This is a genomic window from Amycolatopsis bullii, from assembly GCF_014654205.1.
In the GTDB taxonomy this organism is placed as follows: Bacteria; Actinomycetota; Actinomycetes; order Mycobacteriales; family Pseudonocardiaceae; genus Amycolatopsis; species Amycolatopsis plumensis.
In genome coordinates this window covers 113,968-169,833 of record NZ_BNAW01000005.1, presented here as the reverse complement: position 1 = coordinate 169,833, position 55,866 = coordinate 113,968, and the positions used below count along the sequence as shown (strand labels likewise).

Annotated in this window: 57 protein-coding genes and 2 pseudogenes (2 of these 59 cut by a window edge); 35 read left to right on the top strand and 24 right to left on the bottom strand. The window is 71.5% G+C overall.

Translation table 11 applies throughout. From position 1 onward, the window contains the following. Positions 1-1,122 carry the 5' portion of a lipase family protein gene (locus tag IE317_RS09130; RefSeq protein ID WP_229902578.1) on the bottom strand. Its footprint begins 57 nt before the window's first position, so 1,122 of the gene's 1,179 nt are visible here — the first part of the coding sequence; the start codon lies at positions 1,120-1,122; its stop codon lies beyond the left edge, outside the window. Positions 1,123-1,151: 29 nt separating this feature from the next. After that, positions 1,152-2,714, bottom strand: a complete 1,563-nt coding sequence (locus IE317_RS09125) for a GMC oxidoreductase (protein ID WP_191308175.1) — start codon at positions 2,712-2,714, stop codon at positions 1,152-1,154. Between the two features lie 108 nt (positions 2,715-2,822). Between IE317_RS09125 and IE317_RS09120 the strand changes: the two genes are divergently transcribed. Next, entirely contained in the window at positions 2,823-3,404 is a 582-nt protein-coding gene (locus IE317_RS09120; protein WP_191308173.1) for a TetR/AcrR family transcriptional regulator, read from the top strand. A gap of 82 nt (positions 3,405-3,486) precedes the next feature. Here the strand turns inward: IE317_RS09120 and IE317_RS44430 are convergent. Both IE317_RS44430 and IE317_RS09105 read right to left on the bottom strand, forming a co-directional pair. Continuing rightward, positions 3,487-4,516, bottom strand: a pseudogene (locus IE317_RS44430) (aldehyde dehydrogenase family protein). A 107-nt stretch (positions 4,517-4,623) separates the two neighbouring features. Continuing rightward, positions 4,624-5,061, bottom strand: a complete 438-nt coding sequence (locus tag IE317_RS09105; RefSeq protein WP_191308171.1) for a PPOX class F420-dependent oxidoreductase — start codon at positions 5,059-5,061, stop codon at positions 4,624-4,626. A 155-nt stretch (positions 5,062-5,216) separates the two neighbouring features. Here IE317_RS09105 and IE317_RS09100 point away from each other — a divergent pair, with 155 nt between their 5' ends. Beyond that, positions 5,217-6,119, top strand: a complete 903-nt coding sequence (locus IE317_RS09100; protein WP_229902577.1) for a zinc-binding dehydrogenase — start codon at positions 5,217-5,219, stop codon at positions 6,117-6,119. Between the two features lie 60 nt (positions 6,120-6,179). Here IE317_RS09100 and IE317_RS09095 read toward each other — a convergent pair whose 3' ends face one another. Then, a complete protein-coding gene (locus tag IE317_RS09095; protein WP_191308169.1) occupies positions 6,180-6,689 on the bottom strand; it encodes a hypothetical protein in 510 nt (169 codons plus the stop codon). Positions 6,690-6,774: 85 nt separating this feature from the next. Further along, positions 6,775-6,912: a hypothetical protein gene (locus IE317_RS45410; protein ID WP_373309002.1), complete on the bottom strand. Its 138-nt coding sequence runs from the start codon at positions 6,910-6,912 to the stop codon at positions 6,775-6,777. A gap of 36 nt (positions 6,913-6,948) precedes the next feature. Here IE317_RS45410 and IE317_RS44420 point away from each other — a divergent pair, with 36 nt between their 5' ends. After that, on the top strand, positions 6,949-7,266 hold the full coding sequence (locus tag IE317_RS44420) for a hypothetical protein (protein ID WP_229902575.1): 318 nt from the start codon (positions 6,949-6,951) through the stop codon (positions 7,264-7,266). Between the two features lie 84 nt (positions 7,267-7,350). Here the strand turns inward: IE317_RS44420 and IE317_RS09085 are convergent, their stop codons facing one another. Then, on the bottom strand, positions 7,351-7,845 hold the full coding sequence (locus IE317_RS09085) for a MarR family winged helix-turn-helix transcriptional regulator (RefSeq protein WP_191308165.1): 495 nt from the start codon (positions 7,843-7,845) through the stop codon (positions 7,351-7,353). A gap of 147 nt (positions 7,846-7,992) precedes the next feature. Here IE317_RS09085 and IE317_RS09080 point away from each other — a divergent pair, with 147 nt between their 5' ends. Further along, positions 7,993-8,937 carry an NADP-dependent oxidoreductase gene (locus tag IE317_RS09080; RefSeq protein ID WP_191308163.1) on the top strand — a complete coding sequence of 315 codons (945 nt, stop codon included), beginning with the start codon at positions 7,993-7,995 and terminating at the stop codon, positions 8,935-8,937. 64 nt (positions 8,938-9,001) lie between these two features. On the opposite strand, the gene IE317_RS09075 is transcribed toward IE317_RS09080, so the two are convergent. Both IE317_RS09075 and IE317_RS09070 read right to left on the bottom strand, forming a co-directional pair. After that, positions 9,002-9,757 (bottom strand): class I SAM-dependent methyltransferase, encoded by a 756-nt coding sequence (locus tag IE317_RS09075; RefSeq protein ID WP_191308161.1) that lies wholly within the window; start codon positions 9,755-9,757, stop codon positions 9,002-9,004. Between the two features lie 113 nt (positions 9,758-9,870). Further along, positions 9,871-11,025, bottom strand: a complete 1,155-nt coding sequence (locus IE317_RS09070) for an ROK family protein (protein ID WP_191308159.1) — start codon at positions 11,023-11,025, stop codon at positions 9,871-9,873. A gap of 161 nt (positions 11,026-11,186) precedes the next feature. Between IE317_RS09070 and IE317_RS09065 the strand changes: the two genes are divergently transcribed. From IE317_RS09065 to IE317_RS09045, 5 genes are read left to right on the top strand one after another with little or no spacing between them, the layout of a single operon-like run. Next, positions 11,187-12,503, top strand: coding sequence for an ABC transporter substrate-binding protein (locus tag IE317_RS09065; RefSeq protein WP_191308157.1), 1,317 nt, complete (start codon positions 11,187-11,189; stop codon positions 12,501-12,503). 6 nt (positions 12,504-12,509) lie between these two features. Then, positions 12,510-13,469 carry a carbohydrate ABC transporter permease gene (locus IE317_RS09060; RefSeq protein WP_191308155.1) on the top strand — a complete coding sequence of 320 codons (960 nt, stop codon included), beginning with the start codon at positions 12,510-12,512 and terminating at the stop codon, positions 13,467-13,469. Further along, a complete protein-coding gene (locus IE317_RS09055) occupies positions 13,462-14,301 on the top strand; it encodes a carbohydrate ABC transporter permease (RefSeq protein ID WP_191308153.1) in 840 nt (279 codons plus the stop codon). The genes IE317_RS09060 and IE317_RS09055 overlap by 8 nt, the downstream gene beginning before the upstream one ends. 33 nt (positions 14,302-14,334) lie before the next feature. Next, positions 14,335-15,675, top strand: a complete 1,341-nt coding sequence (locus IE317_RS09050) for a GH1 family beta-glucosidase (RefSeq protein ID WP_191308151.1) — start codon at positions 14,335-14,337, stop codon at positions 15,673-15,675. Positions 15,676-15,714: 39 nt separating this feature from the next. Then, positions 15,715-16,242, top strand: coding sequence for a DUF305 domain-containing protein (locus tag IE317_RS09045; RefSeq protein WP_229902613.1), 528 nt, complete (start codon positions 15,715-15,717; stop codon positions 16,240-16,242). 53 nt (positions 16,243-16,295) lie between these two features. Here IE317_RS09045 and IE317_RS09040 read toward each other — a convergent pair whose 3' ends face one another. The 3 genes from IE317_RS09040 to IE317_RS09030 form a co-directional block, all read right to left on the bottom strand. Further along, positions 16,296-17,138, bottom strand: coding sequence for a DUF1996 domain-containing protein (locus tag IE317_RS09040; protein ID WP_229902574.1), 843 nt, complete (start codon positions 17,136-17,138; stop codon positions 16,296-16,298). A gap of 624 nt (positions 17,139-17,762) precedes the next feature. Beyond that, entirely contained in the window at positions 17,763-19,190 is a 1,428-nt protein-coding gene (locus IE317_RS09035) for a hypothetical protein (protein ID WP_229902573.1), read from the bottom strand. After that, positions 19,187-19,855, bottom strand: coding sequence for a TetR/AcrR family transcriptional regulator (locus tag IE317_RS09030; protein ID WP_191308145.1), 669 nt, complete (start codon positions 19,853-19,855; stop codon positions 19,187-19,189). The genes IE317_RS09035 and IE317_RS09030 overlap by 4 nt, the downstream gene beginning before the upstream one ends. Before the next feature lie 70 nt (positions 19,856-19,925). Here IE317_RS09030 and IE317_RS09025 point away from each other — a divergent pair, with 70 nt between their 5' ends. From IE317_RS09025 to IE317_RS08995, 8 genes are all read left to right on the top strand, one after another. Then, positions 19,926-20,423: a VOC family protein gene (locus IE317_RS09025; protein ID WP_191308143.1), complete on the top strand. Its 498-nt coding sequence runs from the start codon at positions 19,926-19,928 to the stop codon at positions 20,421-20,423. 59 nt (positions 20,424-20,482) lie between these two features. Then, positions 20,483-21,484, top strand: coding sequence for a glutamate-cysteine ligase family protein (locus tag IE317_RS09020; protein ID WP_191308141.1), 1,002 nt, complete (start codon positions 20,483-20,485; stop codon positions 21,482-21,484). Between the two features lie 46 nt (positions 21,485-21,530). Then, complete coding sequence (locus IE317_RS09015; protein WP_191308139.1) at positions 21,531-21,923, top strand: MAPEG family protein; 393 nt, start codon at positions 21,531-21,533, stop codon at positions 21,921-21,923. A gap of 175 nt (positions 21,924-22,098) precedes the next feature. Next, a complete protein-coding gene (locus tag IE317_RS09010) occupies positions 22,099-22,587 on the top strand; it encodes a hypothetical protein (protein WP_191308137.1) in 489 nt (162 codons plus the stop codon). Positions 22,588-22,770: 183 nt separating this feature from the next. After that, entirely contained in the window at positions 22,771-23,820 is a 1,050-nt protein-coding gene (locus tag IE317_RS09005) for a fatty acid desaturase family protein (protein WP_191308135.1), read from the top strand. Positions 23,821-23,911: 91 nt separating this feature from the next. Next, a complete protein-coding gene (locus IE317_RS09000; protein ID WP_191308132.1) occupies positions 23,912-24,298 on the top strand; it encodes an STAS domain-containing protein in 387 nt (128 codons plus the stop codon). Next, entirely contained in the window at positions 24,295-24,543 is a 249-nt protein-coding gene (locus IE317_RS44415; protein WP_229902572.1) for a hypothetical protein, read from the top strand. Before IE317_RS09000 ends, IE317_RS44415 begins: the two co-directional genes overlap by 4 nt. Beyond that, the gene (locus IE317_RS08995) at positions 24,543-26,303 is read left to right on the top strand and encodes an ATP-binding SpoIIE family protein phosphatase (RefSeq protein ID WP_229902571.1); all 1,761 of its coding nucleotides are present in this window, start codon (positions 24,543-24,545) and stop codon (positions 26,301-26,303) included. Before IE317_RS44415 ends, IE317_RS08995 begins: the two co-directional genes overlap by 1 nt. Positions 26,304-26,390: 87 nt before the next feature. Here IE317_RS08995 and IE317_RS08990 read toward each other — a convergent pair whose 3' ends face one another. Next, positions 26,391-27,593 carry a PP2C family protein-serine/threonine phosphatase gene (locus IE317_RS08990; protein ID WP_229902570.1) on the bottom strand — a complete coding sequence of 401 codons (1,203 nt, stop codon included), beginning with the start codon at positions 27,591-27,593 and terminating at the stop codon, positions 26,391-26,393. A 301-nt stretch (positions 27,594-27,894) separates the two neighbouring features. On the opposite strand from IE317_RS08990, the gene IE317_RS08985 reads away from it, so the two are divergent. The 4 genes from IE317_RS08985 to IE317_RS08970 all read left to right on the top strand — a co-directional run bounded on the left by IE317_RS08985 (position 27,895) and on the right by IE317_RS08970 (position 30,823). Further along, on the top strand, positions 27,895-28,155 hold the full coding sequence (locus IE317_RS08985; protein WP_191308130.1) for a hypothetical protein: 261 nt from the start codon (positions 27,895-27,897) through the stop codon (positions 28,153-28,155). Continuing rightward, the gene (locus IE317_RS08980) at positions 28,152-28,577 is read left to right on the top strand and encodes an ATP-binding protein (RefSeq protein ID WP_191308128.1); all 426 of its coding nucleotides are present in this window, start codon (positions 28,152-28,154) and stop codon (positions 28,575-28,577) included. The genes IE317_RS08985 and IE317_RS08980 overlap by 4 nt, the downstream gene beginning before the upstream one ends. Positions 28,578-29,027: 450 nt before the next feature. Further along, positions 29,028-30,071, top strand: a complete 1,044-nt coding sequence (locus IE317_RS08975) for an aldo/keto reductase (RefSeq protein WP_191308127.1) — start codon at positions 29,028-29,030, stop codon at positions 30,069-30,071. After that, a complete protein-coding gene (locus IE317_RS08970) occupies positions 30,068-30,823 on the top strand; it encodes a DUF998 domain-containing protein (protein ID WP_191308125.1) in 756 nt (251 codons plus the stop codon). The genes IE317_RS08975 and IE317_RS08970 overlap by 4 nt, the downstream gene beginning before the upstream one ends. Here IE317_RS08970 and IE317_RS08965 read toward each other — a convergent pair. Then, positions 30,815-31,585, bottom strand: a complete 771-nt coding sequence (locus tag IE317_RS08965) for an alpha/beta fold hydrolase (RefSeq protein WP_191308123.1) — start codon at positions 31,583-31,585, stop codon at positions 30,815-30,817. The genes IE317_RS08970 and IE317_RS08965 overlap by 9 nt on opposite strands. A 26-nt stretch (positions 31,586-31,611) precedes the next feature. Further along, positions 31,612-31,779: a hypothetical protein gene (locus IE317_RS08960; RefSeq protein ID WP_191308121.1), complete on the bottom strand. Its 168-nt coding sequence runs from the start codon at positions 31,777-31,779 to the stop codon at positions 31,612-31,614. 635 nt (positions 31,780-32,414) lie between these two features. Here IE317_RS08960 and IE317_RS08955 point away from each other — a divergent pair. From IE317_RS08955 to IE317_RS08945, 3 genes are read left to right on the top strand one after another with little or no spacing between them, the layout of a single operon-like run. Further along, positions 32,415-32,864 (top strand): MarR family winged helix-turn-helix transcriptional regulator, encoded by a 450-nt coding sequence (locus IE317_RS08955; protein WP_229902569.1) that lies wholly within the window; start codon positions 32,415-32,417, stop codon positions 32,862-32,864. Continuing rightward, a complete protein-coding gene (locus IE317_RS08950) occupies positions 32,861-34,249 on the top strand; it encodes an MFS transporter (RefSeq protein ID WP_191308119.1) in 1,389 nt (462 codons plus the stop codon). The genes IE317_RS08955 and IE317_RS08950 overlap by 4 nt, the downstream gene beginning before the upstream one ends. A gap of 23 nt (positions 34,250-34,272) precedes the next feature. Beyond that, entirely contained in the window at positions 34,273-34,566 is a 294-nt protein-coding gene (locus IE317_RS08945) for a DUF1330 domain-containing protein (RefSeq protein ID WP_191308117.1), read from the top strand. A gap of 484 nt (positions 34,567-35,050) precedes the next feature. Here the strand turns inward: IE317_RS08945 and IE317_RS08940 are convergent, their stop codons facing one another. The 4 genes from IE317_RS08940 to IE317_RS08925 form a co-directional block, all read right to left on the bottom strand. Next, positions 35,051-35,401 (bottom strand): hypothetical protein, encoded by a 351-nt coding sequence (locus IE317_RS08940; RefSeq protein WP_191308115.1) that lies wholly within the window; start codon positions 35,399-35,401, stop codon positions 35,051-35,053. 1 nt (position 35,402) lies between these two features. Continuing rightward, positions 35,403-35,906: a TetR/AcrR family transcriptional regulator gene (locus IE317_RS08935; protein WP_191308113.1), complete on the bottom strand. Its 504-nt coding sequence runs from the start codon at positions 35,904-35,906 to the stop codon at positions 35,403-35,405. A gap of 141 nt (positions 35,907-36,047) precedes the next feature. Then, positions 36,048-36,476 (bottom strand): hypothetical protein, encoded by a 429-nt coding sequence (locus tag IE317_RS08930; RefSeq protein ID WP_191308111.1) that lies wholly within the window; start codon positions 36,474-36,476, stop codon positions 36,048-36,050. Positions 36,477-36,495: 19 nt separating this feature from the next. After that, positions 36,496-36,957: a hypothetical protein gene (locus tag IE317_RS08925; RefSeq protein WP_191308109.1), complete on the bottom strand. Its 462-nt coding sequence runs from the start codon at positions 36,955-36,957 to the stop codon at positions 36,496-36,498. Between the two features lie 130 nt (positions 36,958-37,087). Between IE317_RS08925 and IE317_RS08920 the strand changes: the two genes are divergently transcribed. Continuing rightward, entirely contained in the window at positions 37,088-39,958 is a 2,871-nt protein-coding gene (locus tag IE317_RS08920; protein WP_191308108.1) for an AfsR/SARP family transcriptional regulator, read from the top strand. A gap of 14 nt (positions 39,959-39,972) precedes the next feature. Here IE317_RS08920 and IE317_RS08915 read toward each other — a convergent pair whose 3' ends face one another. Next, on the bottom strand, positions 39,973-40,956 hold the full coding sequence (locus IE317_RS08915) for a phosphotransferase family protein (RefSeq protein ID WP_191308106.1): 984 nt from the start codon (positions 40,954-40,956) through the stop codon (positions 39,973-39,975). A 125-nt stretch (positions 40,957-41,081) separates the two neighbouring features. Here IE317_RS08915 and IE317_RS08910 point away from each other — a divergent pair, with 125 nt between their 5' ends. The 8 genes and pseudogenes from IE317_RS08910 to IE317_RS08875 all read left to right on the top strand — a co-directional run bounded on the left by IE317_RS08910 (position 41,082) and on the right by IE317_RS08875 (position 49,982). Further along, positions 41,082-41,528 (top strand): hypothetical protein, encoded by a 447-nt coding sequence (locus tag IE317_RS08910; protein ID WP_191308104.1) that lies wholly within the window; start codon positions 41,082-41,084, stop codon positions 41,526-41,528. A gap of 25 nt (positions 41,529-41,553) precedes the next feature. Beyond that, the gene (locus IE317_RS08905) at positions 41,554-42,738 is read left to right on the top strand and encodes a sensor histidine kinase (RefSeq protein ID WP_229902568.1); all 1,185 of its coding nucleotides are present in this window, start codon (positions 41,554-41,556) and stop codon (positions 42,736-42,738) included. Next, positions 42,738-43,388, top strand: coding sequence for a response regulator (locus IE317_RS08900; RefSeq protein WP_191308102.1), 651 nt, complete (start codon positions 42,738-42,740; stop codon positions 43,386-43,388). The genes IE317_RS08905 and IE317_RS08900 overlap by 1 nt, the downstream gene beginning before the upstream one ends. Before the next feature lie 43 nt (positions 43,389-43,431). Next, positions 43,432-43,923, top strand: coding sequence for an RDD family protein (locus tag IE317_RS08895; RefSeq protein ID WP_229902567.1), 492 nt, complete (start codon positions 43,432-43,434; stop codon positions 43,921-43,923). A gap of 62 nt (positions 43,924-43,985) precedes the next feature. After that, on the top strand, positions 43,986-45,683 hold the full coding sequence (locus tag IE317_RS08890; RefSeq protein WP_191308100.1) for an alpha/beta fold hydrolase: 1,698 nt from the start codon (positions 43,986-43,988) through the stop codon (positions 45,681-45,683). Between the two features lie 132 nt (positions 45,684-45,815). Further along, a pseudogene (locus IE317_RS45080) lies at positions 45,816-47,631 on the top strand (glycoside hydrolase family 5 protein). 271 nt (positions 47,632-47,902) lie between these two features. Next, complete coding sequence (locus IE317_RS08880; RefSeq protein WP_229902565.1) at positions 47,903-49,216, top strand: GH25 family lysozyme; 1,314 nt, start codon at positions 47,903-47,905, stop codon at positions 49,214-49,216. A 25-nt stretch (positions 49,217-49,241) separates the two neighbouring features. Continuing rightward, on the top strand, positions 49,242-49,982 hold the full coding sequence (locus IE317_RS08875) for a D-Ala-D-Ala carboxypeptidase family metallohydrolase (protein ID WP_229902564.1): 741 nt from the start codon (positions 49,242-49,244) through the stop codon (positions 49,980-49,982). A 54-nt stretch (positions 49,983-50,036) separates the two neighbouring features. Here the strand turns inward: IE317_RS08875 and IE317_RS08870 are convergent, their stop codons facing one another. The 3 genes from IE317_RS08870 to IE317_RS08860 form a co-directional block, all read right to left on the bottom strand. Continuing rightward, entirely contained in the window at positions 50,037-50,993 is a 957-nt protein-coding gene (locus IE317_RS08870; protein WP_191308098.1) for a helix-turn-helix domain-containing protein, read from the bottom strand. 147 nt (positions 50,994-51,140) lie between these two features. Continuing rightward, the gene (locus IE317_RS08865; protein WP_191308096.1) at positions 51,141-52,205 is read right to left on the bottom strand and encodes a hypothetical protein; all 1,065 of its coding nucleotides are present in this window, start codon (positions 52,203-52,205) and stop codon (positions 51,141-51,143) included. Positions 52,206-52,299: 94 nt separating this feature from the next. Further along, complete coding sequence (locus tag IE317_RS08860) at positions 52,300-53,217, bottom strand: LysR family transcriptional regulator (protein WP_191308095.1); 918 nt, start codon at positions 53,215-53,217, stop codon at positions 52,300-52,302. 110 nt (positions 53,218-53,327) lie between these two features. Here IE317_RS08860 and IE317_RS08855 point away from each other — a divergent pair, with 110 nt between their 5' ends. Further along, positions 53,328-54,422 (top strand): tartrate dehydrogenase, encoded by a 1,095-nt coding sequence (locus IE317_RS08855; protein ID WP_191308092.1) that lies wholly within the window; start codon positions 53,328-53,330, stop codon positions 54,420-54,422. A gap of 45 nt (positions 54,423-54,467) precedes the next feature. On the opposite strand, the gene IE317_RS08850 is transcribed toward IE317_RS08855, so the two are convergent. Next, entirely contained in the window at positions 54,468-55,196 is a 729-nt protein-coding gene (locus IE317_RS08850; RefSeq protein ID WP_191308090.1) for a GntR family transcriptional regulator, read from the bottom strand. Between the two features lie 78 nt (positions 55,197-55,274). On the opposite strand from IE317_RS08850, the gene IE317_RS08845 reads away from it, so the two are divergent. Beyond that, on the top strand, positions 55,275-55,866 hold the beginning of the coding sequence (locus IE317_RS08845; protein ID WP_191308088.1) for an MFS transporter. 674 nt of this gene lie beyond the right edge of the window; the window shows 592 of its 1,266 coding nt (coding positions 1-592); the start codon lies at positions 55,275-55,277; its stop codon lies off the right edge, out of view.

Genomic DNA, 55,866 nt, shown 5'->3' with positions numbered 1-55,866 from the left:
ATCGCCCGCGGAGAACGCCAGCGTCGTCACGTGCTCGCCGACGTAGGTGCGCCAGGTGACGTCGACGCCGGCCGCGCAGTACTCGCGCCGCAGGGCTTGGGCCTGGGAGAGCGGGATGATTTCGTCGAGGCTGCCGTGGAACAGGAAGACCGGCGCCTGCGGCGGGTGGGCACCCAGTTCGTTCTCGGCCAGCCGGGCCTGCCACTTCGCGGTGGTGAGCGGGTTCGCCGTCGTGTAGTCGGCGATGTGGCCGAAGGCGTAGCCGAACACCGCGTCGACGCACGCGTCCTGCTGGGTCGCGTACAGCGTCCGGCCGCGGTCGTTGAGGTAGCCCGGCAGGTTCAGCTCCGGGTACGCCGCGTCCAGGCCGAGCGACGCGAGCAGCAGGAACCCGAAGCCGACGCCGCCGTCGAGGCTCTTGGCCACCACGTTCAGGTCCGCGGGTGTGCCGCCGGCCGTGATCGCGGCGACGTGCAGTTCCGGCGCGTACGTCGGCGCCAGCTCGCCCGCCCAGGCCGCTCCGCCGCCGCCTTGGGAGTACCCGGAGAACGCGACGGGCCCGCCGGCGGCCAGGCCGGCCGCGGGGAGCCGGGTCGCCGCCCGGACGGCGTCGATCACCGTGTGGCCTTCCGAACGCCCGACGACGTAGGTGTGCAGGCCGGGCGTGCCGAGGCCCTCGTAGTCGGTGACCGCGACGGCCCAGCCGCGGCTCAGCATGGCGTCGACGAACAGCGGTTTCTCGTAGTCCGGCTGGAACTTCGACGGCGCGCAGCGGTCGCCGATCCCGCGGGTGCCGCTGGCCACCGAGACGATCGGGCGGGGGCCCGGGCCCGGCCACGGTGCCGTCGGCACCAGGACCCGGCCCGACACCGCGATCGGCGTGTCCGTCGCGGACCTCGACCGGTACAGCACGAGGTAGCCCTTGGTGCTGCCGGAGTCCGGCAGCGGCCGCCACCAGACGACGTCGCCGTCCGCGCCGTCCGGCAGCGGGCTCGGCGGCGTGTAGAAGGCGTCGCCGTCCGGGCCGCGGGGCGGGTCGGCGGCCGCGGCGCTCGCGGCCACCGTGGAGAGCAGGGTGACGACGACGGCCAGCAGAACCGTCCAGAGGGACTTCGTGCGCACGGGAACTCCTCGTTGAGTCCGACTCGGGTTCAGAAGACGCGGTCGACGTCTTCGGCGATCAGGTGGTCCAGCGCGCGCTCGGCGAGGGCGGCGATGGTCATCGACGGGTTGCAGGCGGCGGTCGTGCCGGGCATCAAGGCGCCGTCGAGCACGTAGAGGCCGCGGTGGCCGAGCACGCGGCCGTCCAGGTCGCACACCGAGCCCATCGCGGCACCGCCGAGCGGGTGCCAGGTGCTCGGCACGAGGGCGGTGGTGTCGAGCAGCACGCCGGGCGGGCCGGCGATGTGGGTGATCCGCTCGTGGATGCGCGCGCTCAGCTTCGCGTCGGCGCCGGAGGGCCAGTGCAGGACGGCGTCGTCCTTCGCCGCGTCGTAGACGAACCGGCCGCGGCCTTCGCTGATGCCGTACCCGACGAGCATGGTGGTCCGCAGGTCCGGCAGCGGCGGCAGCGACGCCTGGATGACGGTGTTGGCCGTCGCGGGATCGTCCCATTCCTTGCTGCCGTAGACGACCGGGCCGCCTTGTGGAGCGCCGAAGTCGTCGGCGAGGTTCGTCCAGGTGTAGATGCGGTCGCCGTTGCTGCCCCAGCCGGCGCCCAGCCCGTCGGGCAGGTCGGGGATGTCGCCCTTCGCGCCCGCCCGCATCAGCAGCCGCGTCGTGTTCGCCGTCCCGGCCGCCATGACGAGCGCCTTCGCGGTCAGGACCTTTTGCTCGAGTACGGTCCCGGCGGTGTCGATGCGGTCGGCGCGGACCTCCCACCGGCCGTCCTCGGCCAGCGCGACGCCGGTGACGTTGTGCAGGCTCGCGACGGTGCAGCGGCCGGTGGCCTCGGCGGCCGCGAGGTAGGTGACGTCGACCGAGTGCTTGCCGCCGTTGTTCACCCCGAGCGCGCAGTCGCCGTTGGTGTAGGACGGTTTCATTTCCCCGTCGAGTTCGCGCAGCGCGTAGTCCCAGTCGATCGGCATCGGGATCTTCTCGACGGCGTAGCCGGCGTTGCGTGCGTTGCGGGCGAAGATCCGGGCCGCCTGGTACGGCTTGCTCGCGACGAGGGCGTCCGGGGCGGTGGCGATGCCGAGCATGGCGGCAACCCGCGGGTAGTACTCGGCGTCCAGCCGCGCGTAGTCGAGCTCCTCGGGAAAGCACGCGTGGAACAGCTCGGCCGTCGGCTGCAGCGTCATGCCCTGGTAGACCAGGGACCCGCCGCCGACGCCTGCCGCGCACATGATGTTCATGCCCTGGCCGCTGACCTGCTCCAGGAGCCCGGTGTAGCGCTCGAACGGCGGCAGCGACGGCAGGCCCGGCAACGCCGGCGCCGAGCCCAGCCAGAAGATCCGCTTGTCGGGCGCCGACGTCGGGTGGGGGAACGTCTCGGCGTCCGGCCCGGTCGGCCAGCGCCGGCCGCGTTCGAGCACCAGCACCGGCACCCCGGCCCGGGCGAGCCGCAGCGCGGTGACCCCGCCGCCGAACCCGGAGCCGATGATCACGACCCGGTGCTCCTCCCGGGTGACCGGCACGCGGCCCGCGCCGAGCGCGGCGACGCCCGCAGCGGCCACGGCGCCCTGCAGGACGGTTCGGCGGTTCAAGGTGCGCATGGGCGGGTTCCTCCGGGCAGTGGTCGTGACCCTGGGTGACTGTAGGAACCCGAAACGAGAGATGAAATGGATTGCCCGTCTCACTACTGGCGAGTAGGGTGCCGTTTCATGCGCGCAGTGCGACCGTCCGCGGCTGCGTCCCGGCGCGTCGACGCCCGGCGCAACCGCGACGCGATTCTCCGCGCGGCCGACGAGGCGTTCAGCGAAGACGCCGACGTCGGCCTGGACGAGGTGGCCCGCCGAGCCGGCCTCGGCCGCGCGACCGTCTACCGCCACTTCCCCGACCGCGGGGCGCTGGCCCTCGCCGTCGCCGCCCATCACCTCGCCGCGCTCAAGGACCAGGTACGCAGCCGCGAGCCGTTCCGCGAACTGTTGCGATCAATGCTCGCCATGCAGGCCCGGCGCCGCCCGCTCGTGCGGCTGTTCCGGGAGCTGCCGGAGCGCAGCCAACGCCAACACGCCAACGCCGTGGTCTCGCTGCTGCGCCCGGCTCTGGAGGAGGCGCAACGCGAAGGCATCGTGCGCGCGGACATCGAACCCGCGGACCTGGCCCTGCTGTTCGAGATGCACGAGGCGGCGCTGGGGTCGGGACTGGTCACGCGGGAGCCGACGGAACCGGCGGAGCGATTGGTGCGGGTGTTCCTCGACGGTCTCGCCGACCAGCGCAACCACACCGCGGACACGGGCTAGGTTCGCCGCCGGTTCCGTCCGGAGGGCGTGATCTACGCCGCCATGGCCTCGCCGCAGTCCCTTCGATGACGGCCGCGGTGGTTCACAAGCCGCCGACCTTGACGGGGAACTGCTGGAGGGTGGCGACGGTGTCGTCCGGGTTGTCCGGCAGCACCAGGTCGACCGGGTTCCGCAGCTGGTAGATGTCACCCGACGGGGGGAACTGGGTGAGCTGCCCGATCAGCTTCGCCGGTTCTTTGGTGGTCAGGACGAGGGGCTCGGCGCGGTCGGGCTGGTCGATGGTCATGGTGAAGCCGAGCACCATCACCTGCTCGTACCGGGGCGGGAACTTCTGGGTCAGCTTCAGCAGGCTTTTCGCGTCGACGTCGACGTCGTTCTGCTCGATGGTGATCGTGCCGTCCTGGCGAGCCCGCCCGCCGCCGTCGGCGAGGTTGCCGGTGAACCGCATCCCGGAGACCTGCAGGCGCCGGGAGGTGAGCGGGTCGTCCGGGTCGGCTTCCACCTTGACCCGGAGGCCACCGGTGAAGTGCACCGATTCCGCCGAATCCCGGATCTGCAGCGGGGTGTCCGGCGCGTCTCCGGTCAGCTCGATTTCCTGACCGATCGGCGGCAGCACATCATCCATCGGGCGTGCCGGCCCGGCCTGCGCGGCGGGTGCGGCGGCCATCAGCAGCAGTGCGGTCAGTGCGGCCACCGGGAATCGACGTCGAGTCATGTGCGTCTCCTTGTCGAGAATCTCTGGCAGATCACGGTTGTGAGGCACAGCAATGACTTTCAGCTTTGGGGCGAAGCTGATTCGGGACAAACGATTTCCCCGCACCGCCGAGGGACGGTCCCTCGATGGGGCAATCCACTCGCGGTGTGTCAACGGCTGATCATCCGCCTGCGCCAGCTCCCGCCCGACCGGGGTCGAGCCGGTGAAGGAGATCATGTCGATGTTGGGGTCTTCGGCGACGGCGTTGCCGAGTTCGCTGCCCTTGCCGGGCACCATGTGCAGCACGCCCGCGGGCGACCCGGCTTCTTCCAAGAGGCGGGCGATGACGACGCCGCAGCAGGGCCGGGGCGACCGACCGCATGGCGAGGACGAGCGGGAATTTCCAGGGCGCGATCACCGCAACCACGCCGAACGGGACGCACCGGGCAGTGCTGGTGCTAGTCGGTGTGCGCCCAGGTGTGCCCGTGTTGGGCCGCGGCGGCCGCCCTCCCACGTCCGGTCCCTTCAGTCGCCGATGCCCTTGGCCTGGTCGATGTAGGTCTGCCGCTCCGGGGTCACGCGCAGGATGACGCGCTCGGACTTGATGTTGTCCGGCGGGTAGTCCTCGCCGGTGTACTTGCGGGAGAGCCGGTCGACCTGGCGGCGGGCCCGTTCGCCGTTCTCGACACCGGTGACCTTTCCGCGGACTTCGGCGTAGCGGTAAGGGTTGGCCTCGTCGCGGATGAGCACGGTGATCCGCGGGTCGCGGGCGACGTTGTGGGCCTTCGCGCGGTGGGTTTCGGTGTTGAGCACGAGCTCGCCGTCTTCGACGTCGACCCAGATCATCTGGGTCTGCAGCCGTCCGCTGGGCAGGACGGTGGTGACCGCGGCGAAGTTCTTGCCGGTGGCCAGTTCTTCGGTTTCGGGCAGCAGCTTCGGGCCGTCGGCGGTGCCTGCGGGCACGGCGGGCTCCTTCCGATCGGGCAGTGCGTCACACTGATCGGCTACCCGGGCGAGTGGGGGACAAACGGAAGTGGTTTCCCCGGGCCGCCGCCGGGTACGCGGGCGGGATGTCTGTGCAAGCCGTGGTACTGACGGAATTCGGTGGCCCTGATGTCTTGACGCTCAAGGAGGTCGAGCGGCCCGAGCCGGGGCCGGGAGAAATCCTGGTCCGGGTGTTCGCGTCGGGGACCAATCCCGTGGAGGCGAAGATCCGGCAGGGGGTGGCCATCCCGGACCTCGAGCTGCCCGCCGTCCTCGGAGGTGACGTCTCCGGCGTTGTGGAGGCGGTCGGCCCCGGCGTGTCCGATTTCGCCCGGGGCGACGAAGTGTTCTACACGCCGGAAATGGCGTCGCGGGCAGGGAGCTACACCGAGCTGAACGTCGTGGCCGCGACCATCGTCGCACCGAAGCCCCGCGGCCTGAGTCACGTCGAAGCGGCGGCGATCCCGCTGGCCGGAGGCACGGCGTGGGAGGCCATCGTCCGGCGGCTGGCGGTGCGTCCCGGGGAGACGGTGCTGGTGCACGCCGGTGCGGGCGGGGTCGGCACCTTCGCCGTGCAGTTCGCGATCGCGGCGGGTGCCCGGGTGCTGGCCACGGCGGGCCCGGACAACCAGGACCTGGTGCGGGACCTCGGCGCCGAGCCGATCGACTACCACGAAGCCGATCCGGTCGAGGTGGCGCTGGAGCACACCGGCGGCACGGGCGTCGACGCCGTGCTGGACCTCGTCGGCGGCGAGAACCTGGTCAAGAGCTGCGCGGCGACCCGGACGTTCGGCCGGATCGCGACGGTGCTGCCACCGAAGGGCGAGCTGAGCGCGCTGTACCAGCGCAACCAGCAGCTGCACGGGATCATGCTGACCCGGGAACGCCGCCGGCTGGAGGAGCTGACGCCGGTGTTCGAGCGTGGCCAGGCCCGGCCGGTCGTCGAAGAGGTCCTGCCGCTGGCTCAGGTGCGCAAAGCGCACGAGCGGCTCGATTCCGGGCACGGCCGGGGAAAGACCATCTTGGACCTCACCTGATCGGGGAGTGCGGTGGTGGCCGGGCAGCGGGACGCCGTCGGCTGCGATGGCGATGCCGGTTCAGCCGCCGGAGTCCTGGTGGTCCAGACGGGAGACGGTGCAGCCCGACAGCCGGTCGCTCGCGTCCCGGGCGTGGGCTTCGCACAGCCTGGCGGTCACGCCGTCCTGATCGGTCACCACCGCGGTGACCGGCTCCGCACAGGGTGTGTGCAGCCGGTCGTAGTCCCACGCGGCGGCGCAGCCGGGATCGGTGCACCAGGCGCGTCCTCCGCTCGAGTGCAGCGTGACACCGTGGGTGGGGCAGACGCCCCACGGGACGTCGCACAGGTTGGGGTCGCGGGCCACCCGGACCCGGGCCAGGTCTTCGGCCGTCCGGGAAACCTCGGCGGTGTAGTCGCTCAGGTCGTGGGTGGCCTTCGCGATGGGCCGGGCGAGGCGCTGCAGGTGGCCGTCGGGCGCGGTCTGCAGCCGGGCGGCCACCTCCGCGGTCCGCGCCGCGAGCGCTTCGGCGTCGGCGGCCAGCGCACGCAGCTCGGCCGGCAGGGGCTCGGGCGTGGTCGGCTCAGGCATGCTCGTCCTCGGTGGTCTGGGGTGATCGATGAGCGGACTGCGCAAGTACCCCGAACCCGGTGCCTCAAACCAGGGGGCACCGTTCTCAGGCGGGACCCAGCGGGTGGTGGAGGGGTACGAGCCCGACCCGGCAGGCCACCAGGGCCACCTCGACACGGTTGCGGACGTCCAGTTTGGCCAGGATGCTGGACATGCACGACTTGATCGTGGTCTCGGCGACCACCAGCCGACGCGCGATCTCGCGATTAGCGCCTACGGGGTGTTCGCCGCGGGCGAGGAGTACGTGGGGGAGACGGTGAGCATCGCGGGTGAGCACCTGACCGGCGCTCAGTACGCCGCCGCGTTCGCCGAGGCACTGGGCGAACCGGTCGAGTACCGGCCGCTCACGCACGACCGGTTCCGCTCGCTCGGGCTCCCGGCGGGCGAGGAGTTCGGCAACATGTTCCAGTTCTACGTCGAGGGCGAGCGTGACTTCGTGGCGGCCCGTGACCTGGACGTGGTGCGGTCGCTCAACCCGCGGCTGCAGACCTTCCGCGCCTGGCTGGCCGAGCACGTCGAGGACGTCAGGCCGGCGTGAGCGCCATCGGCCGCCGCAGTTCCCCGGCCTTCAGGCCGGGGGTTGTCGCGGGCGGCAGGGAACCTGGCTTCGGCGATCGGTCCGTCAGGCTCCGGTCTTGCGGCGCCGCGGTGCGGCCGACCGGGGTGGTGTCGAGCGCATGTGGTCGCGTACCGGGGCGAGCAACGCCGCGAGGGTTTCGACGTCGGAGCGGGAGAGCGGCTCGAACAGCAGGCCGCTGACCACCTCGATGTGCCCGGGCAGCACCTGCGCGAGCCGTGCTCGGCCGGCGTCGGTGATGGTGACCGTGGTGCTCCGCTCGTCGTCCGGCGAGGGGGTCCGCTCGACCAGGCCCGCCTTCTCCAGCAGGCCGGCCTGGTAGGTCAGGCCGCTGCGGCTGTAGACGACGCCGTCGGCGAGGTCGGTCATGCGGTGGCTGCCGGTGGGGGCGTCGCCGAGCCGGGCCAAGAGCTGGAACTGCACGTAGCTGAGGTCCCCGGCCTCCTTCAGCTGCTGCTCGACCGCGTGGCGCAGCAAGCTGGTCACCTCGATCAGGTCGAAGTAGGTACTGAGCTGCACGGGATCGAGGGAAGCGGCCATGTCCGCAGTCTACTGCTTCGAATTCGAAATGCCGGGGTCCGCCTGGTCGCGGCGGCGGGTGAGCCACCTCACTTGCTTCGAATTCGAAGCGGATGTACGGTTGTCTGCAGTTGCTTCGAAATCGAAGCAAGACGAGGAGAGAGTCCGATGAAGGCAGTGCGGTTCCACGAGTACGGCGACCCCGATGTCCTGCGCTACGAGGAGGTGGCGGTGCCGGTTCCCGGTGCGGGGCAGGTCCGGATCCGGGTGGCGGCGACGTCGTTCAACTCCGTCGACGGCAACATCCGCGGGGGTTTCATGCAGGGCCCCATCCCGGTGGCGCTGCCGCACACCCCCGGTCTCGACGTCGCCGGCGTCGTCGACGCGCTGGGCGCGGGTGTCGACGGCCTCGCGGTCGGCGACCGGGTCGTCGGCTTCCTGCCGATGGACAAGACCGGCGCGGCGGCCGAGTACGTGATCGCCCCGGCCGAGGTGCTGACCGCCGCGCCGACGAACGTCCCACTGGCCGACGCGGCCGCGTTGCCGCTGGTGGGGCTGACGGCGTACCAGGCGCTGTTCGACCACGGCAAGCTGACCGCGGGGCAGCGCGTGCTGGTCAACGGGGCCGGCGGCGCGGTCGGCGGCTACGCGGTGCAGCTGGCCAAGCGGGCCGGCGCGCACGTCATCGCCACCGCGAGCCCCCGCAGCGCGGACGCGGTGAAGTCCGCCGGTGCCGACGAGGTGCTCGACCACACGGCCACGAGCGTGACCGACGCGGTGAGCGAGCCCGTCGACCTGGCGCTCAACCTCGCTCCGGTCGCCCCGGAGCAGCTGGCCGCGCTCGGCACGCTGGTGCGGCCGGGCGGGGTGCTGGTGAACACCACGGTGTGGATGCCCGCACCGTCCGATGAGGACCGCGGCGTGCGGGGCATCGATCTGTTCGTACGCAGCGACGCCGGGCAGCTGGCGACGCTGGTGGCGCTGGTCGAGTCCGGTGAGCTGCGGGTCGACGTCGCCGAGCGGGTGCCGCTGCCGGAACTGCCGGCGTTGCACGCCCGAGCCGCCGAAGGCTCGGTGCACGGCAAGGTCGTCGTCGTCCCGTCCGCCGCCTGACCGGAGGCGCTTGGGCAGCCGGACCGTGGATGAAGTGAGCCGCCGGTTTCCGCCTGCACAGTGTCTAGACCTTGCTCGCGACCACCAGATAGTTCTCGGCCTCAAGGGTGAACGTGCTCACTTCCGGCCGGAGTCCGACCCGGCGCAGCTCGACTTCGAGTTGCTCGTACCGGTAGGGCCAGCAGGACAGCAGTTCCGACCGGACAAGAACCGACCCAGCCGCATCAACCTGGGCGATCGCGATCTCGATGTGGTGCTCCTGCTCCCAATGCGGCGCGATCTCCCAGCGGTAGACCACGACGGCATCGCGACCGTTCCGGCGGACGAGTCGGTCACCGATGTCCAGCCGGGAACCTCCGGCCCGCACGAGTTCCCACGTGCGGGAGGTGAGGACCAGGCGCCCGCCAGGGCGCAAGAGCCGTGACATCGACTCCAGGGCAGCAACCCTGCCTCTCGCGCCCTCGGCATGGTGCAGTGAGTTGCCCACGCAGAACACCATGTCGAACGTGCCGTCCTCGAAATGGCCGGGCAACTCTTCCCAGCTCGCCCGCACGGCCCGGACGGAGGCCCCGAACTCCTCGGACAACTCGGCGGTCCGTCGAACCATCGCGTCGCTGGCGTCAGTGGCGACAACCTGGATGCCACGACCAGCGAGGCCCACCGCCAACTGTCCGGTTCCGCACGAACAGTCGAGGACGTGAGCGTTCGACGGCAGGAGACGGAGGACGTCATCGAACGAAGCAGCGAACTCGGCCGGAGGCAACTTCGCGTCCGAGATGAGCCATTCGTACACCTCGGCGAGCACGTCATAATCCGTCACAACCACTACCTCCGTCACGCAGCAGGATCCCGGCGGGACGTCAGTCCATCAGCGGAGCATGCCGAGCACCAATGGTTTTCGCGCGGACAGGCCGAAGTCGATCTGGCCGGACGTCAGCCGTTCAGGAAGTGCTCGAGGGGGAGGGTGGCGGCACCGCGGGTGGCGGCGTCCGGGCCGAGGCCGCACAGGTCGATCGTTGTCGTGGCGAACGAGTGCTTCAGGGAATGGAGGCGGGCCGCGTCGCGGATGGCGTCGAGATCGCGCTCGCCGAGGAGCAAGCCGGCCCAGCCACCGAGGACGACGCGGGCGGGGTTGAGCAGGTTGATCAGCCCGCCGATGCCCGCGCCGAGGTAGCGGTGGGTCTCCGCCAGGACTCCGGTTCCCCGGTCGTCGTGGACGATGGCGGCGAGGGCTGGTTCCAGGTCGGCGTCTCCCGGGATGACCCCGCCCGCTTCGCGGAAGCGGTCGAGGATCGCCTCGGCGCCGACATAGGCCTCGAGGCAGCCTTTGCTGCCGCACCGGCAAGGACGCCCGCCGGCGACGAGGACGGTGTGCCCGAACTCGCCCGCGCCCGTCCGGGTGCCGTGGGTGGTGGGGCCTCCGGAAATGAGGCCGGCTCCCACGTACGAGCCCAGCCAGGCGACCACCGTGCCGGGCGTTTCCCGGCCGCTGCCGAACCACAGCTCGGCCCTTCCCATGGCGCCGGCGTCACTGTCGAAATGCAGCGGCAGGTCGGTTCCCCTGCGCAGCAGCTTCTCCAGGAGAACCGGGTCCCAGCCGAGGTTCTCCGTTCGCCGAGCACTGCCCGGTACGCTCACGCCGACTCCGAGGACCGCGTCGGAGGCAACGGCGCTCTTCGCCAGAACGGTGGTCAAGCCCGCGAGAATTCGCGAAGCGATCGTTTCCGGGCCGTGCCGGCGGGGGTCGATGCGCCGGTCGGCGTTGGCGAGCTCGGTCATCGCCAGGTCGAACAGGCCGATCCGGATCCTCGTTTCGCCGACGTCCACCCCGGCCACGAAGCGGTGACCGGGGACGACGCGCAACAGCTTGCGCGGCCGGCCGCCGTCGGAGTCCAGTGAGCCGTCCTCGGTCACGACGCCTTCGCCGACCAGTTCGCGCACCACTTTGCCGACCGAGGCCGCGCTCAGTCCGGTGGCCGCTCCCAGGGCCTGGCGGCTGGCCGGAGCACTGAAGTACAGCGAGCGCAGCAACAGCGAGCGGTTGTCCCGGCCGAGAGCGCCCACGGTGCTCGGCTGGCGCTGCGTCATGGCTTGGATTCTCCCGGTAACCACTTCTTCCACGCGTGAACGAAGCGGGTTCACGCCCTTGACTCTTGTTGGTCACACGAGTTAAATCAAGGCGCGAATTAAGCTGTGTCCTGAGTCACAGAGACCCTTCGTGGCTCGTCCACGCACCCCGAGGACTTCAGATGCGAATGAGAACCACCGCGTCAGCGCTCGTCCTGGCGCTGGCCGCCGCCACCACCGCCGCCTGTGGCGGCGGCGACTCCACGTCGGCCGACGGCCCCAAGGAACTCACCTACTGGGCCTCCAACCAGGGCACGAGCCTCGACAACGACAAAGCGGTCCTGCAGCCCGAGCTCGACAAGTTCGAGAAGGCCACCGGCGTCAAGGTCAAGCTCGAGGTCGTCCCCTGGTCGGATCTGCTCAACCGGATCCTGGCCGCCACGACCTCCGGCCAGGGGCCCGACGTCCTCAACATCGGCAACACGTGGTCGGCCTCGCTCCAGGCGACCGGCGCGTTCCTGCCGTTCGACGACGCCAACCTCGAGAAGGTGGGCGGCAAGTCCCGGTTCCTCGGACCTTCGCTGGCCGCGACCGGCGCGAGCGGCCAGCCTCCCGTGGGCGTTCCGCTCTACGGTCAGGCCTACGGTCTCTACTACAACAAGAAGCTGTTCTCCGACGCCGGTATCTCCGCGCCGCCGGCGACGTGGGAAGAGCTCGTCGCGGACGGCAAGAAGCTCACCGATCCGCAGAAGGGGCAGTGGGGGCTGTCGCTGCAGGCGGGCCAGGTGACCGAAAACAGCCACCACGCCGCGATCCTCGGCGCCCAGCACGGGGCGAACTTCTTCACCCCGGACGGCAAGCCGCAACTGGCGTCGGATCCGGCCGTCGCGGCCGTCCAGCAGTTCGTCGACCTCATGCAGAAGGACAAGATCGTCAACCCGTCGAACGCGGAGTACGCCGACACCGCCAAGTCCCTCAAGGACCTGGCGGACGGCAAAGCCGCGATGTTCATGAACCAGGCGTCCGCCGGTTCGTTCAAGAACATCGGGGCGGACCTGACCAACATCGGCGTCGCGCCGATCCCGCTGCCGGCCAACCCGCCCGCGAACGGCCGGAAGGTCACCAGCTTCGTCGCGGGCATCAACCTGGCGGTCTTCAAGTCCACCAAGAACCAGCAAGCCGCACTGGACTTCGTGAAGTTCATGGTGTCGGCACCCGAGCAGGCCCAGCTGAACAAGACCTACGGCTCGCTGCCCACCGTCCAGGACGCCTACGGTGACCCGGCTTTCCAGACCGAGGACGTCAAGGTGTTCCAGGCCGTCCTGAGCACCACGGCCGAACCCATGCCGCAGGTCCCCCAGGAGTCGCAGTTCGAGACGCTGATCGGCACCGCCATGAAGACGATGTTCGCCGACGTCGCGGCGGGCCGGACGGTCGAGGCGGGCAAGATCAAAGATCAGCTGGCCCAGGCCGACCAGCAGATCGCGGCCGGGAGCTAACCCGAGATGACGACCGCTGTGCGGGGGGCGCCGGCCGCGAAGGCGTCCGGTGCCCCCCGGCCCGGGAGCCCGCGGCGCACCCGCCGCCGGCCGGCCCTCCCGTACCTCCTGCTGCTGCCCGCTCTCCTGCTCGAACTGCTCATCCACGTCGTCCCGATGCTCGTCGGCGTCGTGATGAGCTTCGTCAAGCTGACCCAGTACTACATCCGGAACTGGTCGGCGGCCCCGGGCGCCGGGCTCGACAACTACAAGTTCGTCCTCGACTTCGACACCGCCACGGGCAAGGCGCTGGCGCACTCGTTCGGGATCACCGTCGAGTACACGGTGCTGTCGGTGGGGTTCTGCTGGCTCTTCGGCACGTCCGCCGCGGTCCTGATGCAGCGCAGCTTCCGCGGGCGCGGGCTGCTGCGGACGTTGTTCCTCGTTCCGTACGCGCTGCCGATGTACGCCGCCGTCATCACCTGGTCGTTCATGTTCCAGCGCGACACCGGCCTGGTGAACAGCCTGCTCGGCACCCACTCGTTCTGGCTGATCGGCGACAACAGCTTCTGGTCGCTGCTGACCGTGTCGGTGTGGCGGAACTGGCCGTTCGCGTTCCTCATCGTCATGGCGGGGTTGCAGAACATCCCCGGCGAGCTTTACGAAGCGGCCTCGATCGACGGTGCCGGCTGGTGGACGCAGTTCCGGGCGATCACGCAGCCCATGCTGCGCCCGGTCAACCAGGTGCTGCTGCTCGTGCTGTTCCTGTGGACGTTCAACGACTTCAACACCCCGTACGTCCTGTTCGGGAAGTCCGCTCCGCGCGAGGCGTCGCTGATCTCCATCCACATCTACCAGAGTTCGTTCGTGACCTGGAACTTCGGCCTCGGCTCCGCCATGTCGGTGCTGTTGCTGCTGTTCCTGATGCTGGTCAGCGCCGGGTACCTCGCGTTGACCGCCCGCCGGAGGAGGACGGCCAGTGTCTGAGCCCCGTTGGGTCCCCTGGGCCCGCCGCATCGTCCTCGGCTTCCTCGCGCTGTTCACCCTGCTGCCGCTGTACGTGATGGTGTCCACGTCGCTGAAGCCCCTCGGGGACGTCCAGGGCGTGTGGCAGTGGATCCCGACGACGGTGACGATCCAGCCGTTCCTCGACATCTGGGAGACCATCCCGCTGGCCAAGTACTTCCTCAACAGCTTGGTCATCTCCGGCGCGGCCACCGTCTGCTCGGTGCTGATCGCGATCTTCGCGGCCTACGCCATCAACCGGTACAAGTTCCGCGGCCGCAACTTCTTCGCCATGACCGTCCTGTCGACCCAGATGTTCCCCGGGATCCTCTTCCTGCTGCCGCTGTTCCTGATCTTCGTCAGCATCGGCAACACCACCGGCATCGTCCTGTACGGTTCCCGCCTCGGCCTGACGCTGACCTATCTGACCTTCTCCCTGCCGTTTGCGATCTGGATGCTCGCCGGCTACTTCGACTCCATCCCGAAGGAGCTCGACGAAGCCGCGATGGTCGACGGCAACGGGCCGGTGGGCGCGCTGATCCGCGTCGTCATCCCCGCCGCGGTTCCCGGCATCGTCGCCGTGTCGATCTACTCCTTCATGACGGCCTGGGGCGAGGTGCTGTTCGCCTCCGTCATGACGGACTCGGACACCAGGACACTCGCCGTCGGCCTCCAGGAGTACTCCACCCAAGTGCAGGTGTACTGGAACCAGGTCATGGCCGCGAGCCTGATCGTCTCGGTTCCGATCGTTGCCGGCTTCCTCCTCTTCCAGCGCTACCTGGTCTCCGGGCTCACCGCCGGCGCCGTCAAGTAGCCCACCCACACCCTCCCCGAATGAGGTTTTGCCTTGAAGCTTTCCCTGCCCGCGGATTTCGTGTGGGGTGCGGCCACCGCCGCGTACCAGGTCGAGGGCGCCGTCGACGTCGACGGCCGCCTGCCGTCCATCTGGGACGACTTCTGCCGGGTACCCGGTGCCATCGACAACGGCGACACCGGTGACGTCGTGTGCGACCACTACCGGCGCTGGCCCGAGGACCTGGCGATCATGAAGCAGCTGGGGCTGGACGCTTACCGCTTCTCCATCGCCTGGCCGCGGGTGATCCCCACCGGCCGCGGCGAGGTGAACCCCCGGGGTCTCGACCACTACGACCGCTTCGTCGACGCCTTGTGCGAAGCCGGGATCCGCCCGTTCGTCACCCTGTACCACTGGGACCTGCCTTCGGCGCTGCAGGCCGCGGGCGGGTGGCCCGAGCGCGACACCGCCTACGCCTACGCGGAGTACGCCGCGGTCGTCGCCGCCCGGCTCGGCGACCGGGTGCGGGACTGGAGCACCATCAACGAACCGCTTTGTGCCGCCTGGCTCGGTTACCTCGAGGGCCGGTTCGCTCCCGGCGTCAAGGATCTGAAGCAGGCCGTGCCCGCCTCGCACCACCTGCTGCTGGCCCACGGGCTCGGGGTGGAAGCAATCCGTGCGCACGCCGCTCGCCCCGCGAACATCGGCCTCGTCTGCAACCTGTCGGGGATCGAAGCCGCCTCGGAGCGCGACGAGGACATCGCCGCGGCGAAGCGGATGGACGGGCACGTCAACCGGTGGTGGCTCGACCCGGCCAACGGGCGCGGCTACCCGGCCGACATGCTCGAGGTTTACGGCGTCGAGCCGCCCGTGCTCGGCAACGACCTCGACGTCATCGCGGCACCCACGGACTACCACGGCCTCAACTACTACTTCCGCCAGATCGTCGAGGACGACCCCACCGGCCCCGCGCCCTTCGCCAGGCAGGTGCCGGCGGAGGGCGCGGGTACCACCGCCATGGGCTGGGAAATCCACGGTCCGGGACTGGCCGACCTCATCCACCGGCTGCACGACGACTACGGCGCGGAAGCCATCTACATCACCGAGAACGGTGCCGCGTTCGACGACAAGGTCGCCGAGGACGGCTCCGTCCAGGACGACGACCGCATCGCCTACTTCGAGGAGCACCTCACGGCGGTCGCGTCGGCCGCCGAGGCGGGTGCACCGGTCAAGGGCTACTTCGCCTGGTCCCTGCTGGACAACTTCGAATGGGACAACGGCCTCGACAAGCGGTTCGGCCTCGTCCGGGTCGACTACGGCACGCAGCTCCGGACCGTCAAAGCCAGCGGTCACTTCTACGCCGAACTCATCGCCGAGCACCGAAATCGCTTTTGAGGGCGACGAGACATGCGCATTGTTCGTGGGTTGAGCATCATGGTCATGGTATTCGTGGGCGGTTGCGCCACCGGGACGCACAGTCACTCCGGAAATCCGTCCGCGAATGCCTCCAGCCCTGCTGCGGCGTCGTCGTTCACCACTACGGACCGCGCTTGGATCGAGATCAGCATAGCCATGGACGAGCAGCTCGTTCTGATGCTCGGCCTTGTCGACAGCCGCACCGGAACGGCAGCCGTCCGTGACCTCGGTAAAGAAGCCGACGCCTCGACGAAAGCGGAGCTGCTGGATCTTCGGCGGCTTCACGATCAGGCCGGCCTCCCGGCGGAGAACCCCCACAAGGGGATGGAGATGCCCGGGATGGTCTCCTCGGACCAGGTCGCGCAGGCCGGCGCCTTGCGTGAGGCGGACTTCGACAGCTACTTCAAGAAGTGCCTGCGTGATCACCTGGAGCAGAAAGAACGGCTGGCGCTCGGTGAGAAGTCGTCCGGCAAAGAGGCGCAGACCGTGAGCCTCGCTGCGCGAGTCCTGCAAGAACAGGGCCGGCTGTCCGCGCTGGTCGAATAGCGGCCGCCGTGCCGCCCGATCGGGACGGCACGGCGGCCCGCCTGCGGTCGCTCTCAGCCGCCGGTGAAGCTCGGCGTGGTCCCGCACTTCGCGTTCTGGTTCAGGCAGGTCTTAACCAGTGCGGCCAGTTTGACGTGGTCCCAGCCGTTCATGAAGTCACCGTGCATCGACGACGCCATTCCCGAGGACAGCGCGAGGCCGTCGCCGCCCAGGATGTCGTAGTTGACCATGTACGACAGGTTCGGCACCGCGACCGGGTAGTTCCCCTGGCACTTGCCGGCGACCGGGTCACCCATGTGCGACTTGTGGTCGGGCGAGTCGATGTGCTTGCCGTCCCAGCAATCCTTGAACACGAGCTGGTAGATCAGGTTGCCGCCGGGGGCGCAGACCGGCCAGTTCCCGTCGGCGCTCCGCCCGACCTCGGCGCTGCCCGCGCACCAGAACTGGTTTCCCTGGCCCTTCTGGGTGGGCACCTGCAGCTTGGCGTCACCCTGCACCATCACCAGCCCGGGCGGGAACGGCCGGACGGCCGACGGGTCGGGGAGCCGGGAACCGTAGTAGACGCGCATGCTCTTGAACGGAACGGCCACCCCGTTCCTCTGCAGTTGCGGTACCCAGTAAGCGGCGTTGTCACCGGGGGAGTTGCACGTCGTCGATCCGGCGGCCAGGAGGGTTTCCGTGGTCATGAACGCGTCGTTCCTCGGCCCGAAGAACGTGTGCATGTGGGAGGCGCCGGGCAGGCGGGGGAAGACGATCGCATCGTCCTTGGCTTCGTTCGCGATCGTGCAGTCGGTGTGGAACTCGGCGACCCTCGTCGTCCCGGCCGGCACCGGTGGCGGCACGATGCGCTGGTAGTCGGTCAGTTCGCGCTGGTACCGGGCCTGGTCGACATCCACCCAGCCGGCCTCCGCCGCGACGGAGCTACCCGAAGCTCCGGCGGAGCCCGGTTGGTGGGGTTCGCTCGCGCCGGCCACGAAGGCGGTACTTCCGGCCAGCGCAAGAGCGAGGGCAGTGGTGAGAACGGCCCGGGTCCGCAGCCGGAATTGTCGAGGTCGCCAACCATTGGCTCGATCTGGCGTATTTCGCATACGGATCTCCTTGTTTTGCCGTCGAACTGGTGAACAGGCGCTGCGAGTGCGCTTTGATGGCACGGGAAATCGGCGCCGTGGCAGCGCGGATTGTCTCGGATGCGTGGACGCCGTTCGATGTCGCTCGCGAAAATCGCGGCCTAATACCGAGGAGTCGTGTTACCGCTCGCGCCGGCGGGCACGGTCGAACCGTGGCGTGGAGCAAGTGGTCCCGCGGCAATGCCGCGGTCGATGGTGCTGTGGCGCTGAGGCGCGTCGTGGTCGGGAGAACGTCTTTGATCTCATCGGGCCCACCTGGTCGGTCGTGATCCATTCGGGTGAGGTGAGCAGTGGAGCATCAACCCAACCCGAGATGCTGGAGCGTTCCAGGTGGCGGCCGCGGAACCGGTTCCATCGAGACAATTGACAGTAAACCGCCCGGATTGGGCGACGTCAAGAAGCTTGACCGGCTTCCGCCGGGTCGGCGGTCCGCAGGGCGTTCAGCACGTCCTCCGGTACGACCGGCGCGAGGCCGCCGCCGCCGAGGATGTTCACCACCGGGTTCGCGGCGGCGCGGACCACGCTGCCGCCCGGGGCGACATCGAGGAGGCCGGTGTAGGTGGAGATGTCGCGGTACAGGACGCCGCGCTCCTCGGCTCCGGGGCCGACGACGCGGGTGGCGGGAGCGCGGGTCGCGAAGACGCGTTCCTGGACGATGAACCCGCCCCCTTCGCGATCGGCGGCCGCGGCGCGGACCCGGCGTTCCCAGTCCTCCGGGGCGAGTTCGGCGCCGAGCGAGACGGACTTCCCGCCGTAGTCCCAGTTCCGCTTGATCACGAAGCCTTCGCGCTCGGCGAGGAGCCGGGGCACCAGGGCGGCGTCGAGGCGGCGGGTCCAGGGCAGCGCCCGGGCCGCGGTGCGCTCGCGGTCGTCCAGGCCGGCCCGCTCGGCGAGCCGTTCGTCCTCGGCGCACTCCGAAAGGCGGGCGAAGAGGGCTTTCGCTTCGAGGAGCCCGTTGACCGGGTTGGCCAGGACGTACGACTCCGGCCGGAGCAGGGCGCGGGCGAAGGGCGCGTCGGCCGGGGTGCGGTGGGCCCAGACGTGCCGGTACAGCACGTCGAACTCCTCCGGGGCGCAGGTCGTGGGCACCAGCGTCTCGGCGTGGTGGCCGCGCCGGCGGAAGTGCTCGGCCAGCCGGCGTTGTTCGGCGAGCTGCGCGTCGCCGGGGCGGGCGACCAGCGCGACGCTGGGGTGCTCCCGCCTGCCGCCGCGCACGCGGTAGAAGTGCACGAGCGTCTCGCGCAGTGCTTCCATGTGGCTGCCGCAGCGGGCGACGAGGGCGTCGGCCAGCCACGGCGGCAGGCCGCGCCTCGCGGCGGCGGCGCGGATCCAGCCGTGCGCCGCCAGATCGGCGTAGGCCTGCATGGCCGGGATGGTGGTGTTGAGTTCGAGCGCTTTCGGGGCGCCGCCCGCTTCGGGGACGAGGAAGTCGACCCGGGCCAGGACCGCCGGGCAGGGCGCGTCCGCGAACAGCTTCCGCATCGCCTCCCGTTCGAGCCCGTGGAACGGCCCGAGCAGCGCCTCGCGGTCGCGCGGGTCCCCGGCCCGCACGAGGTGCCGGGCGAGCTTCACGGCCCCCGAGAGGATCGTCTTGGCCTCCGCCGCGAGGGACCGGAGCGTGGTGCGGGGGAGGACCTGCGGCTCGCAGATCAGCGGGATCGGCACCACCGAGCCCTCGGGCCGGTGGACCGTCATGCCCTGCGACCAGGCGTCCGCGGCGGCGGCGCGGCCGATGGCGCGCAGGTCGCCGTCGGTGAAGCCGTGGCGCACCGGCGGGGTGCCGAGTACGTCGTTTCGTTGCGGAGCAAGGGAATCAGTCATTGAAGTCCGTCCTCGGCCGGCGCGGACGCGGCGGTGACGAGCCGGGTCCAAGTGGTGTACAGCCAGTCGCGGTACTGGCCGGGCTCCCAGCGGAGCGTCTCGCGGAGCAGCAGGTAGGTCTGGTTGTGGCTCAGCGCGCCGGCCGTGTCGCAGAGCCAGCCGAGGTCGGCGGGGCCGGCGATCAGCCCGTCGGTGTGCAGCTTGGTGAAGAACGCGCGCATCGATTCGGTCGTCGCGGCCCGCCCGGCCCGGGCGGCCTCGGCGACGGCCGGTTCGACCGGCTCGGCCTGGAGGGCGACCGCGAAGACGTCTCCGGCTCGCGCCATCAGGGCGGCTACCCCGTCCGCGAGCAGGGCGAGGCGTTCGGCGACGGTGGGGGCGTTCAGCGCGAGCTGGTACCAGTCGCGGCTGGGCAGGTCGACGAGCCGGGTGTCACCGACGATGGCGACGTCGACGACCCGCTTGAGCAGGTCGGCCTTGGTGCCGAAGCGGACGTAGACGGTGCGGTGCCCCACCCGGGCGGCGTCGGCGACCGCTTTGAGCGTGGTGGCGGCGTAGCCGTCGCGCACGAAGAGCTCGCGGGCTGCGGTGAGGATGCGTTCTTCGGTGTCGGCGACGCGGGCGGCGCGCAGGTCGGCCGGCGGGGGATTGACGGGCTCGCTCATGGGATGCAGTATAGCTGCAAGAGTGCAGTCTGACTGCAATTACTTTCCGCTTCCACCGGGAGGACGGGCCATGACCACCGCCGCACCCTTGCTCGACGGGGTTCACCACCTCAAGCTGCCGGTCGGCGATCTCGACCGGTCCCGCGCGTGGTACGAGTCGCGCCTCGGGTACCGGGTCACCACCGAGTTCGTCCAGCACGGCACGGTCACCGGCCTCACCATGACGCACCCGAACGGCGGACCGATGTTCGCGCTGCGGCTCGATCCCGAGCGCGCGGAAGCCGCCGCCGGGTTCGACTACTTCTCGATCGGTGTCCCCACCAAGGAGGCGCTCGACGCCCTGGCCGCCCGGCTGACCCGGCTCGGCGAGACCCACGCGGGGGTGCACTTCGCCACGATCGGCTGGATCCTGCCCAAGACGCACGACCCCGACGGCCACGAGATCCGCTTCTACACCACCGAACACCACACCGACGCCGGCGACGCCGGGATCCGGCGGGTCGACGACGCTCGCGCCACGGCGGCCCGCCGTGAGCCGTCCTACCTCGCCGACCGCCCCTCCGAGTAGGCGCCGCCATGCCGGGCCACCGGAGTGTCGCCGACCGGCCGCGTCGTGCGGCTGAGCCCTTGGACGACGTCGTGCGGCGGATGTTCCGGCCGGGCCGCGGGTGGCGCGTCGGAGCCGAGGCGGAGCTGATTCCCGCGTTCCCGGACGGTTCGGCGGTGCCGCCGCGGGTGCTGGCCGCGTTGTTCGACCGGCGGTTCACCGAGGCGGCCAGGCCCAGCTTCGAGCCGGGCGGACAGCTGGAGCTGAGCCCGCCGCCACGGGCGTCGGTGGCGGACCTGGTGGGCGCGTTGCGCGAGCTGCTGGCGCACGCCGCCGCGCTGGCCGCGTCCGCCGGGGTGACGCTGACCGCGAGCGGGACCGATCCGGACCGCTGCTGCGCGCAGGTGCCGTTGCGGCTGACCACCGCCCGCTACCTGGCGATGCAACGGCAGTTCGACCGGGCCGGCCCGGACGGCAGGCGGATGATGCGGCTGACCGCGTCGCTGCAGGTGGCCGTGGACCTGCAGCGCGGGGCCGCCGGGCGGGAGCAGTGGCTCGTGGCCAACCTGGCCGGACCGGCCCTGACGGCCGCGTTCGCCAACTCGCCCCGGCTGGACGGCGCGAGCGCGGGGATGCCCGGCGCGCGCACCCGGATCTGGCAGGGGATCGACCCGTCGCGGACCGGCTACGACGGCCGCCACCTCGACCCGGCGGACCCGGTCGGCGCGTACACCGCGTTCGCCTCGGCCGCCGCGCGCCTGCCGATCCCGGAAGCGGCGGCGGGTGCCTACCACCTGAGCACGCTGTTCCCGCCGGTCCGTCCGCGCGGCGGCTACCTCGAGGTGCGCTACCTGGACGCCCAGCCGCCCGAGCGCATCGCGACCGCGGTGACGACGCTGGCCGTCCTGCTGCTCGAGCCTGCCGCCCGCCGGGCGGCGCTGGAGCTGCTCCTGCCGGGCATCGGGCGGATGCCGGAGCTGTGGTCGCTGGCCGCCCGGGGCCGGGTGCCCGAAACCGATGCCCTGCTCGGCATCGCGGCGGCAGGCCGTCGTCGCATGCCCCGCGGCTTCCTGCCGCGGTAGTCCATTCCTCACCTCACGGAACACGCCTCACGAAACGGAGACCGCCATGACCCTGGCCCTGATCTGCGCCGCCGTCCTCGCGGCACTGGTGTTCGTCCTCGGCGGGAACGTCACCCGGCTGCGGGTGGCGGGCGCCAAGACCGGCGCCCCCTTCGCCCCGAGCGACCCGGCCGACCCGCTGTACAAGGCGATCCGCGCCCACGGCAACGCCATCGAGTACATCCCGACCCTGCTCGTCCTGTTCGTCCTCGACGCGGCCCGGGCGCCGTCGTGGACGCTCGTCTTCGTCGTGGGGGCGACGCTCGCGCGGCTGGCGCACGCCGTCGGGATGCTGAGGACGCGGACCGTGGCCGAGGCCACCCCGCTGCGCGTGGCCGGTGCGTCCGGCACCTACCTGTTCGGGGTCGCGCTCGCCGTGACCCTGGTGAGCACGTTGTGACGCGGCGGCGGTGCCCGGTGGGCGGCCCGCGCACCGTCGTCGACCGGGATTGACCGGTGGCTGCGCGGGTAGCCGGGGCTCATGGCGGACACGGTGGAGCGCTCGGCGGCCACCTGTCCCACGTCCAGGGCGCCGGGGCATCCCGACGGCGGCCCGCGAACGAAGGCGGAGCGCGATGACCGACTACCTGGCCGTCTACCTGCGCGACCAGCTCGCCCTCGGCGTCACCTGGCGGGCTCTCGCGCGCCGCGCGCGCGACAACAACAAGGGCACCGAGCTGGGCGAGGCGCTGGCGCGGGTCGCGGACGGGATCGCGGAAGACGTGCGCACGTTCGAGGCCATCATGCGCACCCTCGGGGTCCGGCCCAACCCGGCCAAGGTCGTCCTGGCGGCGGCCGCCGAGCGGATCGGGCGGCTCAAGCACAACGGCCGGTGGGTGTCGTACTCGCCGCTGAGCCGGTTCGTGGAGCTGGAGGGGCTCGCGATGGGCATCGAGGGCAAGAAGATCTTGTGGCACACGCTGGGTGAGCTGGCCGGGTTGCGGGAACGGCTGCCGGGCACGGACTTCGACGAGCTGCTCACCCGCGCCGCGAGCCAGCGGCAAACCTTGGAGCCTTTCCGGCGTGAGGCCGGCCTGCGGGCGTTCGTCGCGAGGAACGCGTGAGGACGTCGCATGGTCCGGAGTGCGCGCGGCTCTTCGGGCAAACGCGCAAGCCCTCCGCGGTGACCAGCCCAGCTTGTTTCTCAGTCCGGTCTGGTTTAGCCCAGGCGGTGCGGGGAATCTGGGGCGGGCAGGGATGAGAGGTCGCCCCGACTCCCGGCGGCGCAGGATGGGGAAAGGGGCTTGATGGTCACGTCTCCGGTGAACCTCGACGTAGGCGCCCGCGCGACGTCGCGCAACGACTTCGGCGATCTGATGCGCGTCGTGCGGACTGAGGGTTTGCTCGACCGTCGTTACGGTTACTACGCGGTGAAAATCGGTCTCACGCTGCTCGCGCTGGTGGTCGGGTGCGTGGTGTTCGCGGTGCTGGGCGATTCGTGGTGGCAGCTGGCTACGGCGGTGTTCTTCGCGGTGCCGTTCGCTCAGGTGGCGTTTCTCGGCCACGACGCGGGGCACAACCAGATCTTCCGCAGCGGACGGGCGAACGACCGCGCCGGCTACGCCTTCGGCGCCGTCGTCGGCATGAGCTACGGCTGGTGGATGGGCAAGCACAGCCGGCACCACGCCAATCCGAACCACGAAGGCGACGATCCCGACATCGACATCCCGCTGCTGGCCTTCACCCGGGGGCAGTCGGCGGAGAAGAGCGGGTTCGTGCGCTGGACGTCGAAGCACCAGGCGGTGCTGTTCTTCCCGTTGCTGCTCCTGGAAGGGGTGAGCCTGCATGCGGCCGGCATCCGCGCGGTGTGGCGCGGCGACGTCAAGGCCCGGTGGCCGGAAGCGGCGTTGCTAACTGCGCACTTCGGGATCTACCTCGGCGCGGTGTTCGTGGTGCTGTCTCCGCCGGTGGCGGTCGCGTTCATCGCCGTGCACCAAGGACTGTGGGGCGTCTACATGGGATGCTCGTTCGCACCGGGCCACAAAGGCATGCCCACCTTCACCGACCGGAAGAAGCTCGACTTCCTGCGCAAGCAGGTGCTCACCAGCCGCAACATCCGCGGCGGGCGGTGGGTCGACTTCACGCTCGGCGGGCTCAACCACCAGATCGAGCACCACCTGTTCCCCAGCATGCCGCGCGCCAACCTGCGCCGTGCGCAACCCCTGGTGCGGCAGTTCTGCGCCGACCGCGGGATCGACTACGCCCAATGCGGACTGCTGAAGACCTACTCCTTCGTCCTGCAGCACCTGCACGACGTCAGCACACCACTCCGCGAGCAGAGTGCCCCCGCGCGCTGAAGTGGCTCGCCATTGCGCCGGCTCCCTGTCCGGACACCGGCCACTTCCGGTCTGCTCTGCACGTGCCGCCGGGTCGAGGCAAAATTGCAGCATGTTCGAGACGAACGGTTCGGGAACCGGGGAGCCGACGGGGAATGCCGGTGGCGAGGCGAACGGAGTGGAGCTCGAGACGCTGGGCGACGCGCTCGTCCTGCGGGTGACCGGAGCTCTCGACCTCACGCTGGCGCCGAAGGTCCGTCAGCTCGTCGACCGTGCGCAGCGGCTGGCCGGCTCGGTCTTGGTCATCGACTTGACCGAGGTCGACTTCCTGGCATCGGCGGGAATGGCGGAACTGGTGCGGGCTCACCGCCTCAGCACGTCGATGACCGTACGGATCGTGGCCACGGGACGGATCACGCTGCGGCCGCTCGAGCTCACGCGACTGACCGACGAACTGGTCATCGTTCCCACGCTCGAGGCCGCACTGGATCGCGTGTGACCGGCCACAGTGGATTCGATGACCTGGTCGACGCGTTGCGCGGCGCTTTCGTCGACCGCGACGGCGACCGGGTCGACGTCGAGATCCAGCAGCTGGACGGCACTCGGCTGCATCGTCTGGTCGAAGGCGACCCGGACCGGGATCCGGCCGTTGTCGTTCCCGGCCGTGCGGTGCTGGACGACCTGCTGCCCGGTGTGACGGTGTCCGCGGCGGTGGGCGTCGTCAGCCGTGGGCAAGTGTGCTGATGTTCGCCACCGCTCCGGTCGGCCACCGCCATCGGACCCTCGTGGAGGGCGCCGCCATGGTGACCGGCCCGGTCGCCGAGCTGATCCGGGAACTGCAGGCCGAAGCGGCCGTCTTGGACCTGATGCACTCGGTGGGACGCGAACTGACCGCGCAGCTCGACCTCGGCCGGATGGTGCAGGACGCGACCGACGCGGCCACGAAAGCGACCGGTGCCGCGTTCGGCGCGTTCTTCTACAACCTGGTCGACGAACTGGGCGAGTCCTACACCCTGTACACGATCTCCGGGGTGCCGCGGGAGGCGTTCGCCCGGTTTCCGATGCCCCGCAACAACGCGGTCTTCGCTCCCACGTTCGACGGTGTCGGCACCTTCCGCAGTGCCGACATCACCCAGGACGCCCGCTTCGGCCGAAACGCGCCCTACTACGGGCTGCCCGAAGGTCACCTGCCGGTGCGCAGCTACCTCGCCGTCCCGGTGACCAGCCCGACGACCGAAGAGGTACTGGGCGGCTTCTTCTTCGGCCACCCGCAGCCGGATCGGTTCACCGACCGCCACGAGTTCCTCGCCGAAGGCATCGCCCGCTACGCCGCCGTCGCCATGGACAACGCGCGGCTGTACGAGCGCGAACGCACCCTGGTCACCGAGTTGTCCCGCAGCATGCTGCCGGACGTTCCCGAGGTCGCCGGAGCGGACGTGGTGACGCGGTACCTGCCGGCGGCGACCGGCAGCAAGATCGGCGGCGACTGGTACGACGTCATCCCGCTCACCTCCGGAGCCACCGCCTTCGTCATCGGTGATGTCGTCGGCCACGGAGTCACCGCCGCGACCATCATGGGCCAGATCCGCACCGCCATCCGGTCCTACGCCCTGCTCGAACTGCCTCCGTCCGAGGTGCTGCGCAACGTCTCCCAGCTGACCGCCGGACTGGCCGATGCCGGCTTCGTCACGTGCTTCTACGCCGTGCACGATCCCGGGCAGCGCATCCTCACCTACGCCAACGCCGGCCACCTCCCGGCCATCCTCATCAAGCCGCAAGGCGAAACCCAGCAGATCGGGGAAGCGCTGGCCCCACCGCTGGGCGTGGGCGCCGAGTTCCCCGAACGGACGACGCCCTTCCCGCCCGGGATGGACCTGGTGCTCTACACCGACGGCCTGGTCGAAAGCCGCACCCGGGACCTGACCATCGGCATCGAATGGCTGCTGGACGGGATCACCCGCGTATTCGATGCGGCCGACCTGGAGACCGCGTGGGACGAGCTGATCTCCGAGCTCACCCTCGGCCGCCACGACGACGACATCGCACTCATCCACGTCCACCGGCACATCGCCCCCCCGGCGGCCGAATTCCACCAACGCGCCGACGCCACCGTCGACCAGCTCGCCGGGCTGCGCAGCGGCCTGACCCGGTGGGCGGCAGGCCTCGGCATGAGCGCCGAGCGCCACGAAGACCTGGTCCTGGCCAGCTACGAGGCCATGTCCAACTCCGTCGAACACGCCTACCGCGACCAGCCCCGGCCCCGCGCCCTGGAGGTGCACGGCGAACGTCACCGCGGCGAGGTGACGGTCACCGTCACCGACTACGGCACCTGGAAGGCCCCGGACGTCACCGACACGCTGCGAGGGCGCGGCCATCTGCTGATCGACGCCCTGGCCGACCACACCTCGACCATCCACCGGGACAACGGCACCACCGTCACCCTGACCTGGACCCTTCCCGGCGCAACCGCAGACCGCGCCCACGGCGAGGACGACACCGCCTGACCGGCTGGTCACCCTGCGCCCGAGCGACGGACTGGTCCTCCCGCCGCCGGTGGTCGCGGCAGATCTCGCGTTCAGTGGTCCGAGACGCTATTCGGGCGAGGCGGTGTCCATGTCGGCGCCGTTGTCGGCTTGGCGTTCGGTGCGCTCGGTTCCGTGCCAGTCCAGGCACAGCACGGTGGCGTCGTCCTGCAGGTGACCTCGGCACGCGTGCGCCACCGCCGCGGTCGCGGCCCGCACCAGCTCTCGGGTGTGCAGTCCGGCGGTCTGGCGGATCAGGGCGGGCAGGTCGGCGCCGGCGGCGTCGCGTTCGAACATGCCGTCGGTGAGCAGCACGAGCCGGTCGCCGGGGCGCAGGTCCAGCCGTTGCACCCGGTACGGGTACGGCCGGATCCCGAAGAGCAGATCCGATTCCAGCTCGACCGGCTTCACGACGCCGTCGCGCAGGAGCAGCGGGGACGGGTGTCCGGCGTTGACCAGCTCGACCTGCCCCGTTTGCAGGTCGGCGCGCAGGAGCAGGCCGGTCGCCAGCGCTACCTCGCCGCCGTGGTCGAGCAGGGCCTGGTTGGCTTGCTGCGCCTGCTCCGCCAGGTCGCGACCGGCTCGGCGGGCCCTGCGCAGCGCGCCGACCAGCAGGGTCGCCGTCAGTGCCGAGGCCACGTCGTGCCCGGCGGCGTCGGTGATCGACAGGTGCAGGGTCTCGCGGTCGAGGGAGTAGTCGTAGGTGTCGCCACCGATGTCGTCGGCGGGCACCAGGGCGCCGGCGATCGTGAACTGGGCCGCTTCGCAGCAGGACGCCGAGGGCAGCAGCTGGTGCTGGATTTCCGCGGCCAGGCTCATCGGCGTGGTGCGCCGGCCGATGTGGTAGCGGTCGGTGAAACGGCGGTCGGTGACGATGACGTAGGCCAGCGCGTGGGCGGCCTGCCCCAGCTGGGCCAGCACCTCCTCGTCGCAGAAGGGCACGGTCGCCTCCAGGACACCGACGCAGTCGCCGCGGTTGGTCACCGGCAGCACGGCCCGCACCCCGCTCTCGATCTGCTCCCGCGACGGCTGCTGCGTGCGCAGCACCTTCTCGTAGACGCTTTCGGGCAGAGCGACCGGCTCCGGGGCGCGCCCGTCCGGGTCCTGTTCGGTCGAGGTCAGCCGCACCAGGTGTTCCTCGACGAGGTCGACCAGCAGGAAGGACACGTCGAAGGCGCCCAGCCGCTTCGCCAGGTCGCGCGCGACGACCTCGACCGATTCCACGGGCGGGGCGGTCTCGGCCGCCGCCAGCACATCACTCGGTCCCAGCACCCCACCGTCCACGGCCACCTCCGACCACTCGGACTCCACCAAACCACATCACCGGTCACTGCGCGGACGCAAGACCCCCGGCGCCGCGAGCCGTCCGATCGGGCTTTGGTCCGCACGGCCCATCCGGCCACCACGCAGCCCGGGCCCGGGTCCTGCTCGGCGAGCTTCGTGCCGAGGCACGTCGTGGGTTGGCTCGTCCGAAGCCCAGGTATCCGGGTCACCGTCTCCTGTGGCTGCCCCGCGGTGTTCGTGTGGGCAGGGAAAGGACCGGGTCAATGGCCAGCAGAGCGGGCATGAGCCGGTGAACGACGACGTGGCCGACCGGACGCAGCTCGACGACGCCTTGCGGCTATCCCTGCGAGACGAGGGGTCCGCAGCCGCGCTGGTCCCGGCCGCGGCCGGGGATGTCGATCTGCTCACCGCCGGGCAAGCGGCCGACGCGGTCACCGCCGCCCTCGCCCGCCGGCCTCCGGTGCTCGTGATCGACCTGACCGGGATGGACCGGCCGCTCCCCGTGTTCACCAGCTGCGCGGACGCGCTCGCCGCAGCCCGCGCGCGATGACCTGCTCAGCCGACGACACCGCGACCGCACGGGATCTGCAGCGCCGGGACGTGCCCGCCGAGCCGGGCCGGCTGGCCCCGCCGCGTGACCAGCTCGCCGTCTGGGCCCCCGGCGCCGGTCTGCCACCCGGCCGAGTCCAGGACCTGCTGCTCGCCGTGTACGAAGCGATGGCCAACGTCGTCGTTCACGCCTATCCCGACTGCCCGGGCACCTTCACCTTGCACGCCCGCCGAGACGGCGACGCCGTGACCGTCACCATCCGCGACCACGGCCGCTGGCAGCCCGTTCCCCGCGCCCGCCCCCTGGGTGGCCGCGGGCTGCCCCTGATCCACAGCCTGGCTGATCAGGCCCTGGTCGAGACCAGCGCCGCCGGCACCACCGTGACCATGACCTGGACGTGCGGCAACCGGCCGCTTCCGTGACGGCCGCGGCAGCGTGGCCCGGCGCCTCGGCCGGGGCTGCCGATCGAGTGCGCGCGGTAAGCCTCCGCGGCGATCCGAGCTGCGCGCCAGCAGCCCCCATCGCGAGCGCGGCGAAGACGTAGGGGATCGCGGTCAGCAAGCCGATCTGCGCCGTGCTGAAGTGCCCGAGCTGCTTGACGATCGTCGGCAGGAAGAACGCCATCGCGTACAGCGGGATGATCATCGAGAAGAACGCGAACGACATGCCCAGCACGCTTGGTTTCTGCGGTCGCTGTGATTTGCGCCGGCGGGATACCTGGCCGGACCAGCTTGCTGCGTCGCGGAGGCGGTACTTGACGTGGATGCAGGCGGCGAGGATGAGGCCTTCGTTGACTCGCGGAGAATCCTCCGCTAGTTTGAAGAGCACTTGCGGAGGATTGTCCGCGAGTTCTGCCTCTCAGGAGATCTCCCATGCGTTATGTGAAACTCGGCTCCACCGGCCTGGACGTCTCACCCGTCGCGATCGGCGCGATGACCTACGGCGAGCCCGACCGCGGCCACCCCGTCTGGTCCCTGGGTGAAGAAGACGCCCGGCCGCTGATCAAGCACGCCCTGGAAGCGGGCATCAACTTCTTCGACACCGCGAACATGTACTCCAACGGCTCCAGCGAAGAAATCCTCGGCCGCGCGCTGAAGGACTTCGCCGACCGCGACGACGTCGTGATCGCCACCAAGCTGCGGCACCCGATGCGTCCCGGCCCGAACGGGAAAGGGTTGTCCCGCAAGGTGATCATGACCGAGATCGACCACTCGCTGCGGCGGCTGGACACCGACTACGTCGACCTGTACCAGATCCACCGCAACGACCACGCGACGCCGCTCGAGGAAACGCTCGAAGCGCTGCACGACCTGGTCAAGGCGGGCAAGGTGCGGTACCTGGGTGCGTCGTCGATGTTCGCCTGGGAGTTCGCCAAGGCCCTGCACCTGCAGGAGCGGCACGGCTGGGCCCGGTTCGTGTCCATGCAGGACCACTACAACCTGCTGGCCCGCGAAGAAGAACGCGAAATGATCCCACTGTGCCTGGACGAAGGCGTCGGCACGATCGTCTGGAGCCCGCTGGCGCGCGGCCGCCTGGCGCGCGCGTGGGACGACGCGAAGTCGACGGCGCGCGCCGACACCGACGGGGCGTACGCGGATCTGCTGTACTCGTCCGCCGAATCGGACCGCGCGATCATCGACGCGGTCGGCAAGGTCGCGGCCGCGCACGGGGTGAGCCGCGCGTCCATCGCGCTGGCGTGGCTGCACCGCCAGCCGGTCGTCACCGCCCCGCTGGTCGGCGCCGGTTCGACGCAGCAGATCGACGACGCCATCGCCTCGCTGGACGTCGAGCTCACCGACGAAGACGTCCGTGCTCTCACGGCCCCCTACACGCCGCGGTACGACTGGCAGGGTGTTTCCGACGAGGCGACCATGGACGCGATCCGCGCCCGCGTCCCGGGGATGGCGCTCAAGTGACGCCGATCGTGCGCTCCGGCGGCGCCGTCCGCACCGGAGCGGTCCTGCTCTTCATCGGTCCGCTCGTGTCGTGGGCGGCCGAGCTGATCACGGCGTCGGCGTGGCAGGAGCCGCACTACTCGCCGTTCTACAACTGGGTCAGCCACCTGGGCCTGACCGGTCCGAGCCAGGTCGCGTTCGGACAGGTCGGGAATTCCCCGCTCGGGGCGGTGATGGACACCGGTTGGGTGCTCTACGGCATCCTGCTGATCGCGGGCACCTTGCTCACCTTGGACCTGCGCGGGGGAGCGCGGCCGATCGCGATCGTGGCACTGGCGATCCTGGCCGGTGCCGGCGTCTCTCTCATCGGGATTTTCCAGGGTTCGAACGCGAACGTCGCGAATGGACTGATCGCGTTCCACACCTACGGCGCGCAAGGCGTGATGCTGGCCGGGAACGTCATGGCGATCGTCGTCGGCGTCAACGCGTCCCGGATCGGGCTGGGTCATGGCCGCCGCGTCGCGAGCATCGTGCTGGGTGTCTTCGGGCTGGTCGCGTTCGGGGTGTTCATGGCCGACGTGTTCACCGGCTGGGCGTGGAACATCGGCCTGTTCGAACGGGCGGTGATCTACCCGATCATGATCGGCCACGTCGTCCTCGGCCGCGGCCTCGTCGCCGCTCTGCGGCCCGGCGCCGACCTCCCGAAGCCCGGCCCAACCAGGTCCGAACCGACCCGCGTCCGCCGGAGCGATCGAACGGCGCAATCAGTGTGATCGGTCCACGACCGCCTCGATCGCCTTGGCCACAGAGTCGGGTGCCTTGCGGAGGACCTGCACGTGGTTGCAGGCGGTGGTGGCATACACGGACACGCGCGGGTTTTCCGTCGTCGCGTCATCGGCGGCGGCGCGGAGGGTGCTCATCTCCTCCTCCGTGGTGCCCGGGTGGGCGCCGCTGCCGATGACGTACACGGCCGGGCAGTCCAGGGCTGCGAAGTCCGTGCCGAGTTCGCCGTTGACGGCGTCCAGTCCGATCACCACGTCCGCCGCCTCGGCGGGGGACATGCGGGCCGAGCGGCCGAGTTTCGCGAGGACGCGCATGATCCAGCCCAGCCGGCGGAACTGGGCGCGGACCTTGTCCCGGCCCGCCGCGTCGGACATGCTGATCGGGTAGGCGCCGTCGACGAGCACCAGGCCGGCGACCTGCCCCGGGTGCCGGGCCGCGTAGCGCACGGCGAGCGTGGCGCCGTGCGACCAGCCGGCCAGGACCGGGCGTTCCAGGCCGGTGGCCCGGATGACGCGCCCGATGTCGTCGACGGCGGCCGGGACCGAGTAGTCGTCCGAGGTGCCCGACCTGCCGCGTGCTCGGGCGTCGAACCGGACCGTGCGGTACTTCCCGGCGAGCCGGTGGACGACGCGGTCCCAGTCCCGGGTGGTGCCGAAGGCGCCGTTGAGGAACACCACGCCGGGTTCGCCGCCCGGCGTGTGGATGGTGTGCAGGCGAGTGTCGGCGGCCGGGACCTCGAGGTGGGCGGGCATGGGTCGGCGACCTTTCTGTCGGTGCGTCAGCGGCCGCCCTCGTGACGGTCGCGGTGGGCGTGCCATTCGTCGAGCAGGGCGGGCATTTTCCGGGCGAGGAAGTCGTAGAAGGCCGCGCCTTCTTCGAGCATCGAGCGCTGCAGGTCGTAGGCGAGCTCTTCGCAGCCGGAGAATGTGTCGTGGCTGGTGAGCACCCGGATCGGGCCTTCGAGCCGGGTTGCGGCGGGCGTGACCGCAGACGAGCGCGACCGTCTCGGGCGTGCCGCCGCGGCCTCCACGCAGGTCGAGCACGAGAGCGGTGGCCGAGGACAAAAGGGCGGACGCGGCGCGGACGTACGATTCGGCCAGGTGGACCGGCGGCAGGGAAGGCGCGATCCGCACCAGCCCGACCCCGCCGTCGAGCAGCTCGACCCGGCGGAAGCCGCCGGCGTTGCGCCAGGCCTCGACCGCGTACCGGGCCTCGTGCTCGGCACCGCCGAAGTCGGACGCCGCCCCGCCGGGACGGTGCCCGGACGTATCGGTTCGACACCGGCGAGGGCGGGGAGGCGACCAAGGCGATGCCGGCGACGGTCGCCGAAGAGATTCCCGCCGACGAAGGGCACCTGCTGTTCCACCGCGTGCTCCGGCTGATGGCGGACCAGGCCCGCGCCCTCGGGACCATCTCGAGTCCGTGGTGCAGGGCCTGGCTCCCGCCAATCCGCGCGAGTCCGAGTACGGCGTCCTGGTGAGCGTCTACCGCCGCGGCTGAATGCCGTCGCGACGGTCGGCGCGCATCTCCCGGGCGTGCCATTTGCATAAACTGTGAATATAAATCTGCTATGCTTCGCCCGTGAGCCGTCAAGACAGTGCGTCCGCCGCGATCGGGGCCGCCCTCTACGGCCTGGCCACCAGGGCGGTTCGGCGCCTTCCCCGGGACATGAGCCTGACGTCCGCCGCGACGCTGGCCACCCTGGAGCGGACCGGGCCGCGGCGGATCACCGATCTGGCCGCGGTCGAAGGCGTCACCCAGCCCGCGATGACCACCCTGGTCCGGGTGATGGAGAAGTCCGGCCTGGTCGAGCGGCGGGGCGACGTGTCCGACAAGCGGATCACGCTGGTGTGCCTGACCGAGGCCGGCGCCTCCTACGTCCGGGCCCGGCGCCAGGCGGGCGTTCACGCTTTCGAGCGGTTGATCGGCGAGCTCACCGGCGACGAGGTCGAGGCGCTGGTGGCGGCCCTGCCGGCACTGAAGCATCTCGCCGAGCTCGAAAGCCAGGAACGCGAAGGGCCGAAGCGGTGACGCGTTCGGAAACGCGGCTGCTGGTTCCCGCCCTGATTTTCATCGCCCTGGTCGTGGCCGCGGTTGCCAGCCTCGGGACGCCGCTCATCACCAGCGTGGCGACCTCGCTGCACGTCTCGCTCGGCAGCGCGCAGTGGACGCTGACCGTCGCGCTGCTCAGCGGCGCCGTCGCCACGCCGGTACTGGGGCGGCTCGGCGCCGGCCCGCACCGGCGGGTCACGATCCTCGCCACGCTGGCGATCGTCGTCGGCGGCAGCGCGCTCACCGTGCTGCCGCTGCCGTTCGGGTGGCTGCTGGCCGGCCGGGCGGCCCAGGGCGTCGGACTCGGTCTCACCGCGCTGATGATGGGCGTGGCCCGCGACCACCTCCCCGAGGCGCGCAGCGCGGCCGTGATCGCCCTGATCTCGGTGGTCTCGATCATCGGGGCCGGCGTCGGCTACCCGCTGGCCGCGCTGCTCGCCGAGTTCGGCGGGCTACGGGTCGCCTACGGCCTCGGCCTGGTCGTCACTGCCGCCGCCCTCTTGACCGCCTGGCGCGCCATGCCCGAAGCCCCCGAAGGCCGCTCTGCCCGCGTGGACGTGCCGGGCGCGGTCGTCCTGGCCGCGGCGCTGCTGCTGGTGCTGTTCCTTGCCGGCGAACGGGATCTGTGGAGCCGGCACCTCGCCGTGGCGGCGGGCCTCGCCGTCGGCGCGGTGGTGCTGCTCTGCGTCTGGGCCGTCATCGAGCTGCGCAGCGCGACACCCCTGGTCGACGTGCGGGCGGTGCGGCACCCGGCGGTCGCCGGGGCGAACCTCGCCATGTTCGTCGGCGGGATCGGCATGTACCTGCTGCTCACGCTCGTCACCCGATACGCGCAGACGCCGCGCGGCGCGGGCTACGGCTTCGGGCTGACGACCTTCGTCGCCGGGCTGGTCCTCATCCCGTTCTCGGTGCTGGGGTTCGTCGCCGGCAAGCTCACGCCGCGGGTCCGGACGCGGATCGCCGACCCCCTGCTCCTGGCCGGCAGCGCCGTCGTGGTCGGCGGCGGGTTCGCCCTGTTCGCGGTGGCCCGCTCGAACCTGGCCGAAGTGTTCGTGGCGATGGGGGTACTGGGTTTCGGTGTCGGGGGCTTCTCGGCCGCGATGCCCGGCGTCATCCTGGCCGTCACCCCCAAAAGCGAGACGTCGAGCGCGATGAGCTTCAACTACGTCGTCCGCAGCGTCGGCTACTCCCTGGGCAGCGCCATCGGCGGGCTGATCCTCGCCGCGGGCACCGGTCCGGGCCACCTCTTCCCCGACGACGGCGCCTACACCACCGCGGCGCTGGCCGGCCTCGGGGCCATGGCGATCACGACGCTGATCAGCCTCGCCCTCGCCCGCCGAAGCTCGTCCGAGACCACCCCATAAGTCATTCCGACACTGGAGGTTCCATGCCCAAGGGCTACTGGGTCAGCGTCTACCGCACCATTTCCGACCCCGGAAAACTGGCTGCCTACAACGCTTTGGCCGGTCCGGCCGTCCGGGCGGCGGGCGGCCGGACCCTCGTCCGCGGCGGCCGGGTCGCCGCCCATGACGAGGGAATCGCCGAGCGCACCGTCCTGGTCGAGTTCGACAGCTACGAGCAGGCCGTCGCGGCCCGCGAGAGCGACGCCTACCAGGAGGCGCTGGCCGCTCTCGCCGACGGTGTCGAGCGTGACTTCCGCATCGTCGAAGGCATCGACTGATCGTTCGGGCCCGCAAACGGGATTCCGTCCTCAGCACCTCGCGAACCGGTGCAGGGCGCCGAGCGCGGCCGGGGCGAGGGTGGCCGGCGTCGGGCGGCAGGTGGTCCACTTCGGACAGTCGTACCCGGCCCGGTGCGCCGGTGTGCGTTGTGTGGCGCCGAATCGACGGCCCGCCGCTGCTCGGGCGTGATCTGACCCTGGCGGGCCGCCTCGGCGGCCTGGTCGCCCTCCGGCTGGTCGCGCAACGACTCGTAGGCGGCTTTCGCCTGCCGGACGAAGGCCGGGTAGTCGAGCGCTTCGGGATGGTGGCGGTAGGCACCGAGCCCGGTGCGGCCGGTGCCGAGTGTGGTGGCTGGTTGCCGTCGCGGTCGGTGGGTCCGCTGCCGGGCAGCAGCAGGGCGGCGCGCAGCCGTTGGCCGCCTCGGCCGGGGTGGCGGTCACGACGGCCACCGACAGCACGACCGCGGTGGGCAGGGAGACCATCTCAGCGCAGGGCGTTCTCGACCAGCGTGACGGTCTCGCGCGGGTCGTCGACTTGGAGGACCAGGCGGGCGTAGCGCTCGTCGTCGAGTTCGATCACGACGGCCTTCGACGGGTCCTTGACGTCCCAGAAGACCTTTTCGCCGTCGAGGTGGAACGTGCCCGCCGTGATCACGCCCGGCACGTGGGCGCCCGGCGCGCGGATTCCCTTGGGATCGGCGGCGATGCCGGGGTCCGCGGTCGCGCCGCGGACGTGGGCCAGGGGAATGGTCAGGCTGCTCTTGAGGGCCCAGAGCTTGTCGAGACCTTCGATCACGACGACGAGGGCGTCGCCGTCGATGTGGACCAGTGCCATGTCAGTTTCCTTGTCGGTCGAAGCGGGGAGCGAGGGCGGCGGCGACACCGCCGGGGTTGCCGCGCAGGAGGATGCCCAGTGCGGCGGCGGTGAGGGCGCCGGCCAGGGCGGGGGAAAGGCCGAGGGCGTCGGCGACGGCCTGATCGACGGCGGCCAGCGCCGCCGCCACCTCGGCGGCGACTTCCTCGTCGGCCGGTGCCCGTTCGACCACCGCGAGCAGCAGCAGCCCGAGATCGGCCGAGGTGACGAGGCTGAGCACGGTCGCGGCGTCCGGTGCCGCGGCGAGCGCTTCGGCCAGCGGCCGGACGTCGTCGTCGAGGTGACGGCGCAGCGCGGTGAGGTAGAGACCGCGCTTGCTGCCGAAGGTCTTGTAGAGGCTGTTGCGGTGCACGCCGAGGTGGGTGACGAGGTCGTCGACGGACACCCCGTCGTACGCGCGGCCACCGAACAACCTCACGGCGGCGCGCACCACCTCGTCCTCGTCGAACGCCCGTTGCCTTCCCATGCCACGACCCTAGACTTTTGAGGAACGATCAGTCAAGAACAATCGTTCCTCAAAAATTTCCGGGCTGGAGAAGGCGCTGCGGACGCGGAAAGCCTCCGCGGCGAGTCGATCACCGCGGAGGCAACGTCCGGCGACGCCGGTTCAGCCACACCAGCCCCACCCGCTGGTGGCGACGGCGTCGCCGACCCAGCCCGCGTACATGACGCAGTCGGGCGCGTAGCCGCGCACGACCGCGTAGTACTTGAAGTTCCCCTGGTCGATCAGGTTCCGGCTGGTGTCCTCGGAGTCCCGGTACAGCCCGGCCATCGTGTCGGTGGCCACCCCGATGGACGTCCACTTGATGGTCACGACGCAGTTGTAGCCGCCGGACTTGTAGAGCAGGTAGACGCCGCCGTACTCGCGTCCGGCGTCGGTCTTGGCCGGCTTCGAGGAGATGACGCGGTAGCCGCTGCCGCACACCTCGGCCGGGGTGTACGGGTTCGTCGCCGCGGCGGCGGGCAGTGCGGTCGTCACCACCGCCGCGGCGCTCAGCAGCGCGCCGGCGAGCACGGTGCGGATCCGGGTGCTCATGGTTTTTCCCCTTTGCTTGTTACGGGCGCCAGACCCGGCGTTCGCCGAGGTCGTCCCGGTGCAGGTTGATGCCGGGGCTGCACAGTTGCGGCCCGCCCGCGCCGAGCTCGCAGACCTGGATGGAGAGGCGGTCGAATCCGCCGACCCGGTCGGGATCCCCGATGGAGAACTTGAACGGCACCGTCTCGCCGGGGCCCGCGGTGCGCCCGTCGCCGTCGACCTTCGTGCTACCGGCGTACGCGGTGAAGTAGACCCTGGTCGAGTGGTCGCCGCCGAAGTCCTGGACGCTGCCCTGCAGGACGGCGCTCCGGTTGCTCCAGACGGCTCCGCCGGAACTGAGCCCGAGCGGGGAGACGTCGGTGCTGATGTCCCACGAGTCGTTCGGGAACGCGGTCGTACTCGCTCCGGCCGGGCCTGCCCATACCGCGGGCACCGCCACCGCGGCCACCGCGATTCCCCTGATCCAGGTCCTGCCCGTCATCGTGCGTGTCCCCTCGTCGAGCTCGAATTCCGGTCGACGGGGAGCATGGCAGCGTTCACTGCAGCCGCACTGCAGTCTTACGGAACGTGGCCGGTCGGAGGTACCCTCCCCGTGGGGAGGGGGCATTGGCATGCCTGATGTTCGATTCGGCGTGCTCGGGCCGATCGCGGCCTGGCGCGGCGCGGCCCAGGTCGACGTGGGGTCCGGCAAGCGGCTCCGGGTGCTCGGCGTGCTGCTGCTGCACGCGAACCAGCGGGTGGACCGCGAACAGATCATCGAAGGCGCCTGGGGCGGGAAGCCGCCGAGGAGCGCGGTCAACCTCGTCCAGAAGTACGTCGGCGACGTGCGCCGGTCGCTGGCGCTCGACGAAGGCTCGCTGCAGACCATCGGCACCGGCTACCTGCTGCGGGTCGACCCCGGCCTGCTCGACAGCGCCCAGTTCGCGGCCCGGCTCGCCCGGGCGCGCGAAACCCGCGGCGACGGCGACCTGACCGCCGCCCGGCGGCACCTCACCGAGGCGATGACGCTGTGGCGCGGAGCCGCCTTCGGCGGCCTGGACACCCCCGCGGCCGCCACCGAGCGCGCCCGGCTGGAGGAGTACCGCCTCGGCGCGGTGGAAGACCTCGCCGACCTCGATCTGCTGCGCGGGGAGCATGCGCTGGCCATCCCCGAGCTGTCCCGGCTGGTCGGGGAGTGCCCGTACCGCGAACGCGCGCGGGAGCTGCTGATGATCGCGCTCTACCGCAGCGGCCGCCAAGGCGACGCGCTCGCCGTGTTCGACGACGTCCGGCGCCTGCTGGCCGACGAGCTCGGCGCCGACCCCGGGCCGGGGCTGCGGCGCGTGCACGGGCAGATCCTGCGCGCGGATCCGGCACTCGACCTGGTGACCTCGGCCGGGGAGCCGCGGCCGGTCGCCCAGCTGCCCGCGGACATCCCGGACTTCACCGGCCGCGCCGGCGCCCTGGGCGAGCTGCTGGACCTGCTGGCCGAGCGCCGGGTGGTGGTCGTCGCCGGCGCGCCGGGGACCGGGAAGTCGGCGCTCGCCGTGCGCGCACTCCACCAGGCCCGCGACGCGTTCCCCCACGGCCAGCTCCACCTCGACCTCGCCGGCACCTCGGCGGTGCCGCGCGACCCGGCCATGATGCTGGCCGAACTGCTGCGCGCGCTCGGCGTCACGGACGCGGTCATGCCGCCCGGACTGCACGAACGGGCGGCGCTCTACCGGTCACGGCTGGCCGGCCGCCGCATGCTGGTGCTGCTCGACGACGCCGCCGGCGCCCAGCAGGTGCGGCCGTTGCTGCCCCCGTCGGGCGGCTGCGCGGTGGTGGTCACGAGCCGGCACCGCCTGGCGGACCTCGCCGGTGCCGAACACCTCGAGCTGGACGTGCTGTCCACGGAAGACGCCCGGGACCTCCTCGCCCGCATCGCCGGGGCGGAGCGCGTCGAGCGGGAACCGGAGCCGGCCGACGCGATCGTCCGGCTGTGCGGACGGCTTCCCCTGGCCATCCGGATCACCGGCGCGAAGCTCGCGAGCCGGCGGGCGTGGACCCTGCAGGTGCTGCGCGAACGCCTGGAGGACGAGTCCCGGCGGCTGCGCGAGCTGCGGGTCGGCGACCTCGACCTGCGGGCCCACTTCGACTTGAGCCTGCGCCAGCTCCCCGAACCGGCCGTCCGGGCGTTCCGGCTGCTGGGGCTGCTGGGCGCGGAAACACTCCCCGCGTGGGTGATCGGCGCGCTCCTCGGCCGGCCGGCCGCGGACGACGTGCTGGACACGCTCGTCGACGCCTACCTCGTACGTCTGGTCTCCACCGACCGCGCCGGCCAGCCGCGGTACCGGCTGCACGACCTGTTGCGCGCGTACGCGGCGGAAGGCGCGCAGGAGTGTTACCCGGCCGAGGAGCGCCGGGCGGCGGTGGAGCGGGTCCTCGCCGCCTGGCTCGCCCTCGCCGAGCAGGCCCGTGACCTGTTCTACCCCAGCCTCTTCCGGCCGACGCCGGGCCGTTCACCGCGCTGGACCCCGGACTACGCGGTCGCCGACCCGGTCGCCTGGTTCGACGCCGAACGCGGGACGGTGCTGCGGGCGATCGAGCTCGCGGCCGCGTGGGGACTGGACGAGCCGGCCTGGGAGCTGGCGGTCGCCGCGGTGCCGTACTACGACCACCGCAGCCTGTACCAGGACTGGAACCGCAGCCACCAGGTGGCACTGGAGGCCACCGTCGCGGCCGGGAACGCCCACGGCGAAGCGGCGTTGCTGCAGGGGCTCGGTCAGGTGCACATCTACCTCGACGAAATGGCCGAAGCGCGCCACGACCTGCACCGGTGCGCGAAGCTCTACGAGGCCATCGGCGACCGGCGCGGCGAGGGACTCGCGCTGGCCGGCCTGGGCACCGTGCACCGCGTCCGCGGCGAGCTCGACGCGGCGCTGGCCGTCGACAAGGAGGCGCTGGGCCACCTGGTGGCCGCGGGGCACCGGCACGCGGAGGCGCAGGTCCGCACGGCCATCGGCATCATCGCGTTCGACCGGGGCGCCGACGACGCCGGTCCGTGGATCGAGGAGGGCCTGCGGATCGCGCGGCGTCTCGGTGACCGGCACCGGCAGGCGGTGATCCTCCGCACGCTCAGCCGGTACCACCTGGGCATCGGCGACACCCCGGCCGCGCTGCGCGACCTCATCGAAGCGCTGACGATCTTCAGCGAAATCAGCGACGAGCGCTGCGGCGCCTACACCGACCAACGGCTCGGCGTGATCTACGCGGAACTCGGCGACGGGTCCCGTGCGGATTCGGCCCTCCGGCGCGCGGCGCACGTCTTCCGCGCCAACGGCGACCGCAGCAACGAAGCGGCGTGCTGGCAGCGGCTCGGTGAGCTGGAGAGCGAACTCGGTGACGCCGTCGCGGCCCGGCGCCACCTGGGCTGGGCGGCCGAGTTGTGGCGAGCCATCGATCTGCCCGAACGGGCCGACGCGGTGCAGGCCGCGCTGGAAGCGTTGGCCGATACGTGACTTCCGGGCCGGCGCTAGCTCGGGCGTAGGAGCGCCAGCGCCTCCTTGGCGTTGTGCTCGGCGATCCCGCGCATGAGCGCCCGATCGGGAAAGTCCCCGTCGAGCAGGCGCAGCGGGCCGGCCACCAGGGACAGGCGCATCGCGAGCAGGTAGAGGTCGAGCCGCCGCGGATCGAGGCCGGGCCGGGCGAGCGCGGGGTAGTGCTCGCCGAAGCGGAGCCGGAGGAAGACGTGCTCCCACTCGACGTCGAAGTGCATCAGGCCCTCGATGTCGATCAGCACCGGGTGCCCGCCGGCGTCGATGAGGACGTGGTCGGGGCCGAGTTCTCCGTGGATCAGCCCGTACTCCGCGCGAGGACGGACCCGGCCGGCCCATTCCTGCAGCCGGTCGCGCATCGCGGCGCCGGCTGCCGCGATGCGCGCGTCGCGCTCCGCCCCGTCCTCGAGGTCCCGCAGCGCGCGGTCGAGAACCCGCCGCTCGCACGAAACCGGTTGCGCCGATTCGAGCCGGTCCACCCTGCCGTAGTGCCGGCTCCGGTGCCGGTGCATCACTTCGAGCGTCCCGGCGAGTTCGCTCAGGGCGTTCGCGGCACGCGGGCGATCGGTTTCGAAGAGCGCTTCGAGCGTGCCCCCGGAGACGTCCTCGACCACGGCGATGTCGGCCGGGTAGTGGCGCCGGCTGTCGTCCGCCAGGTGTATCCGCGGAGTTCGGACGCCGAGTGCGGCCAAGGTGCGGTGCGCGGCCAGGAAGGGGACCAGGCCCGAGGCAGGCGCGAACGGGTCGGCCGGGTCGGCTTCCCGTTCGCCAGGCCAGAAGTTCTCCGCTTCGGCCCAGCTGTAGACGATCACGCCGGGCATGCGGGTGCCCTCGAGGCGGAACCGGTACACCCCCTTCTTGCTCCTGCCGCGCAACCGCTCGACGGTGACCACGCGGCATCCCGGGCCCAGTGCGTCACGGACGAGCCTCGACAGGACTTCGACGTCAGCGAATTGCCGCATCCTCCGAACCTACTGAAGAGGGCACCGCGCGTGGTTCGGTTTCGGTCTCGAGCCGCCTCGGCCGAAAGTACGAGACGAGCTCGCCTCAACCGGTGCCGGTGCGCGGTGCGTCCTAACTTCCCGGTATGACTACCGAAACCGCGCGGGAGAACCCGCCCAGCACCATCATCGCCGCCTTTTTCGGCTTCCTGGTGTCCACCGTGTCCGCGATCGCCGGTGGGCTGCTCGTCCTGAGCGCGCACGACGAAATCGCGGCGGCCCTGCGGCGGGCGAACCCCGCGCTGGCGCAGGACCGGCTCGACCGGCTCACCCTGCTCGCGCAGGCCGTGCCGGTCGCCATCGCCGTGGTCATCGCGCTGGTCTACCTGTGGCTGTCGTTCAAGCTCAAGGCCGGCCGCAACTGGGCGCGCGTCACGCTGACCGTCTTCACCCTGCTGCAGGCGGCTTCGCTGCTGACCACCGAACCGTCGTGGGCGGGCTACCTGAGCTGCGGGGTGGCCGTGGTCGCGACGGTGCTCAGCTACCTGCCGCCGTCCAACCGCTACGTCGCCGGGGTCCGGCGCGCGGGCTGACCCGGGGCGCGGGATCATGACGGCCATGCGCAGAGCGGGGGTCCTGGCCCGGCGCGGCATGCTCGGCACCGAGCTCGCCGTGCTGGCCGCGGCGCTCGTCGCCGACGTGGTGCTGGTGCTGCGCGCACCCGCCGGAAGCGGCGGCTGGGCGGCGCCGCTCACCGGGCTCCTGGCGTCCACCGGGACGGCGATCCCGGTGCTGGCCGTGCTGCGGCGGCGCTTCCCCCGCCACATCGGCGTGCTGGGGAGCGTCGTCGCCGCGCTGTCGGCGATCGGCACGGTCGTGGCGGTCACCGCGCACGCCCGGAGCCAGCCGCCGTTCGCCGAGATCGTGGCCGCCGGGCTGCTCACGGCCGCCGCCGGCCGCAAGCTCGAACCGAAGCACGCGGCCGCGCTGGCGCCGGCCCTCGGCGCGGTGATGATCGCCGCGCCCCTGCTTCGCTACGGCGCCGGCGAGCCGGAGACGCTGCTGGCGGTGGCGGCCGCGGCGTACTGGGGTGCCTGCCTCGGGGTCGGGCTGATTCTGCGGGCGGCGGACGCCCGGCAGCGGGCCGCGCTGGACCGGGTGCGCAGCCAGGAACGCCTGCAGCTGGCCCGGGAACTGCACGACCTGGTGTCCCACCACGTCAGCGGGATCGTCGTCCGCGTGCAGGCCGCCCGGGCGATCGCCGAAGCGAACGCCGACGTCGGCGGGCACGCGGCGGTCTACCGCGAGATCGAGGAAGCCGGCGGTGCGGCGCTGGCCGCCGCGCGCCGGCTGGTCGGGATGCTGCGGGACACCCGGGACGTGCCGCTGCTGTCCGGTGCCGTGCTCGGTGACGCGGTGCGCGCGGCCGCCGGCTCCTCCGCCCGGGTGGACGTCGCCGAGGAACTGGACCAGCTGCCGGTGCCGGCCCAGGTGGCCACGACCGTGCACCGCGTGGTGACCGAAGCGCTGACCAACGCCCGCCGGCACGCGCCGTCCGCGACCGAGGTGGTCGTCTCCGCCCGCGTCGAAGCCGACGACCTCGTGCTTGAGGTGCGCAACGACGGGGTCACCGCGACGGCCGCACCCGGCGGGTTCGGGATCATCGGCATGACCGAGCGGCTGGCCATGCTGGGCGGCCGCCTGACCGCGGGGCCGGAACCCGGGGCGCGGTGGCGGGTCGTGGCGCGGCTCCCGCTCGCCGGTGAGGACGCGCCCTTCGACGCCTTGCCGAGGGGGCTCTGATGACCATCCGGGTGCTCGTCGCCGACGACCAGGTGCTGGTGCGCACCGGGTTCCGGCTGGTGCTGGACGCCGCGCCGGACATCGAGGTGATCGCCGAAGCCGCCGACGGGGAGGCCGCGGTCCGGCTGGCGCGGCAGCTGCGGCCGGACGTCACGCTGATGGACATCCGGATGCCCAAAGTGGACGGTCTGCGAGCCACCGAACTGCTGGCCGGGCCGGGGGTCGCGCAGCCGCTGCGCGTGGTGGTGGTGACGACCTACGACGCGGACGAGAACGTCTACGCCGCCCTGCTCGGCGGCGCCAGCGGGTTCCTGCTCAAGGACGCCGGCCCGCAGCTGCTGGTGGACGCGGTCCGCGCGGCGGCCGGCGGGGAGGCGATGGTCTCGCCGTCGGTGACCGTGCGCCTGCTGGCCCGGTTCACCGAGAAGGCGCGGCAGCGCGCGCAGGGGACACCGGGCCTGCTGACCGACCGCGAGTCCGATGTGGTGCTCGCGGTCGCCCGCGGCCGGACCAACGCGGAGATCGCCGACGACCTCCGCGTCTCCCTTTCGACGGTCAAGACGCACCTGGCGAGCGTGCAGCGCAAGCTCGAACTGCGGAACCGCACGGAAATCGCCGTCTGGGCGTGGCAGCGCGGGTTGCTGGGATGACCTTGACGGGTGTGCGAGACTCGCCGAGTGTGCGGTCAGCGCGGTGACCATCCCGGCCGGACGGCGAGAAGTGCCCGAGCGGCTGCGGATGGCGGGCCGCCGGGTGGTGCAGGCGGTGCTGGACCAGGCGCTCGCCGCCGGGCTGGGAGCGTTCGCCGCGCTCGCGGCCGGTCTCGTCGTCATTCCGTTGCTGCAGTGGGGATGGGTGCCGCCGAAAACGCTCCTGTGGGGCCCGGCGATCACGTTCTTCGCGGTCAACTACGCCTGTGACGCCCTGATCCACATCTGGATCCCCCTGCGCCGGGGCGGGGTCACCCCGGGCATGCTGGTGATGGGACTGCGCGTGGAAACCCTGCGCGGCGGGCCGCCCAAGGCGCGCGCCTACGTCTTCCGGTGGTTGCTGATGACCGTCGACGGGCTGCTGTTCGGGCTGGTGGCCGTCGTCAGCATCGTGCTTTCCCGGCGGCGGCAGCGGATCGGTGATCTGGTGGCGCGGACCCTCGTGGTGCGCGCGGGTCCTCGTACTTTTGGTTGATCCCGGCGCCGGGAATGCGCGCCATACTCCGGGTGATCATTCACCCGGACGAGGGGCGTCAAGTGAAAAACAAGACAGCGAGCCGGTTTCTGATCGCCGCCGTGCTGCTCGCGGTGCCGGCGGTTCCCGCGGGAACCGCCGCCGCGGCCACGCCGGACCGCTACACCGGCCAGCAGGTGGCCTGGGGAGCGTGCCCGTTCCCGGTCGCCGACGGGGCGAAGGCCGCCGAATGCGCGGTGATCACCGTGCCGCGGGACTGGGCGAACCCGGATTCCGGGGTGGACCTGAGCGTGTCCATCAGCCGCGTCGCGGCGACGGGCGAACGTCTCGGTGCGCTCCTGGTGAACCCGGGCGGTCCCGGCGGGCAGGGCAGTTCCCTCGCGGGTGCGCTGGCGGGCCTCGAACCCGGGGTGAACGAACGGTACGACTTCATCGGCATGGATCCGCGCGGCACCGGGCACGAAGGGACCGCGGACGCCGGGTTCGTCTGCCAGGTCCCGGCGGGACGGCTGCCGCAGGGGCCGCTCGACGCGCGTGACCGCTCGGCGACGAGCATCGCGGAGCACCAGAAGACGCCGCGGGCGATCGCGGAGGCGTGCCAGAGCGACGCGGTCGCGCCGTTCGTCACGACCTGGCAGACCGCGCACGACATGGACCTGATCCGGACCCTGCTCGGGGACGAAAAGCTGAACTACCTCGGCTACTCCTACGGCACCTGGCTCGGCGCCAAGTACGCGTCGTTGTTCCCGGGCCGCGCGGGCAAGGTGGTGCTCGACTCCAGCGTCGACTTCGAAGGCCGGCTGCAGGCCGACTTCGAGGCGTTCCCGAAGATCGGGCAGCGGCAGACCGACGAGGTCTTCGTGCCGTGGCTGGCCCGGCAGTTCCCCGAGCAGCTCGGCGCTTCGCCGGCCGAGGTGAAGCAGAAGATCGAGCGGCTGCGCGGGTTCTACGCCGGGCACGGCGTCGCCCCGGACCAGTTCGACGCCCTGTTCGTCGGCAACGGCAACGAGATCCGCTGGATCCTCGTGGCCGCCGTGCTCATCGCCGGCGCGGGGGAGCTGGACGGCAAGCCGGTCCAGCCCCCGGCGGCGCTCGCCGGGCAGCTGGACACCTGGTCGACGGCCGTGTTCGGCAAGCGGCTGGCCGAGCTGACCGGCGCCGACGTCGCCGCCGGGCTGGCGGCGGCGGAACCGGACTACCGCAAGATTTCCGGGACGCGCTACGCGGTGGCGTGCGGCGACCAGCCGACGAAGACGGCCGGCTGGTACAAGCGCCTGTCCGATCGGCAGGGCCCGCAGTACCCGATCTTCGGCTGGGCCTACGGGCTGACCGAGCCGTGCGGGTTCTGGTCCGACCGGCCCCGGCAGGACATGCCCGGACTCTCGCCCGAAGCGGCGGCCAACGTGCTGGTGGTCCAGGGCGAGTTCGACCCGCAAACCGGGTACGAGCAAGCACGTTCGGCGGTCCGCGCCGCCGGGGTCCCGCTGGTGTCGGTCGACGACGCCGCGTTCCACGGCCAGTACGCCCTGGGCGGCAACCCGTGCGTCGACGGGATGGTCAACGTCTTCCTGATCGCCAATTCCCGGCCACGCTCGGCCACCTGCCCGGGCGTGCCCCTGCCCGGCGAGGACCGCGTCTTCCCGGTGGCCGGCCCGGTCACCGGCGGCCACGCGGCGGTGGCCAGTGCCGCCGACACCCGTGATTCGGCGTTGCGCACCGCCGTGCGCCGCAGCATCGGCGAACTCAACAACGGCCGCTGACGTCGGGAAGCCCCCGGGCCTCGTGAGTGGTAAGGCGGGTTCTTCTAACCCGCCTTACCGCTCACGACCTCCTTGTGGCCCTTACGAGGTGGGCCGGGAGTTGGTTGACTCACCCGCGTGCGGATCCCGGGTTTGCTGCTCACCGTCCTGCTCGCCACCGCCGGCCTGACGGTTCCCGTCGCCGCGGCCGATCCGCCGTCCTGGAGCGGGCCGCTCAGCACGCGCGGCCGGTACATCGTCGACGCGCACGGGGACCGCTTCAAGCTGAAGGCCGCCAACTGGCACGGCGCGAGCGGCACGTGGACCGGTTCCGGCGACGTGAACGATCCGGCCAGCCACCACGTCGGCGAGATCGCGTACCAGACCCCGCTCGGGCTCGACCGGGTGTCGATCGACACGGTCATCGACGGGCTCGCGCAGCTGGGCCTCAACAGCGTCCGGCTGCAGTTCTCCAACGCGATGCTCCACGACACCCGGCCCGTCCCGGACCTGGCCGCCAACCCGGACCTGCACGGTTTCACCCCGCTGCAGGTCTACGACCGCGTCGTCGACCGGCTGACCGCGCGCGGGTTCGCCGTCGTCCTCAACAACCACACCACGACCTCGCGCTGGTGCTGCGGGCTCGACGGCAACGAACGCTGGAACACCGCGCAGACCGAGCAGCAGTGGCAGGACGACTGGCTGTTCATGGCGCGCCGCTACGCCGCGAACAAGCGCGTCGTCGGCGCCGACCTGTACAACGAGGTCCGCCGCAACACCTTCGACGACCCCAACTGGGGCTGGGGCAACGGCACCGACTGGCAGCGCGCCAGCCAGCAGGTCGCCGACCGGATCCTCACCGAGGCGAACCGCGACCTGCTGATCTTCGTCGAGGGCATCAACTGGACCGGGCTGCCGGTCGACGGCTTCCCGCACGGCCGTCCGACGCTGGAACCCGCCCGGACGCTGTCGCACACGCTCGTGGATTCGGGCAAGCTCGTCTATTCGGCGCACTTCTACGGCTACACCGGACCCAACCACTCCGGCGCGACCGGCATCGGCGAAACGCACGACCCGCGCTACCGAGACCTCTCGCCCCAGGAACTGCGGGACGTCCTGTACCGGCAGGCGTTCTTCGTCTCGGCCGACACCGGCCGCCACTACACGGCACCGCTGTGGATCAGCGAGTTCGGCGAGGGCCGCACCACGACCGACCCGGCGTCCCGCGCGTTCTTCGAGAACTTCGTGAACTACCTGGCCGAAACGGACACGGACTTCGCCTACTGGCCCGCGGTCGGCTTCCAAACCGACGGCTGGGCCCTGCTGGGATACGACTCGGCGGGCCGCCGCCTCGACGTCCTCGACGGCTCGGACTGGCGCGGTCCCGCCTGGCGGCGGCTGATCTCCGCGCCGTCCCGGACCGGGCCGATCCCGGACGACGTGGCGCACTGGTCGATGCTGAACCTCGACTACGGCGACTTCCCGGAGTCGCGGCAGGTCCGCGCGCTGCCGGACTGGAACCCCGGCGCCCGCAAGGGCGCCTGCCCCGACGGGCAGCGGCTCGCCGGCCTCGCCCACACCGGCAACCGTGGCCTGTGCACCGGGACGCTCGCCGCCCCGGCCGGGTACGTGGTCGTGCGCGACGAGACCTACGTCGACACCGATTGGGCGTCCGGCTACACCAAGACGCAGTGCCCGCCCGGCCACGCGGTGGTGGGGTACAGCGTCCAGGGGGGGGGGGGCCTTCTCGGCGGTGCTGTGCGGCCGGTCGGCGACACCGCTGGGCCGCACGGGCCGCACGGTGTGGTTCGACCGCGGCGACAACCGGCCGCCCGGTGACCCCGGCGGTGACTTCGCGACCGGGAACTACAAGGGCCAGTGCGCGCCGGGGGAGTACGTCGCCGGAGTCGCTTACACCGGCCGGATCAGTTCGAGCCGGACGCCGGACGCGCTGCTCTGCCGGTCCTAGCGGGGCCGGGCGGGGAGGGGGCGGCGGCTGAGTCGGCCGGGTGGGTCTCGCCAGGGAGTCCCGCTCGGATGCCGGTGCGTGATTCGCGCGGCGGAGGCGCTGCTCTGCCGGTCCGAGCCGGACCGCGCGGCGAGCGGACGGCCGCCCAGCATCCCCGCCGTGTCCCAGCGGCGTGGCGTTCCCGCTGGTCCGGCGGGGTGGAACCGTCCCGGCGTCCCGGGTCGGCCGCCGAGGGGGGATCGGCGGCCCGGGCGCTGCCAGCCTTCTCGCCATGCAAAGACTCGCTCTGGCCGTCGCGATGCTGCTGGTGTTACCCGCCGCAGCCGCGGTCGCGGCCGAACCCGTTGCGGTGTGCGGGCACACCAGTACCCAGCCCACGCTCGCCCCAGGGGCGACCGGCGCCGCGGTCGCCGAGGCGCAGTGCGAACTGAACCTGGCGACCAAGGCGAGCCGGTACACGCCCATCGGCGCCGACGGCTCCTTCGGCCCGGCGACCGAAGCGCGCGTCCGCGTGTTCCAGAAGTGCGCCGCGCTGAGCGTGGACGGCCGGATCGGGCCGAACACGTGGGCCGCCCTCAACTCCTGGTCCGCGCGGCCGCGCAAGTGCGCCACCCAGGGCACCGCCGACGCCGCGCAGAGCGTCGTGTGCGGCCTTTCCGCCGCCCGCCCGACCCTGCAGAGCGGCTCCAGCGGCGTGGACGTCAAGGAACTCCAGTGCCGGCTCAACCTCGCCATGGAGCCGGGCCACTACCCGCCGCTGACGGTCGACGGGCAGTTCGGGGACGGCACCCGCACCCGGGTGATCCAGTTCCAGCACTGCGTCAACGCCAGTGCCGACGGGGTCGCCGGGCCCACGACGTGGGCGAAGGTCACCGACTGGTCCGGCCGCAACACCTACTGCACGCCGCCGAAGCCCGCCGGGCACCCAATCGACGGCGTCGACACGGCGAAGTACCAGCACCCCGGGGGCGCGCCGATCAACTGGGGCGCGGTCAAGGCGTCCGGGGTCGAGTTCGCGACCGTCAAAGCGACGCGCGGCCTGAACGTCACCGACGACTACCTGGCCACCGACCTGCCCGCCGCGCGCAACGCCGGCCTGGCCGTCGGGCCGTACCACTTCTACACGGGCACCGCGGCCGGCACCGGCGGCGCGCAGGCCGACCGGTTCATCGCTGCCGTGAAGGCCACCGGGTACACCGGCAAGCGCGCCGGTGACCTGCCGCCCGTGTTCGACCTGGAGTGGAAGGACGACGGCTCCGGCGGCTGCCCGCCCTACGTCACCGTCGCCGACGCCAAGGCCTGGCTGGACAAGGTCCAGGCGGCGTTCGGCCGAACCCCGATCATCTACACCCAGAAGTCGTTCCTGGACAGCTGCCTGGGCGGCACCACGGCGCTCGCGGCCTACCCGATGCAGCTCGCCGACTACCGCCAGTCCGTCACGCAACCGGCACTGCCCGCCGGGTCGAAGACGTGGCTGATGTGGCAGTACACCGACGCGGCCATCCCCGACGGCATCCCCGCGCCGGCCACCGGCGACGTCTTCAACGGCACCCAGGCCGACCTCGACCGGCTCGCCAACCGCTGAAAATCCCTGTCAGGAAAGGACGAGAATGAACCTCCCCATGAGCCGCCGCTCGGTGCTGCGCGGCGCGGTGGTGCTCGGCGCGGCCGCGGCGGTCAGCCCGCTGCTGCTGACCGGCACCGCCCAGGCGTACCCGTGGTCCCGCACCCTCACCCAGGGGAGCACGGGCGCCGACGTCACCGAACTCCAGATCCGCGTCGCGGGCTGGGCCGCCGACCACGCGAGCCAGAGCCGCGTCTCGATCGACGGCGAGTTCGGCCCCGGCACCGCGGCCGCGGTCCGCCGGTTCCAGGCGGCCTACGGCCTCGGCGCCGACGGCCAGGTCGGGCCGGCCACGCAGGCCGCGCTCAACGCGCTGGAGCAGAGCGACGGGTCCACCGTCCACTTCAACTTCAGCGAGTTCACCGACCGCGACAGCGGCACCTTCAGCGGCGGCAAGGTCAGCGCGGCCACTGCCAAGGAGAACGCCCGGCGCTGCATGTACAAGCTGGAAGCACTGCGCAAGAAGCTCGGGAACAAGCCGATCACGGTGAACTCCGGGTTCCGCAGCATCGCGCACAACGCGGAGATCGGCGGCGCGAGCGACAGCATGCACCTGTACGGCACCGCGGCCGACCTGAACGTGCCGGGCGTGGCCAACAAGACCGTCTACCAGAAGGCGGAGACGTGCGGGTTCTCCGGCCTGGAGACCTACAACACCGACCACCAGCACGTGGACAGCCGGGCCGACCTCGGCCGGTCGTGGTGGTGGGAGAACGGCACGGTCTGAAGCCACCGGCCGGGCGCCGGGGAACCTGGGGATTCCCGGCGCCCGGGCCGGTCCTCAGTGCGGTGGCGGGGTCGCCAGCGCCGCCGAACAGGCCGGCCAGTCGTGGAAGTCGTGGCGCACGCTCCACAGGCGGTGCGCCGCCTCGATGTTCCAGGCCGGGTCGAACGCCTGCCGCGGCGTCCCGCCCAGCTCCAGCAGGCGGGCGTCGGAGATCTGGAAGACGCCCCAGTTGCGGCTGCCGTTCGTGTTCGGCAGCACCCAGAGCGGATCGAGGAACGAAGCACAGCGCGCGATGGCGACCGCGGTGTCCGGCGCTTCGGTGAACACGGCCCGGACCCGCTGCTCCACCGCGGCCGCCGGCCAGGTCGCCATGCTGGTCCGGCGGTCGTACAGCGCGGTCTTGGTGGCCTCGTCGACCACACCGCGGGCGGGCAGGCCCGCCAGCACCTGGAACGCGGTGACCCGGCGCAGCGTCTCCGGCCCGAACGAGCCGTCGACCGAGAGCCGCCCGTGCGCCGCGACCAGCAGGTTCTGCACCTCGGTGACGCACTCGTCGTGCTGGCCCATGCTGACCGGCGGCTCGCAGGCGGCCGAGAACAGCATCCGGTCGGCGTACCGGCCGGTGGCCGGCGGGGACGCGTCGGCGGTGAGCCAGACCAGACCACCCGCCAGCAGCACCACGACGGCGATGGCCGTCGCGGCGTAGGCCCGCCGCCGGCGGGGCGGCGCGGCCTCCTCACCGGTCCCGGTCTGTTCCGCTTCGTCGACGCGGCCGGCGTCGGCCAGGGCCCACAGCTGGTGCAGTTCCCGCAGTTCCGCCGGGGAGGCGCCACAGACCTTGCCGAAGGAGTGGACGACGCGGTAGTCGGCGGGGACGCTCTTGCCGGAGCAGTACCGGTGCAGGCTGGAGCCGCTGGCCCCGGCCTGCTTGCCGAGCCGTTCATAGCCCTGCCCGCTGCGGTCTTTCAGCATGCGCAGGTAGGCGGCGAACTTGTCCGTGTGCAGTGTCACTGTGACTCGAACACCTCGCTCGGGCAGCGGATGACGGACGGAAGTTAACACCGTCGCGGCGCACTCCGGGGAGAAATTGCCGGATTACGCCACATTTTCCTTCGCGTCACCATCGTTGCCGGAACGTCGACCCGGGGAGAACCTGCGCTAACCGACCCCGGTGGACCACCTGACCGCGTGGGTCCAGCCGTCCGCTGTGGTGGCGTAGCCCGCTGCCTGTCCGTTGTCGTTGACCGCGTTGGCGGTGGCGTCCTCGCCGTCGACGAGCGGGGCGAGCCGCGAGACCGTGCCGTCGGCGTCCCACCGCGCGGCGTGGCCGGCGTCGCCCGAGGTGAACGACTTGCCGACCATGACCCCCGAGGCCGAGATGTCCGACGCCCAGCTGGTGGCGTCCCCCGGCAGCGGGTTCAGCAGGGTGATGGCACCGGTGCCGTCCCAGCGCGCGACGCGGGAGGTGTCCGTCGTTTCGTAGCCGGCGACCTCGCCGTTGTCGTTGAGCGCGGTGGCGATGCTGGTCGACGGGGCGGACCCGATGCCCAGCGCGCTGATCGTGCCGTCCGGGGCCCACCGCACGGCCCTGGTGCCGGGGCAGCAGCCGTACGAGTAGCCGGCGATCGTGCCCGCGTCGTTGATCGTGTTCGCCTGACTGCTGCTCAGGCCGGGAAGGGTGCCAAGGTTGTCGACGGTGCCGTCGAGGTTCCACCGCACCGCGTGCCGGACGCCGTCCGGCTGCTGGGAGTAGCCGACGATGACGCCGGCGGAGTTGATCCCGCGTGCCTCGCTGGCGACATCACCGGGCAGGGTGCCCAGGTCGTCGATGGTGCCGTCGAGGTTCCAGCGCACGGCGTGGGTGTGGAAGTCGTGCGCGGCATCCCGCATGCTGCCCCGGCCGGCGACGACACCGGCGTCGTTGACGGCGTTCGCCGTGCTGTCCACGCCGGTGGGCAGGACGCCGAGGTCGTCGACGGTGCCGTCCGGGTTCCAGCGCGCGGCGTGGTTGCCGAGGCCGACCGAGGACTGGCCGACGACGGTTCCGCTCGAGTTCATCGCGTAGGCGAAGCTGTAGCTGCCGCCCGGGAGAACGCCGAGATCGGTGACCTGCGCGGTGGCGGTGGCGGTGGCCGGAGCCGGAAGGACGACCGCGCCCGCCAGTGCCGCGACGAGGGCGCCGATCAGGATGCCGGCGCGCGGCAGTACTCGTGAACGTGTCATGGACGATCCCCCCGGACGTGACGCGTGCCGCCTGGCCGCACGCGGTGGCGTTGCGCACCCAAGTCAAACGGTAACGAGCTGCGGTCGCAATCGGTCATTCGCCGTAACGGCGCCCCGCGATGCGGTCCGGCAGCCGCGCGGCCAGGTACTTGATCAGCTCGCTGACCCGCCGCGGTACGTGGGTGTCGTCGGCGCGGAGGGCGTGGATGTCGGCCGGCGGGGTCGGCACGTCCGGCAGGACCCGGATCAGGGTGCCGCTCTCGAGGTGGGGGCGGACCTGCCACTCCGAGCGCATGATCACGCCGTGACCCTGCAGCGCCCAGCCGGTCACGGTGTCGCCGTCGTTGCTCGACAGGCGGCCGCGCACCCGGACCTGGCGCGGGTTGCGGGCGTCTCCGAAGCGCCAGAGCGCGAAGTCGCCCTCGCTCTCGCGGAGCACGATGCAGTCGTGGCCGGCCAGGTCCTCGATCCGCTCGGGCATGCCGTGTCGGTCCACATAGGACGGTGCCGCGCACGGTACCCGGCGGTTCTTCGCCAGCCGGCGCATCCGCAGCGAGGAGTCCGGTGGCGTGCCCACGTGGACGGCGAGGTCGAACTCGTGCCGATGCGGACGCAGGGGCAGCGCGGACGTCCGGAGCCGGACGCTCACCCGCGGGTGCCGGGCGGTGAACTCGCCGAGCAGCGGGGCGACGTGCGCGCGGCCGAGGCCGAGGGTGGCCTGGACCACAATGGACCCCCGCAGCTCGCCGGAGCGGTGGCCGACGACGTCCTCGAGTTCGCGGACCCGGTCGAGGATTTCTTCGAGGCGGGTGGCGAACAACTCGCCTTCGGAGGTCAGCGTGAGCCGGCGCGTGCCGCGGTGCACCAGGTGCGCGTCGAGCCGGCGTTCCAGCGCGCTGAGGCGCTTGCTGACGACCGGCAGCGAGCACTGCAGCTCGCGGGCCGCCGCCGTCAGCGTCTGGCTGGAGGCGACGACCTGGAAGAAGCGGAGGTCGTCGATCGAGGTGGTCACCGCGGTTCGTCCCTTTCCATGGGCGAAAGGATAGGTTGCCCGCGGCGCTCTTGTCGTGACGTTCCGCGGCGATCAGGGTGAAGCTCCCGCCGAAACCACAGGAGCGTCCCGTGTCCCAGCGTCACCGCATCGCGGTCATCCCCGGCGATGGCATCGGCCGTGAGGTCGTCCCGGAAGGGCTGCGGTGCCTCCGGGCCGCCGCCGACGCCCACGGGTTCGCGCTCGACTTCGTCGAATACGGCTTCGCCTGTGCCGGCTACTGGCAGCGGCACGGCGAAATGCTGCCGTCGGACTGGCGGGACGTGCTCGGCGGTTTCGACGCGATCTTCTTCGGCGCGGTCGGGTGGCCCGAGGTGGTGCCCGACCACGTTTCGCTGTGGGGGAGCCTGCTGCGGTTCCGCCGCGGTTTCGACCAGTACGTCAACCTGCGGCCGGTCCGGCTGCTGCGCGGAGTCCGCAGCCCGCTGCGCGACCACGGGCCCGGCGACATCGACTTCGTCGTCGTCCGCGAGAACACCGAGGGCGAGTACTCGAGCATCGGCGGCCGGATCTTCGAGGGCACCGACCGCGAAACGGTCCTGCAGGAAACCGTGCTCACCCGGACCGGCGTGGACCGGGTGCTCCGGTACGCCTTCGAACTCGCCGCCACGCGTCCCCGCAAGCGCCTGACCTGGGCGACCAAGAGCAACGGCATCGCCATCGCCATGCCGTACTGGGACGAGCGCGCGACGGCGATGGCGGAGCGGTACCCGGACGTCGTCGCGAGCAAGGACCACATCGACATCCTCGCGGCGAAGTTCGTCCTGCGGCCTGGGCAGTACGACGTCGTCGTCGCCGGCAACCTCTTCGGCGACATCCTCTCCGACCTCGGCCCGGCCTGCGCCGGGACGATCGGGATCGCGCCGAGCGCCAACATCAACCCGGACCGCACCTGGCCGAGCCTGTTCGAGCCGGTGCACGGCTCGGCGCCCGACATCGCCGGACGCGGGATCGCCAACCCGGTCGGCCAGATCTGGAGCGGTGCCATGATGCTGGAGCACCTGGGGGAGACCGCCGCGGCCGCGGCGGTCGTGGCCGCGATCGAGCGCGTGCTGGCCGGGCGCCCGGACGTGCACACCCCGGACCTCGGCGGTTCCGGCACGACCGAGAGCCTGGGCGCGGCGATCGCGGCCGAGATCACGCGGGAGCAGACCGCGGCACCATGACCTCCGCGATCGGCCCGGTGGCCCGGGTGAGCCGGTCGCCATCCCTCAAGCCGGGGTGCCCTCGGCCGGTGCGGCGAGCAGATCACCCAGCCCGCCGCGTGCGTCCTCGATGACGAGTTGCTCGGCCGCCGCCGAGTCGCCGGCCCGCAACGCCCGGACGAGCGCGCGGTGGCTGCCGTAGCGGTCGAGGCCGAACCGGTCGTTCCCGGCGATCCGCTCGAGCAGCCTGGCCCGCCGTTCCGGCCAGGAGAACACCCGCGTCTGGCCGAGCAGGCGGACGAGCACCGGATTGCGGGCGCACGATTCGACGCCCTCGTTGAAGCGCTGCATGGCGTCCAGCAGCCGGTCCAGGTGCCGGGTCACGTCCTGCCCCGACTGCTGCCGCTGCTTGATGACGATCAGCAGGTCGTCGGCTTCGTCGAGCACGGCGTCGAGGTGGTCCAGCCGGTCCGGGGACGCGTGCCGCGCGGCGAAGCGCGCCACCATCCCGCGCAGGGCCACCTCCACCTCGGCGAGGTCCTGGATCGCGGCGTCCCCGAACGCGGCGACCTGGACGGTCCGCGGTCCGGTCCGTTCGAGGAGACCGTCCTGCTCGAGGCGCCGGATGGCCTCCCGCACCGGGGTCGGGCTCACCGACAGCCGCTCGGCGAGCCCGCGCTCGGTGACCTTCTGCCCGGGCCGCAGCTCGCCGGTGGTGACCGCGTCGCGGATGGCGCGGTACGCGCGGTCGGCCAGCGTGTCGGCCGTCAGGCCCTTCAACGTCTCACTTGCCACAGCGTCACCCTATCTGCCATGGCAAAACACATAAGCGACACTTGACGTTCTTGCTATAGCAAAAGTAGCTTGGCGGGCATGACGACGACGTCGGGCACACAGCGGGCGCGGACGGGACGGATCACGTTCTTCGTCGCCCTGGCGGTCTTCGCGCAGGAGTCGACGTGGAACCTCTACGACTCCCAGGTTCCGCCGTTGCTCCGCGAACACCTCGGCAGCGCCGCGCTGATCGGTCTCCTGATGGGGATGGACAACGTGCTCGGCATCTTCATCCAGCCGTGGATGGGCAACCGGTCGGACCGCACACGCACGTCGTGGGGCCGGCGCATGCCCTACCTCCTCGCCGGGATGCCCGTGGCCGCGCTGCTGTTCCTCCTCATCCCGCACGTGGCGGGCACACTGCCGCTGCTGATCCTGGTGATGTTCGGCTACGCGCTGGTCGCCAACTCGTTCAAGCCCATCGCCGAATCCCTGCTGCCGGACTTCGTCCCGCCCGAGCGGCGAAGCCGGGCCAACGCGGTCGTCAAGATCGCGGCGAGCCTCACGGTCCTGGTGGCCGCCCTGATCAGCATCTTCCTGATCGACACGCATCCAAAGCTGTCGTTCGCGATCCCCGCGATCCTGATGGTGGTGTCCCTCGCCGTGCTGGCCGCGAACGTGCGCGACAGCC

Excerpts from the sequence above, each read along its gene's own strand:
- IE317_RS09125 (WP_191308175.1), bottom strand. The coding sequence starts at position 2,714 with ATGCGCACCTTGAACCGCCGAACCGTCCTGCAGGGCGCCGTGGCCGCT.
- IE317_RS09120 (WP_191308173.1), top strand. The coding sequence starts at position 2,823 with ATGCGCGCAGTGCGACCGTCCGCGGCTGCGTCCCGGCGCGTCGACGCC.
- IE317_RS09095 (WP_191308169.1), bottom strand. The coding sequence starts at position 6,689 with ATGCCTGAGCCGACCACGCCCGAGCCCCTGCCGGCCGAGCTGCGTGCG.
- IE317_RS09085 (WP_191308165.1), bottom strand. The coding sequence starts at position 7,845 with ATGGCCGCTTCCCTCGATCCCGTGCAGCTCAGTACCTACTTCGACCTG.
- IE317_RS09080 (WP_191308163.1), top strand. The coding sequence starts at position 7,993 with ATGAAGGCAGTGCGGTTCCACGAGTACGGCGACCCCGATGTCCTGCGC.
- IE317_RS09070 (WP_191308159.1), bottom strand. The coding sequence starts at position 11,025 with ATGACGCAGCGCCAGCCGAGCACCGTGGGCGCTCTCGGCCGGGACAAC.
- IE317_RS09065 (WP_191308157.1), top strand. The coding sequence starts at position 11,187 with ATGCGAATGAGAACCACCGCGTCAGCGCTCGTCCTGGCGCTGGCCGCC.
- IE317_RS09060 (WP_191308155.1), top strand. The coding sequence starts at position 12,510 with ATGACGACCGCTGTGCGGGGGGCGCCGGCCGCGAAGGCGTCCGGTGCC.
- IE317_RS09045 (WP_229902613.1), top strand. The coding sequence starts at position 15,715 with ATGGTCATGGTATTCGTGGGCGGTTGCGCCACCGGGACGCACAGTCAC.
- IE317_RS09035 (WP_229902573.1), bottom strand. The coding sequence starts at position 19,190 with ATGACTGATTCCCTTGCTCCGCAACGAAACGACGTACTCGGCACCCCG.
- IE317_RS09030 (WP_191308145.1), bottom strand. The coding sequence starts at position 19,855 with ATGAGCGAGCCCGTCAATCCCCCGCCGGCCGACCTGCGCGCCGCCCGC.
- IE317_RS09025 (WP_191308143.1), top strand. The coding sequence starts at position 19,926 with ATGACCACCGCCGCACCCTTGCTCGACGGGGTTCACCACCTCAAGCTG.
- IE317_RS09015 (WP_191308139.1), top strand. The coding sequence starts at position 21,531 with ATGACCCTGGCCCTGATCTGCGCCGCCGTCCTCGCGGCACTGGTGTTC.
- IE317_RS09010 (WP_191308137.1), top strand. The coding sequence starts at position 22,099 with ATGACCGACTACCTGGCCGTCTACCTGCGCGACCAGCTCGCCCTCGGC.
- IE317_RS09005 (WP_191308135.1), top strand. The coding sequence starts at position 22,771 with ATGGTCACGTCTCCGGTGAACCTCGACGTAGGCGCCCGCGCGACGTCG.
- IE317_RS09000 (WP_191308132.1), top strand. The coding sequence starts at position 23,912 with ATGTTCGAGACGAACGGTTCGGGAACCGGGGAGCCGACGGGGAATGCC.
- IE317_RS08995 (WP_229902571.1), top strand. The coding sequence starts at position 24,543 with ATGTTCGCCACCGCTCCGGTCGGCCACCGCCATCGGACCCTCGTGGAG.
- IE317_RS08980 (WP_191308128.1), top strand. The coding sequence starts at position 28,152 with ATGACCTGCTCAGCCGACGACACCGCGACCGCACGGGATCTGCAGCGC.
- IE317_RS08975 (WP_191308127.1), top strand. The coding sequence starts at position 29,028 with ATGCGTTATGTGAAACTCGGCTCCACCGGCCTGGACGTCTCACCCGTC.
- IE317_RS08965 (WP_191308123.1), bottom strand. The coding sequence starts at position 31,585 with ATGCCCGCCCACCTCGAGGTCCCGGCCGCCGACACTCGCCTGCACACC.
- IE317_RS08945 (WP_191308117.1), top strand. The coding sequence starts at position 34,273 with ATGCCCAAGGGCTACTGGGTCAGCGTCTACCGCACCATTTCCGACCCC.
- IE317_RS08940 (WP_191308115.1), bottom strand. The coding sequence starts at position 35,401 with ATGGCACTGGTCCACATCGACGGCGACGCCCTCGTCGTCGTGATCGAA.
- IE317_RS08935 (WP_191308113.1), bottom strand. The coding sequence starts at position 35,906 with ATGGGAAGGCAACGGGCGTTCGACGAGGACGAGGTGGTGCGCGCCGCC.
- IE317_RS08930 (WP_191308111.1), bottom strand. The coding sequence starts at position 36,476 with ATGAGCACCCGGATCCGCACCGTGCTCGCCGGCGCGCTGCTGAGCGCC.
- IE317_RS08925 (WP_191308109.1), bottom strand. The coding sequence starts at position 36,957 with ATGACGGGCAGGACCTGGATCAGGGGAATCGCGGTGGCCGCGGTGGCG.
- IE317_RS08920 (WP_191308108.1), top strand. The coding sequence starts at position 37,088 with ATGCCTGATGTTCGATTCGGCGTGCTCGGGCCGATCGCGGCCTGGCGC.
- IE317_RS08915 (WP_191308106.1), bottom strand. The coding sequence starts at position 40,956 with ATGCGGCAATTCGCTGACGTCGAAGTCCTGTCGAGGCTCGTCCGTGAC.
- IE317_RS08910 (WP_191308104.1), top strand. The coding sequence starts at position 41,082 with ATGACTACCGAAACCGCGCGGGAGAACCCGCCCAGCACCATCATCGCC.
- IE317_RS08905 (WP_229902568.1), top strand. The coding sequence starts at position 41,554 with ATGCGCAGAGCGGGGGTCCTGGCCCGGCGCGGCATGCTCGGCACCGAG.
- IE317_RS08900 (WP_191308102.1), top strand. The coding sequence starts at position 42,738 with ATGACCATCCGGGTGCTCGTCGCCGACGACCAGGTGCTGGTGCGCACC.
- IE317_RS08880 (WP_229902565.1), top strand. The coding sequence starts at position 47,903 with ATGCAAAGACTCGCTCTGGCCGTCGCGATGCTGCTGGTGTTACCCGCC.
- IE317_RS08875 (WP_229902564.1), top strand. The coding sequence starts at position 49,242 with ATGAACCTCCCCATGAGCCGCCGCTCGGTGCTGCGCGGCGCGGTGGTG.
- IE317_RS08865 (WP_191308096.1), bottom strand. The coding sequence starts at position 52,205 with ATGACACGTTCACGAGTACTGCCGCGCGCCGGCATCCTGATCGGCGCC.